The 57,671-nt window shown below is 43.4% G+C and carries 50 protein-coding genes, 1 tRNA gene, 3 pseudogenes and 1 riboswitch (1 of these 55 running past the window's edge); of the genes and pseudogenes, 21 read left to right on the top strand and 33 right to left on the bottom strand.

Going from position 1 to position 57,671, the window contains the following annotated elements:
* Positions 1–713, bottom strand: partial view of a transcription termination factor Rho gene (gene rho / locus F0251_RS20330; protein WP_004741192.1) — the 5' portion only. Its footprint begins 547 nt before the window's first position; only the first 713 of its 1,260 coding nucleotides appear in the window; it begins with the start codon at positions 711–713; its stop codon lies off the left edge, out of view.
* A gap of 199 nt (positions 714–912) precedes the next feature.
* Positions 913–1,239, bottom strand: a complete 327-nt coding sequence (gene trxA / locus F0251_RS20325) for a thioredoxin TrxA (RefSeq protein ID WP_004741193.1) — start codon at positions 1,237–1,239, stop codon at positions 913–915.
* A 111-nt stretch (positions 1,240–1,350) separates the two neighbouring features.
* Between trxA and rhlB the strand changes: the two genes are divergently transcribed.
* A complete protein-coding gene (gene rhlB, locus F0251_RS20320) occupies positions 1,351–2,661 on the top strand; it encodes an ATP-dependent RNA helicase RhlB (protein ID WP_061034318.1) in 1,311 nt (436 codons plus the stop codon).
* 6 nt (positions 2,662–2,667) lie between these two features.
* Complete coding sequence (gppA, locus tag F0251_RS20315; RefSeq protein ID WP_171731689.1) at positions 2,668–4,164, top strand: guanosine-5'-triphosphate,3'-diphosphate diphosphatase; 1,497 nt, start codon at positions 2,668–2,670, stop codon at positions 4,162–4,164.
* A gap of 92 nt (positions 4,165–4,256) precedes the next feature.
* On the opposite strand, the gene F0251_RS20310 is transcribed toward gppA, so the two are convergent.
* The 3 genes from F0251_RS20310 to recQ all read right to left on the bottom strand — a co-directional run bounded on the left by F0251_RS20310 (position 4,257) and on the right by recQ (position 7,412).
* The gene (locus tag F0251_RS20310) at positions 4,257–4,928 is read right to left on the bottom strand and encodes a 7-cyano-7-deazaguanine/7-aminomethyl-7-deazaguanine transporter (RefSeq protein WP_171731688.1); all 672 of its coding nucleotides are present in this window, start codon (positions 4,926–4,928) and stop codon (positions 4,257–4,259) included.
* A gap of 269 nt (positions 4,929–5,197) precedes the next feature.
* Complete coding sequence (locus F0251_RS20305) at positions 5,198–5,509, bottom strand: DUF3630 family protein (protein WP_171731687.1); 312 nt, start codon at positions 5,507–5,509, stop codon at positions 5,198–5,200.
* A gap of 64 nt (positions 5,510–5,573) precedes the next feature.
* Entirely contained in the window at positions 5,574–7,412 is a 1,839-nt protein-coding gene (gene recQ, locus F0251_RS20300) for an ATP-dependent DNA helicase RecQ (protein ID WP_171731686.1), read from the bottom strand.
* 180 nt (positions 7,413–7,592) lie between these two features.
* On the opposite strand from recQ, the pseudogene rarD (F0251_RS20295) reads away from it, so the two are divergent.
* A pseudogene (gene rarD / locus F0251_RS20295) lies at positions 7,593–8,339 on the top strand (EamA family transporter RarD); the annotation flags it as partial.
* Between the two features lie 536 nt (positions 8,340–8,875).
* Here the strand turns inward: rarD (F0251_RS20295) and F0251_RS20290 are convergent.
* Positions 8,876–9,241, bottom strand: a complete 366-nt coding sequence (locus tag F0251_RS20290; protein WP_005451200.1) for a hypothetical protein — start codon at positions 9,239–9,241, stop codon at positions 8,876–8,878.
* Complete coding sequence (locus tag F0251_RS20285; RefSeq protein WP_253821643.1) at positions 9,238–11,820, bottom strand: hypothetical protein; 2,583 nt, start codon at positions 11,818–11,820, stop codon at positions 9,238–9,240. Before F0251_RS20285 ends, F0251_RS20290 begins: the two co-directional genes overlap by 4 nt.
* Positions 11,821–12,331: 511 nt before the next feature.
* On the opposite strand from F0251_RS20285, the gene F0251_RS20280 reads away from it, so the two are divergent.
* The 3 genes from F0251_RS20280 to F0251_RS20270 are packed head-to-tail and all read left to right on the top strand — an operon-like array spanning position 12,332 to position 13,842.
* Positions 12,332–13,201 (top strand): hypothetical protein, encoded by an 870-nt coding sequence (locus F0251_RS20280; RefSeq protein ID WP_085626973.1) that lies wholly within the window; start codon positions 12,332–12,334, stop codon positions 13,199–13,201.
* A 28-nt stretch (positions 13,202–13,229) separates the two neighbouring features.
* On the top strand, positions 13,230–13,463 hold the full coding sequence (locus F0251_RS20275; RefSeq protein ID WP_130243318.1) for a hypothetical protein: 234 nt from the start codon (positions 13,230–13,232) through the stop codon (positions 13,461–13,463).
* Positions 13,456–13,842: a hypothetical protein gene (locus tag F0251_RS20270; protein WP_085626977.1), complete on the top strand. Its 387-nt coding sequence runs from the start codon at positions 13,456–13,458 to the stop codon at positions 13,840–13,842. The genes F0251_RS20275 and F0251_RS20270 overlap by 8 nt, the downstream gene beginning before the upstream one ends.
* An 81-nt stretch (positions 13,843–13,923) precedes the next feature.
* On the opposite strand, the gene F0251_RS20265 is transcribed toward F0251_RS20270, so the two are convergent.
* From F0251_RS20265 to F0251_RS20240, 6 genes are all read right to left on the bottom strand, one after another.
* Positions 13,924–17,022: an HsdR family type I site-specific deoxyribonuclease gene (locus F0251_RS20265; RefSeq protein ID WP_085626979.1), complete on the bottom strand. Its 3,099-nt coding sequence runs from the start codon at positions 17,020–17,022 to the stop codon at positions 13,924–13,926.
* Positions 17,015–18,178: an AAA family ATPase gene (locus tag F0251_RS20260; RefSeq protein WP_085626981.1), complete on the bottom strand. Its 1,164-nt coding sequence runs from the start codon at positions 18,176–18,178 to the stop codon at positions 17,015–17,017. Before F0251_RS20260 ends, F0251_RS20265 begins: the two co-directional genes overlap by 8 nt.
* A gap of 1 nt (position 18,179) precedes the next feature.
* Positions 18,180–19,379: a restriction endonuclease subunit S gene (locus tag F0251_RS20255; protein WP_110097402.1), complete on the bottom strand. Its 1,200-nt coding sequence runs from the start codon at positions 19,377–19,379 to the stop codon at positions 18,180–18,182.
* Positions 19,376–20,932, bottom strand: a complete 1,557-nt coding sequence (locus F0251_RS20250; RefSeq protein ID WP_085626985.1) for a type I restriction-modification system subunit M — start codon at positions 20,930–20,932, stop codon at positions 19,376–19,378. Before F0251_RS20250 ends, F0251_RS20255 begins: the two co-directional genes overlap by 4 nt.
* Positions 20,933–21,421: 489 nt before the next feature.
* Positions 21,422–21,721: a hypothetical protein gene (locus tag F0251_RS20245; RefSeq protein ID WP_085626987.1), complete on the bottom strand. Its 300-nt coding sequence runs from the start codon at positions 21,719–21,721 to the stop codon at positions 21,422–21,424.
* A 22-nt stretch (positions 21,722–21,743) separates the two neighbouring features.
* On the bottom strand, positions 21,744–22,235 hold the full coding sequence (locus F0251_RS20240; protein WP_171731685.1) for a hypothetical protein: 492 nt from the start codon (positions 22,233–22,235) through the stop codon (positions 21,744–21,746).
* 140 nt (positions 22,236–22,375) lie between these two features.
* Here F0251_RS20240 and rarD (F0251_RS20235) point away from each other — a divergent pair, with 140 nt between their 5' ends.
* On the top strand, positions 22,376–23,281 hold the full coding sequence (rarD, locus tag F0251_RS20235) for an EamA family transporter RarD (RefSeq protein WP_085626991.1): 906 nt from the start codon (positions 22,376–22,378) through the stop codon (positions 23,279–23,281).
* Here the strand turns inward: rarD (F0251_RS20235) and F0251_RS20230 are convergent.
* Positions 23,268–23,573: a hypothetical protein gene (locus tag F0251_RS20230; protein ID WP_045618363.1), complete on the bottom strand. Its 306-nt coding sequence runs from the start codon at positions 23,571–23,573 to the stop codon at positions 23,268–23,270. The two genes, rarD (F0251_RS20235) and F0251_RS20230, sit on opposite strands and share 14 nt — an antisense overlap.
* A gap of 43 nt (positions 23,574–23,616) precedes the next feature.
* Positions 23,617–24,717: a DEAD/DEAH box helicase gene (locus F0251_RS20225; protein ID WP_253821644.1), complete on the bottom strand. Its 1,101-nt coding sequence runs from the start codon at positions 24,715–24,717 to the stop codon at positions 23,617–23,619.
* A gap of 103 nt (positions 24,718–24,820) precedes the next feature.
* Here F0251_RS20225 and istA point away from each other — a divergent pair, with 103 nt between their 5' ends.
* Both istA and istB read left to right on the top strand, forming a co-directional pair.
* Positions 24,821–26,311 (top strand): IS21 family transposase, encoded by a 1,491-nt coding sequence (gene istA, locus F0251_RS20220; RefSeq protein ID WP_171731684.1) that lies wholly within the window; start codon positions 24,821–24,823, stop codon positions 26,309–26,311.
* A complete protein-coding gene (gene istB, locus F0251_RS20215; RefSeq protein WP_171731683.1) occupies positions 26,311–27,060 on the top strand; it encodes an IS21-like element helper ATPase IstB in 750 nt (249 codons plus the stop codon). Before istA ends, istB begins: the two co-directional genes overlap by 1 nt.
* 64 nt (positions 27,061–27,124) lie before the next feature.
* Here the strand turns inward: istB and F0251_RS20210 are convergent.
* Positions 27,125–27,400, bottom strand: a pseudogene (locus F0251_RS20210) (DEAD/DEAH box helicase family protein); the annotation flags it as partial.
* Positions 27,394–27,936, bottom strand: a complete 543-nt coding sequence (locus F0251_RS20205) for a phage tail tape measure protein (RefSeq protein ID WP_085626995.1) — start codon at positions 27,934–27,936, stop codon at positions 27,394–27,396. The pseudogene F0251_RS20210 and the gene F0251_RS20205, both read right to left, overlap by 7 nt.
* A 94-nt stretch (positions 27,937–28,030) precedes the next feature.
* Here F0251_RS20205 and F0251_RS20200 point away from each other — a divergent pair, with 94 nt between their 5' ends.
* Positions 28,031–28,237, top strand: a complete 207-nt coding sequence (locus F0251_RS20200; protein WP_085626996.1) for a helix-turn-helix domain-containing protein — start codon at positions 28,031–28,033, stop codon at positions 28,235–28,237.
* 98 nt (positions 28,238–28,335) lie between these two features.
* Here F0251_RS20200 and F0251_RS20195 read toward each other — a convergent pair whose 3' ends face one another.
* The 4 genes from F0251_RS20195 to F0251_RS20180 are packed head-to-tail and all read right to left on the bottom strand — an operon-like array spanning position 28,336 to position 33,993.
* On the bottom strand, positions 28,336–28,773 hold the full coding sequence (locus tag F0251_RS20195; protein WP_139833646.1) for a hypothetical protein: 438 nt from the start codon (positions 28,771–28,773) through the stop codon (positions 28,336–28,338).
* A gap of 13 nt (positions 28,774–28,786) precedes the next feature.
* Positions 28,787–31,084, bottom strand: coding sequence for a hypothetical protein (locus tag F0251_RS20190; RefSeq protein ID WP_085627000.1), 2,298 nt, complete (start codon positions 31,082–31,084; stop codon positions 28,787–28,789).
* Positions 31,077–32,735 (bottom strand): hypothetical protein, encoded by a 1,659-nt coding sequence (locus F0251_RS20185; protein ID WP_171731682.1) that lies wholly within the window; start codon positions 32,733–32,735, stop codon positions 31,077–31,079. Before F0251_RS20185 ends, F0251_RS20190 begins: the two co-directional genes overlap by 8 nt.
* Complete coding sequence (locus tag F0251_RS20180) at positions 32,728–33,993, bottom strand: site-specific integrase (RefSeq protein WP_085627003.1); 1,266 nt, start codon at positions 33,991–33,993, stop codon at positions 32,728–32,730. The genes F0251_RS20185 and F0251_RS20180 overlap by 8 nt, the downstream gene beginning before the upstream one ends.
* 136 nt (positions 33,994–34,129) lie before the next feature.
* On the opposite strand from F0251_RS20180, the pseudogene F0251_RS20175 reads away from it, so the two are divergent.
* The 5 genes and pseudogenes from F0251_RS20175 to tpx all read left to right on the top strand — a co-directional run.
* Positions 34,130–34,297: pseudogene (locus tag F0251_RS20175) on the top strand (EamA family transporter); the annotation flags it as partial.
* Between the two features lie 86 nt (positions 34,298–34,383).
* Complete coding sequence (locus F0251_RS20170) at positions 34,384–35,178, top strand: AraC family transcriptional regulator (RefSeq protein ID WP_116869906.1); 795 nt, start codon at positions 34,384–34,386, stop codon at positions 35,176–35,178.
* 89 nt (positions 35,179–35,267) lie between these two features.
* The gene (locus tag F0251_RS20165) at positions 35,268–35,930 is read left to right on the top strand and encodes a LysE family translocator (protein WP_004741201.1); all 663 of its coding nucleotides are present in this window, start codon (positions 35,268–35,270) and stop codon (positions 35,928–35,930) included.
* A gap of 91 nt (positions 35,931–36,021) precedes the next feature.
* Complete coding sequence (ggt, locus tag F0251_RS20160) at positions 36,022–37,779, top strand: gamma-glutamyltransferase (protein ID WP_105057886.1); 1,758 nt, start codon at positions 36,022–36,024, stop codon at positions 37,777–37,779.
* A 794-nt stretch (positions 37,780–38,573) separates the two neighbouring features.
* Complete coding sequence (gene tpx / locus F0251_RS20155) at positions 38,574–39,071, top strand: thiol peroxidase (protein WP_105057887.1); 498 nt, start codon at positions 38,574–38,576, stop codon at positions 39,069–39,071.
* A 121-nt stretch (positions 39,072–39,192) separates the two neighbouring features.
* Here tpx and uvrD read toward each other — a convergent pair whose 3' ends face one another.
* Positions 39,193–41,367: a DNA helicase II gene (gene uvrD / locus F0251_RS20150; RefSeq protein WP_105057888.1), complete on the bottom strand. Its 2,175-nt coding sequence runs from the start codon at positions 41,365–41,367 to the stop codon at positions 39,193–39,195.
* Between the two features lie 263 nt (positions 41,368–41,630).
* Here uvrD and F0251_RS20145 point away from each other — a divergent pair, with 263 nt between their 5' ends.
* The 4 genes from F0251_RS20145 (at position 41,631) to F0251_RS20130 (ending at position 44,049) form a co-directional block, all read left to right on the top strand.
* Complete coding sequence (locus F0251_RS20145) at positions 41,631–41,891, top strand: DUF2282 domain-containing protein (RefSeq protein WP_105057889.1); 261 nt, start codon at positions 41,631–41,633, stop codon at positions 41,889–41,891.
* A 79-nt stretch (positions 41,892–41,970) separates the two neighbouring features.
* On the top strand, positions 41,971–42,825 hold the full coding sequence (locus F0251_RS20140) for a DUF692 family multinuclear iron-containing protein (RefSeq protein WP_171731681.1): 855 nt from the start codon (positions 41,971–41,973) through the stop codon (positions 42,823–42,825).
* Positions 42,822–43,589: a DNA-binding domain-containing protein gene (locus F0251_RS20135; protein ID WP_105057891.1), complete on the top strand. Its 768-nt coding sequence runs from the start codon at positions 42,822–42,824 to the stop codon at positions 43,587–43,589. The genes F0251_RS20140 and F0251_RS20135 overlap by 4 nt, the downstream gene beginning before the upstream one ends.
* A 1-nt stretch (position 43,590) precedes the next feature.
* Entirely contained in the window at positions 43,591–44,049 is a 459-nt protein-coding gene (locus F0251_RS20130) for a DoxX family protein (protein ID WP_008221525.1), read from the top strand.
* 70 nt (positions 44,050–44,119) lie between these two features.
* Here F0251_RS20130 and F0251_RS20125 read toward each other — a convergent pair whose 3' ends face one another.
* Positions 44,120–44,401 (bottom strand): hypothetical protein, encoded by a 282-nt coding sequence (locus tag F0251_RS20125; protein WP_004741210.1) that lies wholly within the window; start codon positions 44,399–44,401, stop codon positions 44,120–44,122.
* A gap of 103 nt (positions 44,402–44,504) precedes the next feature.
* A complete protein-coding gene (locus F0251_RS20120) occupies positions 44,505–45,704 on the bottom strand; it encodes a multidrug effflux MFS transporter (RefSeq protein WP_219846966.1) in 1,200 nt (399 codons plus the stop codon).
* 101 nt (positions 45,705–45,805) lie between these two features.
* Here F0251_RS20120 and F0251_RS20115 point away from each other — a divergent pair, with 101 nt between their 5' ends.
* Together F0251_RS20115 and F0251_RS20110 are read left to right on the top strand one after the other, a co-directional pair.
* A complete protein-coding gene (locus F0251_RS20115; RefSeq protein ID WP_102424782.1) occupies positions 45,806–46,747 on the top strand; it encodes a LysR substrate-binding domain-containing protein in 942 nt (313 codons plus the stop codon).
* Positions 46,748–46,869: 122 nt separating this feature from the next.
* Positions 46,870–48,660, top strand: coding sequence for an aminopeptidase P family protein (locus F0251_RS20110; RefSeq protein ID WP_171731680.1), 1,791 nt, complete (start codon positions 46,870–46,872; stop codon positions 48,658–48,660).
* Positions 48,661–48,960: 300 nt separating this feature from the next.
* Here the strand turns inward: F0251_RS20110 and thiH are convergent, their stop codons facing one another.
* From thiH to F0251_RS20065, 9 genes are all read right to left on the bottom strand, one after another.
* Positions 48,961–50,073: a 2-iminoacetate synthase ThiH gene (gene thiH / locus F0251_RS20105; RefSeq protein ID WP_061034302.1), complete on the bottom strand. Its 1,113-nt coding sequence runs from the start codon at positions 50,071–50,073 to the stop codon at positions 48,961–48,963.
* 7 nt (positions 50,074–50,080) lie between these two features.
* Entirely contained in the window at positions 50,081–50,845 is a 765-nt protein-coding gene (locus F0251_RS20100; RefSeq protein ID WP_171731679.1) for a thiazole synthase, read from the bottom strand.
* A 2-nt stretch (positions 50,846–50,847) separates the two neighbouring features.
* A complete protein-coding gene (gene thiS / locus F0251_RS20095) occupies positions 50,848–51,057 on the bottom strand; it encodes a sulfur carrier protein ThiS (RefSeq protein WP_008221537.1) in 210 nt (69 codons plus the stop codon).
* Positions 51,054–51,836 carry a HesA/MoeB/ThiF family protein gene (locus tag F0251_RS20090; RefSeq protein ID WP_061034300.1) on the bottom strand — a complete coding sequence of 261 codons (783 nt, stop codon included), beginning with the start codon at positions 51,834–51,836 and terminating at the stop codon, positions 51,054–51,056. The genes thiS and F0251_RS20090 overlap by 4 nt, the downstream gene beginning before the upstream one ends.
* A complete protein-coding gene (locus F0251_RS20085) occupies positions 51,826–53,118 on the bottom strand; it encodes a thiamine phosphate synthase (protein WP_061034299.1) in 1,293 nt (430 codons plus the stop codon). Before F0251_RS20085 ends, F0251_RS20090 begins: the two co-directional genes overlap by 11 nt.
* Positions 53,118–55,067: a phosphomethylpyrimidine synthase ThiC gene (gene thiC, locus F0251_RS20080; protein WP_171731678.1), complete on the bottom strand. Its 1,950-nt coding sequence runs from the start codon at positions 55,065–55,067 to the stop codon at positions 53,118–53,120. Before thiC ends, F0251_RS20085 begins: the two co-directional genes overlap by 1 nt.
* A gap of 128 nt (positions 55,068–55,195) precedes the next feature.
* A riboswitch (TPP riboswitch) is annotated at positions 55,196–55,294 on the bottom strand.
* 62 nt (positions 55,295–55,356) lie between these two features.
* Positions 55,357–55,740, bottom strand: a complete 384-nt coding sequence (gene crcB, locus F0251_RS20075) for a fluoride efflux transporter CrcB (protein ID WP_004736665.1) — start codon at positions 55,738–55,740, stop codon at positions 55,357–55,359.
* A gap of 100 nt (positions 55,741–55,840) precedes the next feature.
* Positions 55,841–57,223, bottom strand: a complete 1,383-nt coding sequence (locus F0251_RS20070; protein ID WP_171731677.1) for a multicopper oxidase family protein — start codon at positions 57,221–57,223, stop codon at positions 55,841–55,843.
* Between the two features lie 344 nt (positions 57,224–57,567).
* Positions 57,568–57,644: transfer RNA gene (locus F0251_RS20065), tRNA-Trp, on the bottom strand.
* Positions 57,645–57,671: the final 27 nt, after the last annotated feature.

The raw sequence follows: 57,671 nt of genomic DNA, 5'->3' as shown, positions 1-57,671 counted from the left end.
CGAGATGCTGGCTCATCGAATGTAGAAGCAACTACTTCACCTTTAACTAGGCGCTGCATTTCTGTTACTTCTTCCGGACGCTCATCGATAAGTAGAACCATTAGTTCACACTCAGGATGGTTGTGAGCGATGCTTTGCGCAATGTTTTGCAGAAGCATTGTCTTACCCGCTTTTGGCGGAGCAACAATCAAGCCACGCTGACCTTTACCAATTGGAGATGCAAGGTCAAGGATACGAGCCGTGATATCTTCTGTCGCACCATTACCACGTTCCATAACCATGCGTTCGTTAGCATGCAGAGGGGTAAGGTTTTCAAAAAGGATCTTGTTACGAGCGTTGTCTGGTTTGTCGTGGTTTACCGTGTTTACTTTCAGTAGAGCAAAGTAACGTTCACCATCTTTAGGTGGGCGAATCTTTCCGGCAATTGAGTCACCAGTACGTAGGTTGAAACGACGAATCTGACTTGGTGATACGTAGATATCATCAGGACCCGCTAAGTACGAGCTGTCTGCGCTACGAAGAAAACCAAAACCGTCTTGCAGAATTTCAAGAACACCGTCACCGAAGATGTCTTCACCACTTTTTGCATGTGCTTTAAGGATAGCGAAGATAATGTCCTGTTTTCTTAGACGAGCTAGGTTTTCAAGGCCTAGGCTTTCGCCAAGTTTAACAAGTTCAGACACAGGTCTGTTCTTCAGTTCTGTAAGATTCATTGTGGTGGATGCTTGTTTAGTCAAAATAAGATCTGTTTTCTAGTTAAGAGGGATTCGGTCACAGGATCGACCAAGAAGAGAAATTCGTTCAATTAACGTGCGATAAATTAGCACTAAAACTAAGACTAGTCCATAGCTTAGAAAAAACAAAACCGTGCATTTGTTAACTGCACGGTTTCTTTATCAAATGCTCACCTGATTATAGGTTAGCGTCTAGGAACTCTTTAAGTTGAGTTTTAGACAATGCACCAACTTTAGTCGCTGCTACGCCGCCATCTTTGAAAAGAAGAAGCGTTGGAATGCCGCGAATACCAAACTTTGGTGGTGTTCCAGCATTTTGGTCGATATTAAGTTTACCGATAGTGAGCTTGCCTTCGTACTCGTCTGCGATTTCATCAAGAATCGGCGCAATCATCTTACAAGGGCCACACCATTCTGCCCAAAAATCAACAAGAACAGGGCCTGCAGCGTTGATCACATCGTTCTCAAAACCGTCATCAGTTAGCTGCAAAATCTTATCACTCATCTTCCACTCCAATGTATTTTTTAGAACTGGTTGGATGATAACCAGTAAATAGATGCCCTATTGGAATGTATTTACTTTCGTATTGCAAGCTTAAGCTGATATTCTATAGCAATGAAAAAGACGCATATCACAGAGCAAAAGTTCGCCGACTTGGATTTACTTCCGCAAGTCATTGAAGGATTGGAGAAAAAAGGGTTCGATTATTGTACCCCTATCCAAGCCTTGGCGCTCCCGGTACTGCTCACCGGCCAAGACATTGCAGGCCAGGCCCAAACGGGTACTGGTAAAACGCTTGCGTTTCTTACTGCTACTTTTAACCACCTACTAAAAACACCTGAGCATGAAGGGCGCAAGCCTAACCAGCCACGTGCGATTATTATGGCACCTACTCGCGAACTCGCGATTCAGATCTACAACGATGCTGAATCCCTAGTCGCAAGCACTGGTATCAAAGCAGCATTGGCTTACGGTGGCGAAAGCTACGACAAGCAGCTAGGTAAGATCGAAGAAGGCGCAGATATCTTAATTGGTACCACTGGCCGTATTATCGATTTCTACAAGCAGAAGGTATTTAACCTTAACCACATTCAAGCAGTAGTACTGGATGAAGCAGACCGTATGTTCGATCTGGGCTTCATTAAAGACATCCGCTTCTTGTTCCGTCGTATGCCTGAGCCTAAAGATCGTTTGAACATGCTGTTCTCTGCGACTCTGTCTTACCGTGTACAAGAGTTGGCTTTCGAGCACATGCATAACCCAGAGCATGTTGTTGTTGAGCCAGAGCGTAAAACAGGCCACCGTATTAAAGAAGAGTTGTTCTACCCTTCTAACGAACACAAGATGGCACTGCTGCAGACACTAGTAGAAGAAGAGTGGCCAGAGCGCGCTATCATCTTCGCTAACACCAAGCACAAGTGTGAATCAGTTTGGGGCCATTTGGCTGCCGATGGTCACCGTGTTGGTCTGCTGACTGGTGATGTACCACAGAAGAAACGTGAAAAGATTCTTGAGCAATTCACTCAAGGTGATGTTGACCTACTGGTTGCAACCGACGTTGCTGCTCGTGGCCTACACATTCCTCAAGTAACGCACGTATTCAACTTCGATCTACCTGACGACTGTGAAGATTACGTTCACCGTATCGGCCGTACAGGTCGTGCTGGTGCAAGTGGTCACTCGATCAGCTTTGCTTGTGAAGATTACGCAATCAACTTGCCACCAATCGAAGAGTACATTGAGCACGCGATCCCAGTGTCTGACTACGACGCTTCTGCACTGCTAGAAGATCTACCAGCACCATTGCGCTTACGCACACGTAACCCGCAACAACGCCGCTCAAACAACAATGGCTCACGTAACGGTAACCGTAAACCAAACCAGAACCGTCGCCCACGCCAACCGCGTCACAACAAGGAAGCTTAGTCGCTTATGAGTCAAACAGTGTCACCCCCGCTTTACGCTGCAATCGACCTCGGGTCGAACAGTTTTCATATGCTCGTTGTGCGTCATATCGATGGCAGCGTACAAACCATGGCTAAGATTAAGCGCAAAGTGCGTTTAGCTGCAGGCTTAGATGAAAATAATGCGCTTAGTGCAGAAGCCATGCAGCGCGGTTGGGACTGTTTGAGTCTCTTTGCAGAGCGACTGCAAGATATTCCGAAAGAAAATATCCGCATTGTAGGTACAGCGACCCTACGTACTGCTATCAATGTGGATATCTTTCTAGAGAAAGCGAACCAGATTCTTGGTTACGACATCAATGTTATCTCTGGTGAAGAAGAAGCTGCGACTATTTATAAGGGCGTGGCACACACTTCAGGTGGCAGCGGCCGCCGACTGGTAGTCGATATTGGTGGCGCAAGTACCGAGATGATCATCGGTGAAGGCTTCTCGGCGAAAGCACTGACCAGCTTAAAAATGGGCTGTGTTACTTGGCTTGAACGCCACTTTAAAGATCGCCAATTAACCGCAACCAACTTTAACAACGCCATTGAAGCGGCAAAGTCGACGTTGGCTCCGATTCTAGATAGCTACACCGATATCGGATGGGATGTGTGTGTTGGCGCCAGTGGTACCGTTCAGGCACTGCAAGAAATCATGTTAGCGCAAGGCATGGATGAGGTTATTACTCATGCCAAACTTAAGCGCCTACAGAAACAAGCGATGATCACTGAGCGCTTGGAAGAGCTAGAAATAGAAGGGTTAACCCTTGAACGCGCACTAGTGTTCCCAAGTGGTCTTTCTATTCTTATTGCGATTTTTGAGCTGCTTGAAATCGATTCAATGACACTCGCAGGCGGCGCACTCCGTGAAGGCCTAGCCTACGAGATGGTTGATGAGCTGCGCCAAGACGATATCCGAGCTCGCACCATCAAGAGCGTTCAATCACGCTACCAGATGGACGTAAGCTACGGTGACCAAGTCGCAGCAGCAGCGCAGGCTCTGTTAGAGCAGGCAGGCGGCGAAACTTGGGTGTCAGAACCTCAAGCTGGTGTCCTACTGCAAACTGCAGCCAAACTTCATGAAATCGGTTTAACCATCGACTTCAAGAAAGGTGGTGAACACAGTGCTTACCTACTACAGAACCTAGATTTACCTGGTTTCACTCGCGCACAGAAACACTACCTAGGTGAATTAACGCGACGCTACCGTGAACAGCTAACATCACTGCCAGAGCAACACGCAGTATCAGGCACAAGCAGTAAACGTATCCTACGTATTCTGCGCCTAGCGATTCTATTAACGCATCGTCGTAATCCAGAGCTAGAGCCTGAGTTTACGCTAACGGCTGACGATAATAATCTGACTCTAACACTCTCTAAGCAATGGCTAGCCGACAACCCGCTGACCGCTGCAGAGCTAGAGATTGAATCGAATCGACAAACAGACATTGGCTGGCCACTTTCTATTGAATGCCTCGTATAATCATATCTGACACTAAAAGTAAAATAGCCCAAGTTAGTCTACTAACTTGGGCTATTTATTATCTTTGCACTAATGCCTTTCTAATCTGATCCTCACACATTAACACCTGTCGCTTTAAAGTCAGGGTTCACAGCGGTTAACTTCTTAACGATGTAGTTCAGAAGCACGCCGTACATAGGCACGAACAAGCCTAAGCTGATGATAAGTTTGAAGCCGTAGTCGACTAAAGCAATCTCAGTCCAGTGCTCAGCCATAAATGGATCTGGGCTTTGGTAGAAAGCAATCGCAAAGAAAGCGATGGTATCAATGGCATTACCGAATAACGTTGAACATGTTGGGGCAACCCACCATTGTTTAAGCTGACGTAAGCGGTTGAAAACGTGAACATCTAAGATCTGGCCAAGTAAGTAAGCCATGAAGCTTGCCGCTGCGATACGTGCAACAAACAGGTTGAACTCGCCTAATTGGCTAAAGCCTTGGAATGAGCCTTCAAAGAACACCACTGACAAAAAGTAAGAAACGGCCAGTGCAGGTAACATCACTAAGAAAATGATTTTACGAGCAAGCTGCGCACCAAAAATGCGTACAGTCAGATCAGTCGCTAGGAAGATAAACGGGAAAGTGAAAGCACCCCAAGTGGTGTGCATACCGAAAACGGTAAAAGGTAGCTGAACCAGATAGTTGCTTGACGCAATAATGATCAAATGGAACAAAACTAATAGTGCTAGGGCTTTGCGCTGTTGCGCAGGGGTAAAGTTACTCATGCTGTACCTTTTTAGTTTGGTTTGGGGGTGAGGGAACCCAAATCGAGTCATTTCTTCGAATAAACTAAGAAAGCTCTTACCAATAATGTGAATTAAAAATGTATCTATAATTTGCTCTATCGAGCGGCGGGCGATTATACATTAATCAATATTGGCTGCAATGGTGAGAACAAACGCAAACGTTTATTCTCACTTTTATTGGTAAATGGCGTTAGAAACCAAGTTTAAAAGCCAGGCTTAAAAGCTACGTTTAGAAGCGGTGCTAAAAGTTAAAAACCGCGCTTGAAAAGCGTTGCGAGATAATCAAACTCTTCTCGGCTTTCTTCCGCATTCAACGACTCAAACCAAATTGATTCGCTGTAATGTTCAGACTTTAAAAACATCCGACAATCTTCAAAATCGATCAACCAAGAGTGCATGTCGGCGTCCCATTGTTTTTCAACTACAGAAGCGGACAACAATGCCACCAGCTTTTCACCTAATACTTCGTAAGAATCAAAATCAAAACTTGGAGACGTAATCAATAAACACCCTTCCTCAGCCAAATACTCTCTTAAGCCAAATTCTGTTTGTGTTGTCATGTCCCTATCAACCTTATTCTTTTCTATGATCTCGTCGCTATTAGAAGCTAAGCGACTCTGCAAATTAGCCGTGTGTCGTGATGTGTTCTTGAATCAAATCTAAGAATGGGTCTGCGTACTTATCGAGTTTACGCTGACCAACACCGTTAACCGCCAGCATCTCACCGTATGAGGTAGGCAGTACTTCGGCCATATCAATCAAGGTCGCATCACTGAATACCACATAAGGTGGCAAGCCATCTTCATCAGCAATCGACTTACGCAGCTTACGCAGTTTGGCAAACAGCTTCTTATCGTAGTTCTTGCTGCTGAGTTTATCGGACTTAGCATTGCGCACCGCCGTATCCAAGCGAGGCACAGCTAATTCTAAAGACATCTCACCACGCAGTAGCGGACGTGCTTCTTCTGTTAGCTGTAATGTCGAATTACGGGTGATGTTCTGGAACAGCAAACCTTTGTGAATCAACTGACGGAAGATGCTGATCCAGTAGTCGTGGCTGTGGTCGCGGCCAATGCCGTAAGTTGAGAGCTTATCGTGACCATTATCGCGCACGCGGATGTTCTGCATGCCACGCATCACTTCCACCACATAGCCCATACCAAACGACTGATTCACACGGTACACACAAGACAACGCCTTCTGCGCCTCTTGGGTCGCATCAAAGTGTTTTGGCGGATCCAAGCAGATATCGCAGTTGCCACATTGCTTCTCACGATATTCACCAAAATAGTTGAGCAGTACCTGACGACGGCAAGTCTGCGCTTCGGCAAAGGCACTCATCGCGTTTAGCTTATGCATCTCGACCTGTTTTTGCGGGCCTTCTTCTTTTTCATCCAGCATACGACGCAGCCAACCCATATCAGCAGGGTCAAACAACATCATGGCTTCAGCAGGTAAGCCATCACGACCAGCACGGCCAGTCTCTTGATAGTAAGACTCGATGTTACGTGGAATGTCAAAGTGCACCACAAAGCGAACGTTGGGTTTGTTGATCCCCATACCAAATGCCACGGTCGCGACAACGATCTGGATATCATCTCGTTGGAAGGCTTCTTGAACGTAAGCGCGCTCATCGGTGTCCATGCCGGCGTGATAACCCGCAGCACGAATACCGTTGTTACATAGCTTCTCGGTCACCATCTCCACTTTCTTACGGCTACCACAATAGATGATGCCGCAATTGCCCTTCTGAGTTTCTAGGTAACGAACCACCTGTGAAACGGGCTTATGCTTCTCAACTAAGTTATAGCGGATATTAGGACGGTCGAAGCTGCCCAAGTAAGTATGCGGATCCACCAGCTGCAGACGCGAGATAATGTCTTTGCGTGTTGCATCGTCGGCGGTTGCCGTCAGCGCCATATAAGGCACGTGCGGGAAATATTGTTTAAGTTGGCCTAATGATGCATATTCCGGACGGAAGTCATGCCCCCATTGAGAGATACAGTGCGCTTCATCCACCGCAATCATCGAAAGCGGTAAACCTTGAAGGCGTTCGATAAAGTCACGCATCAACACACGCTCTGGCGACACGTAAACCATCTTCAATTGGCCGGAATTCATGCGATTGAACACACTCATCAGTTGGTCACGTGGCATTGAAGAGTTGATGCACTCTGCTGCCACACCATTGGCTTTCAACTGATCGACCTGGTCTTTCATCAGCGAGATCAGCGGTGAGATAACCAGGGTCAGCCCTTCACGAACTAAAGCAGGGATCTGGTAACACAAAGATTTACCACCACCCGTCGGCATTATCACCAAGCTATCTCGGCCTTGAACAGCCAAATCAATGACCTCTTGCTGACCATCGCGAAAGCTTTGATAGCCAAATACATCTTCGAGGATGTTTTGCGCATCATTCGCGGGAGTTGGTGTTTGCTCAGCAATCAGAGTGGCGGTCATTGTGGTTCCTAATCGAGGTATAAAGTCAGCATGCAGCATCGGCAGGCAAGTCGCACATTGTAGAGTGGAATGCTGGCGAATTAAACCGCAAATTGTTAGGTGAAAAGGGTTAACGCTCCTATACTGACCAACTCTCTTTATAAATCCTATTAATAAGCACTCTGTGCCAGAGAAAGTGACATGACACAAGACGAACAACAACGTACACGCCAAGGAATCTTGCTTGCGATTGGCGCGTACACCATGTGGGGAATCGCTCCCATATACTTCAAATCTCTCAGTGAAGTATCCCCTCTCGAGATCCTGAGCCACCGTGTAGTATGGTCCTTTTTTCTACTCGCTTTACTGCTGCACGTTGGTCGTGGCTGGCGCAAAGTGCGCGATACTTTGACTTCAAAACCGAAAATGATGTTTTTGGTGGCAACTTCACTTTTAGTGGGGGCCAACTGGCTGATCTTCATCTGGGCAGTCAATGCCAATCATATGCTGGATGCCAGCCTCGGCTACTACATCAACCCTTTGATTAACGTATTGCTTGGAATGTTCTTCCTTGGTGAACGTCTGAGAAAACTTCAATGGTGTGCGGTGGCGCTTGCGGCTATCGGTGTGCTTATCCAGTTAATCGCCTTTGGTTCGATTCCAGTTGTCGCTATCGCACTGGCCTTTTCTTTTGGTTTCTATGGCTTACTCCGTAAGAAAGTGAACCTAGAAGCGCAGACTGGCTTGTTCATTGAGACCTTAGTGATGCTGCCAGCGGCGGCAATCTACTTATTATTCATTGCAGACACAGCGACGTCAGACTTTTTGGCGAATCCAATGCAGCTAAATTTACTGCTGGTCGCTGCGGGGGTAATTACCACTCTGCCACTACTTTGCTTTACGGGTGCAGCAACCAGACTCAAGCTTTCGACACTGGGCTTCTTCCAATTATCTTTAATAAAGCCCATATTTTTAAAACTAGAAACCAACTCTCAAACCCCTAGACGCAATGGGTTCATCAAGATTTACTCTTAAATTTTCATTACAAAAGCACTAATTTTTGTAAAGGTCTAATCTGACCTGCAGATTTTCACCCCCAAACTCCCTATTTCTACCTAAAAATCCTTTACACTTTTTTCGCCATGTTTATGTCGGTGGACATTAATGTTTGAAACTTTTCTTCTTCCGAAGTGTGTTTCAATCGTGACAACCAGAAGCCAAGAATGACGATAAAGATCGAAACTTAGACTCAGTCAACGTGGCCATCCAAAGAAAGTGTGACAACAAAGTTTGTCATTACTGAGGGAACACAAACGCGTCAGTGAATCTGCTAAATTAGCATCTCACGGATAATTTCAGTTATTACGAACCTCCAATCAAATGACCACATTAATTTCCAAACGATGAAGCAACTATCTCAGTTTGATATGGATTACCGTAGAAATATGACGCAACTTAAATCGTTACTACTTTCTAAACAATAGTTACATGAGTTTTTCTACAAAAGATAGGCAAGGAACTAGAAGCCAACTCCATATTCCAATACTATTAATCCACATAAACAATCTAAATTTTTTTGATTCACTCTTAACTCGATATCTTATAAAAGGGTAGGCTATCCAGTACCTTGTTAGACGGCTGACTATTGAGTAAGAGGTTTGGAATTGCCATCTTAGATAACCTTTTTCATCGTAAAGTTTGTCTAAGTTTTTAGCTAATTGCTTATCAATAAAAACAATGCGTTGTACATTACCTAAACCAACCACAGCACTCATGAGTACGCCAGGGACTCCCCATATGATGGCGTAAATTGCAAAAAATCCACTTATAACGTTAAGAAAATCACTCAAAATAAGTCCTCAACTAGCGCTTCAGTTGCTTCTGTCAACTCGAGGGCTTTTTCATACACAATATCTCCTGTACTCTTACCAATAGTTGCCCCTATAACACCGCCAGCAGCGCCTCCAACGACGAATGCACCAATTGAAGCTATAGCAAGAACAGGGGCAGATGTAATCCCGACAACACCAAGGACTAACAAAGTCCCTGAAGCTGCCCATTGCCCCGTTTGTGCTCCAACAAGCCAACCTCCAAGAAAGCCACCAATTTCACGAGTCGTTTTTTTGCCGCATTCTCCTGAGCCGTCAACAGAACAGGCATCATAAATATTCTTCGCACCACTTGCCGCCCCAAGCACTAGTCCTACGTAGCCGACCCCACGAGATGTAATGATACCAATCGCCACATTTGCCATACGCTTACCTAAATTCGGTACGATACCTTTTGCAATAATCTCATCAGCATTATGAATGATTGAGCGAGTTGAAAGCTTAAGGTTGCGTCTAATCTGTGTATAGACAGGGATTTGAACGTTACGCTTGGATAATGCGGCAAAGCTACCATCTAACTTTTTAAATAGCGAGGCTCGCTCTGCGACAAAAGAGCCATAGTTAACACTACCAACGCGACTCGCCATCGCCACCTGTGATACGTAAAGATGGTTTATTTCAAGAAGCACACCATTGATGTTTTTTAAATGTTGTTCAACACCCGCCGCTACAGCACCAACTCCTATTGATGCATCAGCATATAGGTCAGTTGGAAGACCGTCCTCCTCAATTTTTTTGATTGCTTCGCAAGCATAATAGTCTAATAGCTCAAAGTGTCGATTAACGGTAGCAACTTGTTCTTCAGTTAGTTTCGCTAACTCGGCACTGGCTGCTTTTGCTTCCACTATAAGAGTATCAAGCTTACTTCTATGTGTTTCAGTGGTTGGCTCTTTAGTTGGTATTACTACTATTTCTCCCTGTCGTACTGGGTTATTCAAATGCGTGTTATATTTCTTCAAAATCGCTTTGATGTCTTCACTTGTTTCTGAAGAGAAAAGGCTTTGCCAATAGTTATCAAGAGGCTGTGTTTGTTCTACTTGGGTAAAACCAAGTTCAAATTCTGTTGCAACGTCAGAGACTGTTTTGATATTTACCACAGGGATGTCTTTTTCGACCAACCCTTCGTGATTGATAGAAACAATGGAAGTATCAACCAAGCAACGTCCCGTGTAGTCATAGAAAGTGTTTAAAGGGTGATTGAATTTCTTCGGTGGTTCAGGTGGTATCGCATACACTGTTTTTTGTTGGATGGTCGATGGTTTTTGCTTCTGCACATTCAGCGATGCGCCTACAGATAGAGACATCGGATCTGCGTCATACTGAGGGTTAAGATCCAACAAAGCTTTCGGGGCAATACCGTATTGGTTGGCAATCTTCGCCCACGTTTCTCGTGTTCCTGTTTCGGGATCGGTTTGAACAATATGATTAACTGGCTCTGGTTGCTTTTGTTCGGCAGGCTTCGCTGTTTCACTTCGTTTAATTATGGGGTGCTTGGTCGCCTCAAGTAACTGAGGAATATCTAATTTCACCCCATGCTCGTTCAACCAATCGTCGGTCAAACTATCTAACTCATCACGAGTAATTTGTCTTTCTAGGTAAACGAGATACTGATTTTCAACAACTTTCCCCCCAAGCTTCCAAAAGACCAGAATGGCTGTTTGATCCGTATTGAAACCTCTTTCTGGATCAAGTCGCTGATGCCTGCTTAGGGTGGCATAAAAACTCCAACGTTGATCACCCTGTAAACGGTACTCTTGTACCAACTGGTTGTCGTGGAAGTGATAATAAAAACCTTCGGTAGGGAACCCTAATCGTTCGCCCAATTGCACGGTAGGTGTCACGGGAATAAACCCTTCATTAGCAACTTGTGCGCCGATATTCCTGACTTTGACGGAATGTGTAGGAGAAATTCCCATAGGGCGAGAAGCAACTTGAGCGACAAGTCGTTTAGGCTCATCAAATGCAGTCTGTATTGTGTAGCGGGTGCCATGTTCTGTCTTTGTTTCAACCCAACGCCCTAGTTCCACTTCATTCTTTGTTTTGGTCAAAATAAAGTGGCAACTCCCAGCCTGACATACCGAATCTTGAGAGCACGCAATTTCAAAGCTGTATTCATACTTTAGCTTCGGTGATTCATCTGAGTAATCAGGTCTCGGAGGCTCTGGAACATACGTTGGCATCGGTAATGGGGGATGCAGGCTCTGATTTCGACAGTAACCAGCGCTGCTTCCACTCATTCGAGTTCTAGCTAGCAATGCACTTTGTGCAGCAGGTTCAACGTTATCGGTAGCTTGAGAGTTCAAAGACCAAGTTTTACCTCCTCCCATCGTTCCTGACTCAGAGAGCAGCATCGGTATTGAGGGTGAGTCAGTCAGTAAAACAAGGTGTCCTTGCCTTAGCTGCTCCATGAAAGCTTTAAACTCCATGCCTGACGGAATTGCCGTCTTCAACTCGTTTTCATTGAGTTCATTAAAGCCACCTTCAACTTGTCCAAACTCATAAGCCATTAACTCTGTGATCCGTACAACTCGATAGCTCATATCACCTTGACCTGATTAAATATTTCACGATTTCATTTTAACCACTATGCCATAGATAACATATTGAGCTTAAAATGATTTATTGAATGAAAATCACATATTGACATGAAGATATGCGGGTTTAGGCATTGAAAAACGCCATTCACCACTGAAGGGGGGATGATGCTCTTTCTCCTAGGTTCGGATTAGACTTGATCGGGGAAATGTACGCTCTCTAAATTGTGTAGAGTATTGGTTCTAAGTGGTTTTGGGGCAAAACCTTCTGAGAGCGAAAGACATACGACGATAAAAAGCATCGAAAAGTTTCGAACTTTATTGTCATAGTTCTAGTCTTTATTGTCGAGTTCAAACTTTAATGTTCGACGACAGTTTACTAAAAAATAATGGTGCATCTACGCTTCACACAACATTAAATATTTTAGGATCTAGTTATAAAGACAGATATGCAAGTGGTTGTCAAAAGAAGTTATTGAATTATCATATAAACACTATTTTATTCAAGGATAACGTAATGACGTCTAGCAGTGTTCAGCCTAATAAACAAGTATTCAAGCTATCGTACGACATGGAAGAGACCGCAGATCATACAATTGATGCTGAAACACTCGGACATTCAATTTTAAGTATGACTAGCACCATAAAAAATGCGAACAAACTTCTTAACGGTGAAAACTCTGATTTACAGGTTCAGGTTCGAGCTCATCAGGAAGGATCATTTATGGTTGAGTTTGTTACTTGGCTCAACAACGGTGGTGCGGATGTTCTGAAAACTTTAGGTATTATATCAGCCGTTGGGGTCGCTGGAGCTAATACTGTTCTAGGAGCTATGGAAGAGTTAAAAGGTCGAAAAATCGTTGGAAGCATTCGACGTAGCGGTAAAGTTATCCTCAAAACAAAAGACGGTTCCGAGCATGAACTAGAGCCTGATGTGGCAAAAATCTTGCTGGATAAAGATGTTCGTAAAGACATTGAGACTGTATTCAAGACACCGATAGAGAATAAAAAAGATGCCAAATTGGTCATCAAAAATGAAAGTAATGAGGAAATGAAAGTTGTTGTAAGTGAAGATGCAGCAACCTTCAAAAAACTACCACAGAAAACACTTGAAGAAGTGGAAGAAGAAACAAAGCAGATGACAATTCACTTTTCTCAGGTAAACTTCGAGGCAACTACAGGCTGGAAATGTAAGCTACCGAATGGTGAAATCGAGTCTGTACGCATGAATCATGAAGCATTCATTCATCGAATTAATCAAGGGTATGAAGAGTTTTCAAAGACTAAGCCTTGTTTGGTGATGATGAAAACCGTTAAGACCACCAAAGCCGATGGTTCGGTTAACATTCGCTATACTATTGAAGAAGTTATTCGACAGTTAAATTAAAACTATGAATCTAGAGCACGATACGATTATGAGTTTACTTTTTACGGTTGGGATATTTATGTCTCTGCCGTGGATTGCTCGTATTTGTAAATTATTGGGACGTGCTGCCGTAATTTATTTAATTCCATCAAAAACGACGACGATAACGTTAACTCTTGATAATGAAGGAGATAAATCTGAAACAAGAGTTATCGAGCTTAAAAATACGGATGCAATCGCCGATGTTATTTTAAAGGCTACGGGACATATAAAGCGTGACTGAATCTGCTCAAAGTTCTAAGGTAAAAGTTTCGCCTGGTTTCTCTGTTGGCGGGGCTTCGACCGCCGTTATTGCTGCATATAACGCATGGGGTGACCCACAAAATGCAGCATTTATAGCAACAGCAGTTCCAGTTGTTATTGGTGCTTTATTTTGGTTGTCTGAGTACGCATTTTCCGCTATTGGTCTCAGACCTCTTGCTGAGTTAAAAATATTACGAAGTTTTGATTCTGATATCAAAAACCTAGAAAAAAGAATGAAGAAAGCTCAAAAACTTGGGTATTCTCAAGATGATGTCAATTCTCTTATCCAACAGCATAAAAAGTTAGTGATTGCGCGAAGTGAGATGAGCTCTAGCTTATCCAAAGTTCAAGCTCAATAAAATAAACCCATAATATATGGGTTTATTTGTACCGTAGTCAGTTGATTGAATTAAAAAGCCTAATTCATAATAACGTATCAATCATATCTGACCACCCACACCTTTAAACTTCTCAACAAAAGCAGCTATCTTACGGAACACAGTCTGCTTGAGCGTTCGGTATTTAGGGTTGAGCGGGCTTAACTTCGGCAATGCTTCTGTCAGCGCGGTGCCATTCTCAGATGCATACTCACGCTTCAACGATGAAGTGATATAGCGTTTAGCGGCCTCTTCATTCAATTTTTCAGAATCAATGATCGCCTCTGCTTCGCGTTTTTGTTCTGCTTGTGCAAACTTGAAAAACGCGTCAATGATGCTGGCTTTATCACTAATTTCGTCTAGGTTGGTTTGATTAATGAAATCAACAACTAGACTCTCTTTAGCCCGGTTACCAAGGCTACCACGGATAAGACGGCGCACTTCATCGATTAACCCTTCTTTGCTCTTGTTCTTCTTATTGTGTTCAAAGATCAGCTCAAGAATGTAATCCAGATTAATTTCTTGCGATTTAAGTAAATCGACCTCAAAAACGACATCGTCCCAGTCCATGGCCGGTTTATCTTTTTCCTGGCCTTCTTTCTCACGACGTAACCAATCACGGGTATCGTTATAAGTAGAACGATAATCCTGAACCACACGTTCGTTTGGCATTTCTATCGTTTGCATAACCGCAATGTCTTCATCGTTCAGATAATATTTTTCTTTGAACGCTTCAACAGCCTGCTCATCACTGGTATCTAGGTTTTGCAGCGCTTTAAGACCGGCGAATTCATCATAGTTCTGTAGGATATTTTCCGCTTTAAGGTATTCGCCAAACAACTTAGCAAAGTCTTTTTTATCTTGTTCTTTTACGATGTTTTCAGGGTTAGGAAAACGCTCCTGCAACTCCCTGACAATCTCAACAAAACCACGGCGAGCCTGACCTGTTACGATATCGGTAAAGCCTTCCATGTACTCTTTGTAGCTTTTTTCGAGTACAACGTTCTTCGTGTTTTTATCCCCAAACAAGGTAATAGCATCAACGGTCGCTTGTTCTAGGTCTCGGAAAGTCACAATGTTGCCAAAGGTCTTAGTCGCATCATAAATACGGTTAGTCCGAGAGAATGCTTGCATCAAACCGTGATAACGTAAGTTCTTATCAACGAATAAAGTGTTCAGTGTTGGCGCATCAAACCCAGTTAAGAACATCCCAACAACAATCAGCACATCGATTTCTTGCTTTTTCACTCGCTGAGCAAGATCGCGGTAGTAGTTTTGAAAACCATTGCTGTCTACACCAAAGTTGGTTTTAAACATCGTGTTGTAATCATCAATTGCAGCACTTAAAAACTCTTTAGCACTGCTATTCATCGCCGTCACTTCAAAGCTTTCATCTGCGATATCACCGATGGCATCCTGCTCTTCATTTGCAGCGAAGGAAAAGATAGTCGCGACTTTTAGTGGCTTTTCAGCGTCTTTCTGCAGTTGCGAAAAGGTCTCGTAGTAGGCTTTTGCTGCATCCACACTACTTACTGCAAACATGGCATTAAAGCCTTTTGCGCCCTTATAAGCCCGATGCGTCTTCTGATTAAAGTTATTTAAGATGTACTGCGAGATCTCCCGAATACGCATGGGGTGCAAGAAAGCTTGTTTGTTTTCAGCAGCGCTTAGCTTTTTGTCATCTTGCTCTGTTTCAATACTCTTGAACTGAGGACGTACATCGTTGTAGTCCACCTTAAACTTAAGGACTTTTTCATCACGAATAGCATCAGTAATGACGTAGGTGTGAAGTTGCTGACCAAAGACACTGCCGGTTGTTTCTGCTCCAAGCGCATTGTCAGGAAAAATAGGCGTTCCAGTAAAACCAAATTGGTAATACTTTTTAAATTTCTTCTTAATGTTCTTTTGCGCTTCACCGAACTGGCTACGGTGACACTCATCAAAAATAAACACGACTTGCTGCTTATAGACAGGCAAATCGCTTTCACTCTTGATTAAATTGTTGAGCTTTTGAATGGTGGTAACAATGATTTTGTTATCGTCTTTATCCAGGTTACGTTTAAGCCCTGCGGTACTCTCTGAACCATTCACACTATCTGGTGAAAAGCGCTGGTATTCCTTCATGGTCTGATAGTCGAGGTCTTTACGGTCAACAACAAAGAATACTTTATCTACAAAATCGAGTTTCGTCGCTAATCGTGCCGCTTTAAAACTGGTTAGTGTTTTACCCGAACCGGTGGTATGCCAAATATAACCCCCGCTTTCTGTATTGCTCCAGTTTTTGCTGTTATAGGCGCTTTGAATCTTCCACAAAATGCGCTCAGTCGCCGCTATTTGATAGGGACGCATCACTAGCAGAGTATTGCTGACATCAAACACGGAGTAACGCAGAATCACTTCCAGCAAGGTTTCTTTTTGGAAGAAGGTTGCCGTAAAGTCTTTTAAGTCTTTGATGAGATTGTTGTCTGACTTCGCCCAGTTCATGGTGAAGTCATAGCTGTTTTTATTGCGCTTAGTGGTATTGGCGAAGTATCGAGTATCGGTACCATTGGATATCACAAACAGCTGTAAGTACTTATATAAAGAATTGTCAGCATTGAAGCTTTCTTTGCTGTAGCGATGAACCTGGTTAAAAGCTTCACGAATCGCTACACCGCGCTTTTTCAGCTCAATTTGAACCAATGGTAAGCCATTGACTAAGATAGTCACATCATAGCGGTTAGCATGGCTGCCTGTCTGTTCGAACTGTTTAATTACCTGAACTTTATTTCGTGCGATAGTTGTCTTATCAAACAGGTAAATATTTTCAATATGACCATCATCAAATACAAAATCGTAAATATAATCGCTGTGTACTTTACGAGTTTTCTCGATGATGTTGTCACTTGGTGTATTTAGGTACTGTTCCTGAAAACGTCCCCACTCAGCGTCGGTAAACTCAACTTTATTGAGATCTTGAAGCTGAGTCCGCACATTTGCCATCATTGAGTCTGGGGTAGTTAACTCAGGCAAAAACTCATAGCCTTGATTCTGCAAATCCTGAATCAGTTCTCGTTCTAAATCACTTTCACTTTGATAACTATCACTAGGCTGCAATTGTTTGGTGTATTTATCTAAGACGATAAAGTTATTGGATTCTGCAATCGTTTTATAGTCAGTCATTTTGCGCTTCCTGCTGCCAATAGCTGTAGTTCACCATTAAATTGTCCAACAGAAGCTTCACTGTTTGTTTTTCTTGTTCATTTGGTTCTGAAATAACTTCACTGGACAGAGAACTATGGCTAGTAAATTGAATCATTCGGTTTAAATAGGCCTGTTTATTACCAGGGACAGTGTTTAACAGCTCTCCCCATTCAGGGTACCCCAAGAATCCTGCTGTTTTTTCGTATAAATTACGCAGCAGCATAAAGTGATAACGCTCTATTTGATTGTGCTCTATAGCTTGTTCGAGGAGCTGTTTTAAATGCAAGTGATATGAAAAACTCTTGTTGGAATCACCATACTTAACATTCAAGTTAAATGTACCATCCTCAAAGCGCTCCAATAGGTAACAACCGTCTTTTTTGTTGCCTTTCTTGAGTCCCAACTCGTTGTGAAGAACGTTGTAGAAAAGTGGGCTATGGGTCGTGATAATAAACTGAAGCCCTCGGCCACCGGTAAAATCGCTGGACTTAATTAATGCCGCTAGATCGACCGCCAACTGAATAAGATGGTTATCGTCTAAGGAGCTAACAGGATCATCAATGAACACATAGTTTAGCTTATCGAAGGCATTAGTTTCTCTATCGTCGATTTCGGGAACATTGAGCACTTCAATCACTTGTTCAAGCAAGCTATAGAATACGCTCCAAATCAAGTTGCTTTCTTCACCCTTAGAAATTTTTAAATTCCCTAAATGATCGTCATCCCCAGCTACTATTGAAAAAGAGACTTCGGAAAAATCAGCACTAAACTCCGGGGTCAATTTACTGTTTGTCAGACGTTGAAAATGGGCAACGATGTTCTGGTCTTGCCCTTGGTCTTCAAAAACCCATTTCGTAAAAGCGTTTGGATGTATTTTTAACTTTCGAGTTTCGTCCGCTTCCAAATCGTTATCCCAATAAAAAAGGTCTTCGGTGAAAGCGTTATAGTAGAGGATATTTTTGTTCGACAGCCCTAACAGATCTTCAGCATCCTCTTCATTTATTTCAGCTGCAAGCAATTCCTTGAATGCTCGTGACAGCCGAGTTTTTCCTGAACCATTAAACGCATAGATTAACTGTATTTTCTTAGGCGAATTTTTGAGTTGTTCTGCGATTTCTATTAGTGATTGTCCCATATTATGCGGCTACCTCATTCTTAGGAAAACTCAGCAGTAGATCTCGATAATACTCGTATTGCTTTTGGCGTAATTCTATTTCTCTCGGCAAACCATCAGAGATTGAAGCAGTGAGTGTATGGAACTTATCTAACACGGATACAATATGTTCTTTTTCTTCAAGCGAAGGATTTGGAATACTAATACTGTTTAAGTTCTTTTTATTCAACTTTGGCTGTGCAGCTCCTGAAATGTAAGGGGTTAGATCGATACTATTCAGGTAGTACTCTACATATCTTCTCTCAGCATAAGTTTCAAACTTCAGCACATGAGCGTGATTATTTACCCAGTTTTTTCCACTAATACTAAATGCAATCGGTGTCTTTCTTGCCAACAAGTTTGCTCCATCTTCTGAAACGAGCAAAAAGTCTCCATCAAAGATAAAGTTTTTAACATAATCAACAATACCGGACGCACCGTAGTAAGGAATATTACCAGGTTCCCTCTGCCCACTAGTTATTGGCTTGCGTTTTGAATCTAAGTTTTCAGCGAGCTCCCCTAATGACTTCCACTCAACATTCGCTTCATCAAAGCTAAGCAATTGATTACGATAGTAGTTGTATTGTTTTTCCCGCATGCTAAGCTCATTGGTCAACTCATTGGTCAACGATGTAAATGCATCCAAAATGCGCACAATTTCGACTTGGATTTTCAATGATTTCTCTGGGTCTTCAGGACATGGAATTGGAACTTTAATTTTAGCTAGATTATCTTTTGATACTCGACGTACCTTGATCCCTGTGATGAATGGTCTTTTTTGCTCTTGGAATGCTCCTGTTTTAAAAAAGTAAGCTAAATATTTAACATTTTGTTTATGTCGATATAGCATCATATCGCCAGAAATAGCAGTTTGCCCCCCAAGCCATGCTAAAGGTTTAACTACATCCTCATCATTTTCTGAAGTCGTTGCTAACAATAAATCGTTTTTTTCAGCTTTTCTCAGTTTACCTGCCAACTCATCAGAAACATAAGTAAATGTTTTATCAGCATATAAACCGTATCTCGTATAGATCTGACCATAGTGAATCGCGGGAAACCCCGTTTCAACAAGGTCTTTTTTTTGCAGTCCGTTACCACGAACAAATTCGCCAATTTCCCCCAAAGCCTGCCATTCGACTTTAACACCATCGAGAAGCTTTTCTAGATAGCTAAAATTACTCATGCGCCCTGAACCCCACCTTCAATTTCCGCCACAATAACGTCAATATCAGAGCGAAGTTGATCGATTTTGGCTACTGTAGCCTTTAATTCAATATTAAGCTTCGTAATATCCACAACTTCTTGAGTATTCTCTGCTTCCACATAGGTACTGACCGATAAGTTGTAGTCATCTGTTATTTCATCTAATTCAACTGATTTTGCAAAGTGGTCAACGTTTTCTTTGCTAGCGAACACGTTCATGATGTCTTCGATATGTTGATCCGTCAGCACGTTGTTATTGGTTTCTTTTTTAAACAAACCACTGGCATCAATAAACTGTGTTTTTGTATCGATTTTACGCTTAGACAAAACTAGGATATTTACCGCAATAGTGGTACCAAAGAACAAGTTTGGAGCTAGCGAGATGACAGTTTCAACATAGTTATTATCAATAAGATATTTGCGTATTTTTTGTTCCGCCCCACCACGGTAAAAAATACCGGGGAAGCACACAATAGCGGCCCGACCTTTGCTAGAAAGGTAACTAAGCGCATGAAGCACAAAAGCAAAATCGGCTTTAGATTTTGGCGCAAGCACGCCGGCAGGTGCAAAGCGTTCGTCGTTGATTAGCGTTGGGTCATCACTACCAATCCATTTGACCGAATAAGGCGGGTTAGAAACAATAGCGTCAAATGGTTTATCATCACCAAAATGAGGTTCACGAAGAGTATCGCCCAACTGAATATTGAACTTGTCGTAGTTGATGTTGTGCAAAAACATATTCATACGAGCCAAGTTATAGGTCGTGTGGTTGAGCTCCTGACCAAAGAAGCCATCTTCAATGATATGAGCATCAAAGTGCTTCTTCGCTTGAAGTAGCAAAGAGCCTGAACCAGCAGCAGGGTCGTAAATCTTATTAACGCTGGTTTGTCCATGCATAGCTAGTTGGGCAATCAGTTTGGAGACGTGTTGAGGCGTGAAGAATTCTCCTCCGGATTTACCGGCATTCGCTGCGTAATTTGAAATCAAGAACTCGTAAGCATCACCAAACAGGTCAATCTGGTTTTCGTCAAAGTTACCTAACGGTAGATCTGCGACTCCTTTTAATACTTTAGCTAAACGATCGTTTTTCGCTTTTACAGTGTTACCTAAGCGGTTACTCGTAGTATCAAAATCCGCAAACAGGCCTTTAATGTCTTTTTCTGAATCGTAACCGTTGGCTGAGTTTTCGATATCTGAAAAGATAGCAGCAAGGTCAGTATTTAGGTTCTCGTTTTTAGACGCATTAGCGACTACGTTGCTAAATAACTGACTTGGATAGATAAAGTAACCTTTGGTCTTAATCGCATCATCTCTGGCAAACTCGATATTTTCGTCATCATCCGACATAGCTGCGTAGTCTACGCTTTCATCGCCACCGGTAATGAAGTGAACAAAGTTTTCACTGATAAAGCGATAGAACAAAGTGCCTAGTACATACTGTTTAAAATCCCAGCCATCTACTGAACCACGAACATCGTTGGCGATCGCCCATATCTGGCGTTGCAGGGCGGCGCGTTGCTGGCTACTTGTCATTTTTATTATTCCTGTTTCAATTCGTTTTGAGCCATTATGAGCTCATTATCTGTCGAGCATTATAACGAGCAAAGGAGTGCGAATCTAACAGCTTGTTGTAAAAGTACTAACTTCAGATTAATTCAAGTCAACATTCATAAAAACAAGGATTTAGCATGAAAGTTTGCCTTGATGATGAACGACCGACTCCGAAAGGATAGCATCGGCTTTACTGGTCTGAAGAAGCTATTGCCATGCTAGAGTAAGGAACGGTGACTGAAATCAGCCTATATCATGATCTGGGAGATGATGCTCATGGTACCGGCTATGATGTGGTTTTGTAGATTGAAGAGGCGGTTGCAACGCAAGGTTTTCAACCACCGGTTATACCGGTTCACAGCGCGAATTCATCAGCAAGACAGAAAATGGAATCCGGAATCTCTAATATCAAACGGTTAAGTACGTTGGGTTGAATCTCTAGAGAAAAAAATACAAGCCACTCTCGTTTCCCTATATGATTTGAATTATGTATATAGCTGCGTTTACGGTAAAAATTGCTGCTACTTTCACCCCAAACGATACCAGATGTCTTTTGTATGTATCAGCAATCGCTTGCTCAACTTCTTGCAGTTCAATCTCTGTACGCTTTTCTTGATATAACCAAATGCCATCAAGTACCTTTTTAGCGGTTCCTGGTTTCCATTGTTCGTACAACTTTAGTCTTTCAAGAGAAGGGAACTCATCAATGTTATTTCTGCTTTTGATAGAAGCAGCTATCTGATCAACAGTTCGTCTCTTTTTCAAAAGCATCGGCATTGCCCCAGTAAGTTAATTAATAATCCGCTGATTTTAAGCCGCGTATTTTAGAAATCAGTTCACTAGTAACGCCCTTTCCAAACTCTGAACGTAAGTAACGATCCGGGTAATGTTGTAATAGCTCTTCAGAGCCGACATCACCACAGACATACCATTGGGCTTGCAGACTGTGAGTATGGGCTAACATCTGACGGACTGAATTGTTGTCGTCCATATGCGTTCTGAAGGGTAACTCTGTGTCAGGGGCTAATTCATCGCCAGTAAACACACCATTTTCAATAAAACATGTACGAGTGTGGCAAGTTCCCAAAGGGTAAAGTAGTAGCCCTGCTTCTGACGCTGCACTTCTAAGGCCATCAACAGCATTTGAATCGGGCCTCACCATTTTTAATAAAGTCGTTGCTCTAGTTTTTAGCCATTCGTCAAATGCAGCATATAGACTTTCCTTACTGTGAATGTATTGATTTGAATACAAAAGGCTAAGCGTATCAAAGTACAAAATCTTCATTAAAAATCTCCTATTTGCGTATTCGGATTTACTTGATCATATTTCAGCCTTATTCACAAAAGCGCTTTTTCAAGTACACTCCCATCCTATATCACTACAGCTAAGCGAAATCTTATCGCTCTTCATTTAAGGACTTTACGGTGAACGAAGAACCTAATAACACTCGGCAAGGAGTTTTATTTGCCCTTGGGGCTTACGGAATCTGGGGCGTAGCACCGATTTATTTCAAACTACTTAGTGATATTGCTCCCTATGAAATTTTATCGCATCGAGTCATCTGGTCCTTGTTCTTTTCCGTGATCCTAGTGCTGGGCTTTGGTTTGTGGCCGAAAGTTCGAGCAGTATTTCGTTCAAGCTCACAATTACGCTACTTAACAGCCACATCACTTTTGGTCGGGCTAAATTGGGGAATATTTATTTGGGCGATCAATAACGACCATATGCTAGATGCTTCTCTTGGATACTATATAAATCCTCTGGTAAATGTATTGTTAGCCACTATTTTTCTAAATGAGAGACTAAGCATTTGGAAATGGGGAGCCGTAGTACTAGCTTTTGTCGGTGTAGGTATCGAATTAATACACCTTGGAACGGTTCCGGTTGTTTCCCTAGCTCTAGCCTTCAGTTTTGGCTTCTATGGACTACTCCGAAAAAAAGTTCGCGTAGATCCTACCGTCGGAATGCTACTGGAAACGGCGCTGTTAATACCGTTAGCTTTAGCGTATCTATGGTTTTCAGACTCTGAGACCAGCAGCCTGATAAACAATGAGTTAAGACTCAATCTACTGTTAATTGCTGCAGGACCTGTCACGATGATTCCTTTAATGTTATTTGCCGCTGCAGCTACCCGAATCAAACTATCAACCTTAGGGTTCTTTCAGTATTTGGGGCCAACATTAATGCTATTTTTAGCCACTGGGGTATATGGTGAGCAACTAACTTCTGACAAATTAATCACCTTTGTGTTTATTTGGGCTGCATTGGTAGTGTTCTTTGTTGATAGCATCCGAACGCACCGCCATCAGCGTCGTACTAGCTATAGTTAAAGTGGTGCTTCATAACGAAATCAATGTGACACCCTCTTTCTAATGCTCTTTCCTTAATTTGCTCCCATAACATCGGTAGATGGGTTTCAAGAATTTCTGCATCAGATTGATGATACTCATCTTCACACTCTCCAGAGGCGGCTTTCAGCCACTCTGAGGGGGTTAAAATAGTTAATCCTTGATGGAAATACTCTGGAATGGCTTGACGTATTGATTCTTCACTGCCGCTAGCAACATAGATAGTACAACCTTCACCGGTCGCGTAATACTGACTAACCCCAACATAAAACATATCAACTCCTTGCTAATGCAAAATCAACAAACATTATTATTGGTTACAAAAATGCGGCTATTACGCGCTCTCGAAAGTTTCCTAAATTCAATTGTCCGAAGGTTACAGGACAAACAGGGACAGTTGGCGATTTTGGCGACTGAGTATTACTCCAACTGAGCTTTACTTTCTCTGTATCTCTTTCTGACTTTTTCTGGCTTAGGCTCTGGATTAGATCCAATGAATTCGACATTTCAGGTTTATCTTGCAATACATCGGATTTAATAAACAAACATGAATCAGGTATATCCTGTTCGATTTGCTCCGCAAACTTAACGAGATTTTCTTCCGCAAAGGTATACAACCATGCCTGCTGGTTAGGAAAGTCATTCGTTCGCAAAACTCTGCCTAACACCTGTCTGAAATAGAGCTCCGTCTTCACAAAGCTTAAATGGCAACAGACTTGTAAACGAGGAATGTCGGTTCCCTCACTGACCATCCCAACACTGATAATCCATTGGGTTGAACTATCCCGATAACGATTAATTGTCTCTGATGGATTATCATGGCAATACGTCACTATCTCTGTGCTTTGTCCGTAGCGTTCAGTTAAAAACTCCTGAATATCAATCGCATGTCTTACCGATGAAGCAACAACTAATCCTCCGGCTGTAGGGTTCTCTATGCGGATTTCTTCAAGTTTCTGACATCCAAGCCCTAAGATATAAGTCATTGCATCAGCATTCTGCAGGATACTTTGGTATGGAGTAGCAGATTGTTTTAAAAGCTCTGGAATCGATGAAAAAGACTTTGATTCACCACCTTCTGAAATTGAAAGATGCTCATTATCGATTAATACAATTTTTGGTGAGCGGCAGACCTTATCTGTAATAGCTTGCTTCAGGCTATATTGATAATCACATAGAATACGGCCCTCAGTATCAGAATACTTAGCCAATGTAATAGGTAAAAAATCTGATCGCCAAGGAGTTCCTGTCAGCGCTAATGTGTACTCCGCTATCCCTTGGATCTGAGTCAGTATCTGCTCTCCCCAAACATTAGCATTTTCAATTTCATCACCAGAGCAATGGTGAATCTCATCAAAAACAACCAATACACGGTGTTTTTTGATCGTGTTCCAGAAACTATCCCGGAGATATTTCATACTTTGATAGGTATTGAGCGACAATTAGCCTGACCGGTTCAGCGACAATTAGATTGGCCGGTTGATCTGCTACATTTGGACAAACTCTCTATTGGGAAGCTTTGTGCCAGGAAAACGAATTACAGATCAACAAATAAGGCTATACATGGCTAATCGTAAAGACAAAACACAAACCACTTCTGCCGCTAAGGCTGGCTTCTCTGAGCGCTCTGCTCGTCGCATTGAATCAGGCCAGCGACAATTAGGTCCACTCAAACCTAGAGAATACCGAACACGAAAAGACCCTCTTGAAGCAGTTTGGGAGTCTGTCGTCGTTCCGCTCCTTGAGCGAAGCGCGACAATTACCCCTGTCGGTATCTTCGATCACTTATGTGAAGAGCATAGCGACGTATTCTTACCTAAACATCGACGTACGTTAGAGCGTCGTGTCCGTAAATGGCGCCTTCTGCATGGTGAAGATAAGGAGGTGATCTTCCGACAGGAAAAGGAGTTTGGACGGCAAGGGATCATGGATTTTACCTGGGCTGATTTCACCGTCACGATACAAGGTGAAACGCTTGAGCACCGACTGTTCAATTATCGTTTACCCGCCAGTGGTTGGAGCCATGCTGAGGTTGTTTATGGCGGAGAAAGTTTTACTGCGGTAGCAACGGGGCTACAAGGGGCTTTTGAACGTTCCGGTGGTGTTCCGATCGAGGTTAGAACGGACAGCTTAAGTGCTGCGTATAAAAACAACACCAGTGAACGTCAATTTACTGATAACTTCCAACAACTTGCCATGCATTATGGCTTCAAACCCACGAAAAATAATACCGGTGTCGCGCACGAAAATGGGGCGATAGAAAGTGCGAATAACCACCTAAAAAATCAGGTCCGTCAAGCCTTAGCAATACGAGGCTCTTATGACTTCAACACAAAAGAAGAGTACGAGTTGTTCGTAGAACAACTCGTTGAGCGACGTAATCGTCGCTCTAAGCCGCTTCTAATTGACGAGCAGCGACAATTACAACCACTACCAAAGTTCGCCAGCGTCAATTACACAGTCCATATGCTGAAAGTCTCGACGACAAGTACGATCCAACTTAAGAGGGTCACTTACTCAGTGCCGTCCCGCCTTATCGGCGGAACCGTCCGTGTTCATCTCTATGACAAAACACTAGAAATCTACTGCCATGATGAACACACCTTAAGTCTAGAAAGGGTACATACCCAGTCCTGCCGTCGTGGGCATCAAATTGATTACAGACATATTATTGGCTCCTTAATGAAGAAGCCACGAGCGTTCAGGGGATGTCAGTGGCGAGATCAGATGCTTCCTAGCGATGACTATCGCCAAATCTGGCAGTATGTAGATACGCATCTAACGATGGATGAGGCAAGCCTCTATATGGTGAGGTTGTTGAATGTCGCCAACAAATCAGAGAGAGAAGATGCCGTTGGCAGGTTCGTGCTTGATGGGATCAGTATAGGTCGACTACCAACGCTGTTTGACTGCGAAGATAGGTTCTTAAAAGATGAAAGCTGGGCAGACAGCCCTAAAGTAGAGCAGCACAGACTGTCGAGCTATCAACAAATCTTAGAGGGGGTAAAATAATGTCAGAGCAGCATATCCTCCCTCTTCTTCTCAAATCGTTACGCCTCAGTAGTCTTGTCTCCCAATGGGAGCCAATGGCAGATAAGGCCCGCGAACAAAGTTGGTCAGTAGAGCGTTACCTTGCTGAGTTATGCCGACTAGAGCTAGATAGCCGAGAAGAAAAGCGCTTGCAGCGCCACTTAAAGGAATCCAACCTTCCAGCGGGCAAGTACCTTGATAACTATGACTTTACTGCGTTGGAAGGGATAGACAAAGGACAAGTGTGGCACTTAGCCAACCATAGAGAATGGGTGAAAACGGGCGACAACATCTTACTGTTCGGAGCCAGTGGGTTAGGCAAGACGCATTTAGCTGCCGGGCTTGGATACAAGTTGGTCGAGCATGGTCAGCGGGTTAAGTTCATGAGTGCGAACTTGCTGGTACAACAGCTTCAACAAGCGAAGGAAGAGCTGAAACTATCAGAAGCTCTAATGAAACTGGATAAGTACAGTGTGCTTATCTTAGATGACATAGGTTATGTCCAAAAAACGAGTGAGGAGACAAGCGTGCTGTTCGAGTTAATAGCCCATCGCTATGAACGATATAGCTTGATCATTACATCAAATCAATCGTTCGAGGAGTGGGATGAACTGTTCGACAATACGGTGATGACGGTGGCCGCCATAGATAGACTGATCCATCACGCGAAAATCTTGCAATGCCGAGGGGAAAGTTACAGGAGAAAAGAAGCGCAACGAAACCTGCTATAAAACAGGACCTCAACCGGCCAAGCTAATTGACGCTGGATCGGTCAAGCTAGTTGACGCTCTATAGATAGGTAAACGATGCGCCAACCGCCCCAAGTCCACCGTTAAAAGAACAACTCAAGCGCCAAGCAAAGGTTCTCTGTATACCTTCAGCAATAATCAATGATGGAGAAAAACATAGGACTAGATCTATTTTATCTGCATCGAACAGCCTTTTAGCAATTTCTGCCGCTGTTACCGTTTTCCCCGCACCAGGAGTCGCCTGAACCAGAAAATGTGAATGACCAGCTAGATACCTTTCTAAGGCAAGCCCTGCACACTCTTCCTGCCATATTCTCAACATTCTGCTTTTCCATAATTACTAAGTTTAAGAACCTGATTCAGTACATTTACCTTGGCAAGATATCGAACAGACCTTTCTCTGGTTTCCTCAGAAAGCCTCAACAAAGACGACTTTTGAGAAGGGAGTCTTTCAGACAATATTTGAAACTCTTCTATCTCAGCCAAAGCTATTGCTAGTTCAGCTTCACACTTGCGTCTTTCTAAAACGAGTTCATCAAGAGTAAGCGTCTCATCAGAGATTTTTTTTACCGCCTTTCTCTTTTGTAGCTTTCTTTTTTTTGCTTTAAATTCAGTTACTTTGAATAGTTCTGATTTGTGATACGTTCTCTTGCGCCCTTGACCTTTAGTCAAAAGTAATCCTTTTTGCTCCAGCTGTAACAGTTGACGATAAAGAAATTTACGCGCTTCAACGATTTCCTTGAATTCTTCGGTTATTTTTAATAATTCATCCCTTAAGCAAGGCACCGTTAATCCATCAAATCCCTTTTCTATGAGTAGGGTATAGATATATTCATTAAGAACTGTTTTATTCGTCATAAGAGTTCAAGCACACAAACCAAAATGCGGATTATAGTCCGTGGCTATATATTCCGCAATACAGGATAGTCTTTCATTTTGAGCATCGAGAAAAATGAAAGACTTAGCAAAACAGTTTGGTCATAACCTACGAGGAATGCGTAGGGATAAGGGTCTATCTCAAGATAAATTGGCACTTTCGGCCGATATAGACCGGAGTTATATCGGCCGGATTGAGAGAGGAGAGGTCAACATAACACTTGAAAAAGCTTACCTGCTCGCAAGTGTTCTTGGCTGTGATATCCGGGATTTATTGCCGTAATATTACAATTAACAACCAGTACAACTTTAGATAGAAGCTCCCAAAAGATGGAAACAAGAGAGCTACTATCACGCGTCACTTTGAATACTACACTCACTTCACTCCTTGTGTTTTTGAGGTAAAGAATTCTTTGTCCGGTTTAGAAGCTCCAATAAAGAAGGATTCGTATCTGCAAGCTCACTGAGCTTTTTAATGAATGCCAACTGCTTTTTAACCTTTTCATGCAAAACTTCAATTTCAGCTTCCAGTTTTTCTATCTGCTCAAACCGATCAATGTCGGCTCGAGTAAACTTTGATAACTTCTCAAGATAATCAAGAGAATCTTCAGGGACAGATTTTCCGCTAAGTTGCTCTTTTTTCTTTTTATAGGCTTTTTTAATACTCGAGTATTTAGGTAATGTTTGCCTAGTAGTATCAATATCTAAATCATTTTTTATTCGTTTGACTAACAATTCCCACGTAAATTTTGTCGTCCATTGTCTGATCAAAGCTTCTATTTTTATGATTTCTTCTGTTGTTAGTGATGGTAATGCCATAGTCAAAATCCCACTAAAGAAGAGCCAAAAGGTCATCTAATACGCTATCTGAGTTTTGATCCACACTTGAAGATTCAAGCGCTTTCATAAGCGCATTTGTGGAATTTGGTAACGACAGTTTTTCATTAACAATGACCTTTTTTGCTTCAAGATCAGTGATTCGATATTCACCTTTATGTGACAGTAAGCGAATTATAGAGCCCTTCTTAATATCATCACGTTCCATTATTTTTATCAGCTCACCCAGCATTGAGGTATTACGGTGATGAACTATATACCATTCCTGCATTGCTTGACTGACACCAAAATTCGGTCTTTTTTGCACATCATCCAGTCTGCACTCTTGTACTGCAAGATCCTTTTTTAGAAGTGTTATTGCATCGTTATCATGAGCAGCATAACAAGCAAAAGGGCATAGTGAACACTGAGTTACGAAGTCATTAAGATATTCGCAGGGAGAAAACGATAAATTCTGAGTACAAAACCCCGTGCTTGTTTCAGTAGCTACAATTCCGGCTAACTTCTCATATTCCTGCTGGCTGATAACTTTAACTGTAACTTCCTTACCGGATTCGCTGAACATTATATCGGAAATTTCAGCTGCTTTTTCATCATGAGTCCTATAAATATAATGGAGTATTTGTTCAGGTGTTTTTCGGCCAGACCAAAGATTAATTAGAGCGTGGGAAACACCTTCACGTTCAGCGACATCATTAAGCCAATGTCGAAGTTGATGAGGTCTAAGCCAAAAATCTAATGAAAAGCCATGACGCATGAATATATTGGTACACGATTTTGTTTCTATCGTATTTTCTTTACTACTCAACTCATGGGCAAAAATATTGCCAAGAGTTTGCAGAGGAACGAGGGCATAATGAGATTTACCCATCATATATGGGGGGTTTGCCTTCGTGAATAACTGTGACCCCAAAAAGCAGAATAGAGCATATTTATACTTGCAGCTTCCTTTATTTGAACCATTAAATCCCATTGGAAAACCACCAAGTTGACTTACAATATACTGCATCACAGATTTCTGAAATTGTTCAACTGTCACTGTATTTCTTGAGAAGACTTTCGATATTATCTCTGAACTTAAAAATGTACCAATAAGATAGCTACCGTAATTACATCCCCTCGAAAATTGAAACTCATCTTCCGGTTGAAGTTCTACGATTGGTTTTAGGTACTTACAATATCCATGGCCTTCACTATTACGAATAGCTCCTTTCGTTGTCTTTGTCACACGGACCATACCGTCACCATGATCATAAAAACCCAGTAAGAATCCTAAGTGAATTAAATTTATAGGCTTATTCATGTCTGGCGATAACAATTTCATGTTGTGTTTAGCTGGGCGAAAATCTTTACCTAAAAGAGTTTTTAAAGGCATGTTAGGATTTTCATAAAATTTAGCTAGAATTCGACCAGGCTCGCAGACTTTATTCATATACTTTAACGTGCTATTTAACTTGTCAGACATTACAGAGAGCAGGTGATTTTGATAGTTCTTATATCCCTTGGAACCCGACCAATCAAGATAGTGAACAAGCTCCTTTTTCCCATTAACGATCTGTGTATGAGATTTTAGCTTTTGTTTTACAAGCACTGTTTGTTCTGCGGCAATTCGGTTTGGGGAAGCCATACCGAGTGCACTCATACCACATACAAAAGCATCTCGTTGGGGGGCTGTTGGATGTACATTCCATTTAGATTCATCAGGAGATATAACGTCATGAAAAATTGCGCCTAAAGCTAAAAGAACCTTTTCTTCAGGAAGACTGTTCTTTTTATGCTCGATAAGATCATCCCCTGAACGAAATGATTGCTTGGTACGCTTTGGCAATTTTAGTGTCGCAGAGATAAAACTATTTTTTTGTAACCATTGGAAAAACTCAATTACATGAGCATGAGGCTCATCAAATAGGGAAGAAAGATCAGAACTTGCTAATGTTGCAGGGTTTTCCCCCAAATTATTAATAACCTGTCTTGCATAGAAATGTTTCTGCCTCTTTGTTGATATAGAAACTTTCGATGCACAAAGGTCTATCGCATAAACGATCAATAAATGCCTTAATTCATCAGATAAAATCTGATCATTGGTCAACGGTGTTCGGAAATCATTCTGCTTAACTGTAGCGTTAGTTAAATAAAAATAAACCTTTTTCCCCTCGGTGGAGGTAAAACATACAGCACCGTCGTTCCAAGATGCTTGTTCTCCTTGCTGGTTAGTAAATCCAATTAGAGGTTGATTCATCAATTTGGCTATATGTTCTTTCTGATTTTGTAGATAACGATTAAGCTTATTCATGATCAAGCCCTCTTTTCAAATTATTTCTTTCATCGCATACCTTTATCGTGGCTTGTATATATACAATAATTTCTTTTAATCTTTTGACTGTTGCTTTATTGCCTTGAGATTTATTTAGCTCATACTTAACTAACGCCTTATTAAGATATTGCTGATGGTTCGCTTCTTCTTTGGGTAAAAAATTACGGCATGGATAGCACCCTAAAGGTGCACCTAATTTGGATTTACAACTCGAGCAATTATCAGAGTTACAATAAACACCAATCTCTTCATCAAACTCATTACGAACTATAAATTCATCATTTTTTAACAAGTCATTTACTGAAATAGTTCCAAACTTTCTTAATACATCTAGTTCAGCAAAGGCTTCATTAATTATAACTCGCCCATTAACATCGAGATCAACATATGACTCAACTGCTTTTTCTGTAACATTTGTGATACTTGCCAGATAAGGTTTTGACAAATTATTCCTTGCTCCTGAAGTCAACACTGTATGCCTTAGTCGGTTATTACTGTATTCTATTTTTCCATCATCGATTCGATCACTTTTCAAATTTAGCTTAGTACTTAAAGTTTCAATAGCTTTACGCATCATTTCTGGAGATTTATGAAATGCTTGCGACATATGCCCTACCGCTTTAAATATATTTTCTTTCGCTTGGTATGCTGTAGTAAATAAAGTTTCTTCAGGAAACAAAGGACAGCTCAACATAATGTGATTCATTTCATACGGAGATAAAATAATATCCTGATTAATTAAGTAACCTTTTAAGACCACCTCATATTGTTTTCTAAATAGTAGTAGAAGACTTGATAATTCTGGTTCCAAACGGTGCGAACGTGTTTCTACGCTAGATCTGAAACCTCCATCTTTCCCTCTGAAAGTTCGAATATGTAGGCATTCAACGTCACTAAACATATAATCAATTTTTGGAACCAACTCATTATTACTCTGTTTATGGTTCAAAAACCTCTCGCCAACAGGCAATACATCACACCATTTTAATTGGGCTAATTGACTTGGCCTTCTCATTAAAGCTGACATCAATTGACCAGCAATTAAATTAGAAAAACCTCCAATCCGTCTTACTCCATAGTTTCCCTGTTGTGTAGTAAATTTAATTTGTCTATCTGTTTCAAGACGCAAACCTTGTTTTATATGGTTAAACTCATAGTCGCTATAGCATCCTTTTTCAACATCAAGAATATTTTCATATTTTGAAAAGGATGGTCGATTATCTTTAGTAAACTCATAAAGTTCATTAAATTGAGTCAATCCGCATTTTTTAACTGCTGAGGAAAATATTGTTGCTAGGTTTTTTCGTAAATTGTCATTAAATGTAAGCCAAGCAATTTTGAAAGCAGGCAACGATAACTGATTTCCAACAGAGCGAATACCTCCAACACGAGTTCTTACTGTACTTGCCGGATAACGGTTCGCCATTTCAGCCAAAAGTAAACGTACATTAACAAAGGTGTCGGCATCATAATCTTTTTCATACGTCCAATTGAGGTCTTCCTTACTCTTCGGACTCAATTGCCAGACAGTGTCAAATAAATCAAATTTATAAGCCTCGTTCTTTGCTCGATATAATCTATTACCTTCATAGTGATTTTTAAGTTGGATCAGCTCATTATCCTCAATCATGCTTTAGGCTCCTTGGCATTGTGTCTTTTTGGCGTTGAGCAGACAATTCATGCACTTTCAAAGCATGTTTGAACTCATTGTAAATGCTACCCATTTTGCTATCTTCATCCCACCCCATTGCATATTTCCTTATATCTTCGATTTGCTCTGAGCTATAACCTGCCGCAGATGCTTTTTCATCAAAAAGTTCATTCCACTTATGTCTAAATAGATGGGGGTTTAACTCAAATTTCAATGCATTGGACAAAGACTTAATAACGTAATTAATAGATAAAACAGATAAATGTTCGCCAGCAGTATTACCTTTCTCACTAACTAAAATAAAATCATGGGACTGACTTTCTGAATATTTAACTCGTTCTGTTTCAATATATAACTCAATAAGATCAAAAGTCTCTTCACTGATTGCGGATGAATGTGGTTTGGTTTTTTGAGAAGCCCTAAGCCTCCGCTTATCTGTAACGTCATTTGGCGTTCGAGTAATCATTATCCGGAATCCATGAGCGTCATTTTTAACATTACTACTCTTTAATTTTGCAAGAGCTCCCTTTCTAATCCCAGTCTCAATAAATATATTCACAATGAGCTGATTACGTAGTTTGCTACCCTTCCAAGGATTATTAGGGTTTGAAGGCTTTATGATCTCTAGCATTTCAAAAAAAACCTCATCAGGAATTACTTGTTCTAACGGGTCTTTAACATCATAGTTTTCATCTTTGATATTTTTTATATCTTCTTTAATCATTCGTTCAAAACTCAAAAAATAGTGAGAAATTTCAACCGGAGGAATATTTGAACAATGATACGTTTTGTATAGATACTGCATATATCCAAGAAACAATCTTAATCGTTCTTTTAAGGTATAAGCACCGACTCTTTCACTTGAACTTTGTGTCGCATATATCCAATTGTCTAACTGCTTATCTGAAAAACGTGAGAAGCTAGCAACATTACAACTATCATCAAAATCTGACTCGACTCTGTACTTACAGTGCGTCTTAAAATCTTCATATTCTTCTCTAGTCAAAAACGTTCCCATTGAGGCTCTTTCAGGAAGGTCTATCGCTTTCGAGTTAAAATACCGATAAGAAAACAATAGATGTTTTGCATACGTGTATTTTGTTTGCTCAGCAAGGTCAGCAAAAGAAGTGCTGATGTGGTTGTTGATGAAAAAACAATCAGGAAGATAATCGCTATCCACGATTGCAACATCTCTTTTCCCATGAACATTATCAAAAATAACGACTGAGCAATTCATTACAAAATATCCTATCAGTTAACCAGTATTATAAATTTATTCAATTAAATCATTTTGTAAAGGTAAACAAATTAATCCATTGATAAATATCAATTAATGAATTAAATTATACTTTACATTATTTTACTAAAGTTAATTCCAATACATTGGCCCTAGCTTGATGTTCTTGCTTGCGGTGTTGATCTACGGTGAAGCCTTTACCATGGATAAGGCGATTACCTTTGCTTTCATTTGGGGTGCACTGGTGATCTTCAGCTTCGACGGTCTGCGCAATAACAAGAAGAGTAAGCAAGTGAAAAGCTAACACTGATCGTTTTTTACAAGACAATCTATAGATACAGAGATAAGCTTGGTTGAATTGATGATAATTTAACCAAGCTTTTTTATGCCATGGATAAAGTCCACTACTACTCGACATCTAGCCAAGATATCAGCCTGATCCAAGCTCAATACCAAGAGTTTGCCTTTCAGCGCCACTATCATTTGGACTTTCATATCGGCCTAATCACCCAAGGGCAGCAGAAGTTTGTCTATAAGGGGACGAGTTACCACGCAGGTGCCGGACAAGTGGTGATGATGCCACCTGATGAGCTGCATGATGGTCATTCAAAGCTCGAATCGGGTTACCAAGTGAGTGTATTTTCTGTCTCTCCTCAATGGTTTGGCGATCTTGCCGATCACAGCGAAAATGGTCACGCTTTGAGCTTTTCTAAGTTGATCCTCTCCGATCAAGCGACTTTTTTACAATTGCGTAACCTTCATGGGCTACTTATCAATCCAAACATCAGCCAGCTCGCCCAAGATTGCCTACCATTCGAAGGTTTTTCGACGATTGTTGATCGTTACGCGCAGTTTGGATCGAAAACTCAGGTGAAGCTTGGCACTCAATCAGTGAATACACTCAAAGACTATTTAATGGCAAACCTCGACCAGCCAGTGCGCTTAGAGCAACTTTCTGAGCTGTGCGACCTGACAACGACTCAATTTCAGCGTCATTTTAAGAACAAAATGGGCATCACCCCTTATGCATGGTTAAGCCGCTTACGCATGGAGCAAGGCATGCGATTAATTAAATCAGGTGTCGGCGGAACTGAGGTCGCTCATCAAGTGGGTTTCTACGATCAAGCCCATTTCTCAAAGGCATTTAAGACCGCATTTGGTGTTTCTCCATCGAAAATTAACTAAGTGTTGATAATTTACAATTGAGAGAATCGAAATCACGGTAAGCTGCGCTCAACAACTCTCGGCAGAACAACCCCGTTATTGGAACAGATATGAATGAAGTCACCATATTAGTCACCCTCGCCTCTATCCACTTTATCGCTTTGATGAGCCCAGGCCCTGACTTTGCACTTGTGGTACAAAACGCAACACGCCACGGACGACAAACCGGCTTATACATTGCTCTCGGACTCTCTTGCGGGATCTTACTGCATTCATTGTTAAGCCTGACAGGCATCAGTTACCTAGTCCACCAGCACCCAACTCTTTTTGCGCTCATGCAATTAGCTGGCGGCAGCTACTTACTGTATCTCGGCTTTGGTGCGTTAAAAGCAACATGGCAACTCATTAGCCACCACGAAGAAGAGACAGACACGGTCAACTCAAAAGATCTGATTCTGACCAATAAGCGTCAGGCATTTTCGAAAGGCTTTGCGACCAATATTCTTAATCCAAAGGCATTGGTGTTCTTCATCAGCTTGATGTCGAGCTTGGTACCGGCTGACATGTCGCTTTCAGGGAAAGGGTTTGCACTGCTGATCCTATTCGGCCTATCACTGTTCTGGTTCTCTCTATTAGCGTGGATGCTTTCTACGAAGGCACTGCAAAAGAAACTGAGTGAAGCGACAGTCTACATTGATGGCTTATGTGGTGTTGTGTTCAGCCTAATTGGCGTCAGTATTCTTTGGCAGTCGCTGTCTGGTTTAATCGCTTAAATTCGAATCAAGATTACAATTCGTTAACAACGTACTGGCTATCTTATCTTTCCACTGCCAATCTAGCTCTGCATATTAAAAGGAGAAGATCATGCAGTGGAAAACAAAACTAACAACCCTCGCCACTTCTACCCTACTTTTTGCCTCTCATGTCAGTTGGGCAAATCAAGCTGCCGATTCCGTCGCTCCCGAACAAAGTAGTGGTTTAGAAGCCAAGCAACTCGTAAAAGCTAACGACTGGATGGTTACCGCAGCCAACCCTCTGGCAACCCAAGCGGGTGCCGATGTACTGGCTCGTGGTGGTAATGCCATTGATGCGATGGTTGCTGTGCAGCTGATGCTTGGCTTAGTAGAGCCGCAATCGTCAGGTATTGGCGGTGGCGCCTTCCTTGTTTATTTTGATGGAAAAGACAAACAACTTAAAACCTACGATGGTCGTGAAACCGCACCACTTGATGCTACACCACGCCTGTTCCAAGACGAAAACGGCCAACCGCTTAGGTTTTATGATGCCGTGGTTGGTGGTCGCTCTGTGGCGACACCGGGCACAGTCCAACTATTGTGGGATACTCACCAGAAATACGGCAATCTAGAGTGGGCATCGCTGATCAAACCTATTGCTCAGCTCGCTGAGAAAGGTTTTACCATCAGCCCACGTTTGGCGACCTTGATTGAAAACGACCAAGAACGACTAAGCCGTTTTGCCACAACCAAAGCCTACTTCTTTAATGCCGATGGCAGCCCAAAAACCGCGGGTACGCTGCTTAAGAACCCTGAATATGCTGCAACATTGAACGCAATTTCAAAGGATGGTGCTAAGGCATTTTACCAAGGTGAGATTTCTGCCGACATCATCAACACGGTACAAACCGCCAAAGGTAATCCGGGTGTATTAGCACAAAAAGACTTCGACGCCTATTCAATCAAACAACGCGAACCAGTTTGTTCTGCTTATGAGAGTTACGATATATGCGGCATGGGACCACCAAGTTCAGGTGCATTAACGGTTGGGCAGATCTTAGCGATGACCGAACAGTTTGATCTGAAATCATGGGGGCCAAACGACGCGAAATCTTGGCAAGTGTTAGCGGACGCTTCTCGTTTAGCCTTTGCAGACCGTGGTATGTACATGGCAGACCAAGATTACGTGCCAATGCCAACCCAAGGGTTAGTAAATACTGACTATTTGCAGGAACGTGCCCAGCTAATTACTGCTGGAAAGGCATTAGACAGTGCACCATCAGGCACCCCACCGTGGGATCATGCCATGCTACGCAGTCAAGATGTGTCTATTGAACTGCCGTCCACCAGCCACTTCAATATTGTCGATAGCGATGGCAATGTCGTGTCGATGACCACCACCATTGAGAATGCATTTGGCTCACGCTTGATGGTAAGAGGCTTCCTACTCAACAACGAACTGACCGACTTCTCGTTCAAGACCCACAACGATGGCACACCTATCGCAAACCGACTTGAACCAGGTAAGCGTCCACGCTCTTCAATGGCACCGACTATCATCATGCAAGACGATAAGCCTTACATGGCGATTGGTTCTCCGGGTGGTAGCCGTATCATAGGTTATGTAGCACAAGCGATCATTGCTCATACCCAATGGGACATGGATATCCAGCAAGCGATCAACCAACCGCACTTCCTAAACCGCTTCGGCACGCTAGATCTGGAAAAAGGAACATCGGCGGAAAACTTTAAACCTGAGCTCGAAAAGATGGGATTTGAGGTTAACATTCGCGATCTTAACTCGGGTTTACACGCCATTCGCATCACAAAAGATGGCCTAGAAGGTGCAGCAGACCCTCGTCGTGAAGGCGCTGCCATCGGCCAGTAAGGGAAAATACTCCCTTTTTACTCCCTGCTTTGTGCGAGATCTCTTACAAGGCAGTGAGTAAATATCGATATTTAACTGCGAATTTAAGCACTAAGATATCGTAAGCAATTGAAATAAAACAACACGTACATTTATCGTTCAAATAATTATATAGAAATTCGCTTATGCACCATTGCTGATAAATAAGGAATCGGTAGTATGGATGGTGTCGGAAGGATGCTGACACGGAACAGGAAACGCCAAGGACTTGGTTATCTTCAGGATGAAGATTCGATTACTCAGGATGAATAATCGGCATGGATAGCGAAATGGACATTGAATGGACGCAATAGTAACTAGGATGGTTGCTACTAAGGAAAGACAATGGACACCTCTGGACGAGGAAAGGACTGAACATCAGGATGATGTAAAGGACACCGCTCAAGGAACAAGTGACGCGCGCTAACGAGGATTGTTGGCAGATCAGGATAAGATCAAGGACACCGCTAGGAAGGCGACGAAAGGAATACGCTGAAGGATAACAGCACACTATCATGGATTTGATGCATGGAGCACACTTAGTAGCCGGATTGCTGCGAGTAAGACTATAGACCCCGATGAGCGCAAGCTCTCGGGGTTTTTCTTTATCTGCCTCTTATCGATTGATGTTTTCACCCCTCCTCGAATCTAAGAAACGCTTCAACTTAATTATAATTCTGACATTTAAATCATTCACTTCTTAACCGCTTCCGAGTAACGTAAGCCTCACTAGGCTCAACTAGTTTCATAACCATAATTAAATTAAGGACAAATTCATGTCACACGTTACCTTCAAAGGCGCAGCTGTACCGCTATCTGGCACATTCCCACAAACTGGCGAGCAGGCACCAAGCTTTGCACTAACTGCAGGCGATCTTTCTGAACTGACTCTTGCTTCTCTTGCAGGCAAGAAAGTGGTTCTAAACATCTTCCCAAGCATCGACACTGCAACTTGTGCAACGAGCGTACGTACGTTCAACGCAAAAGCGGCAGAGCTTGAGAACACGGTTGTTGTTTGTATTTCTGCTGACCTTCCATTCGCTGCGGGTCGTTTCTGCGAACTTGAAGGCATTGAAGGCGTTCAGCACGCTTCAACTTTCCGTTCTCCTGCATTCGCATCAGACTACGGCGTAGCGATTGCTGAAGGCCCACTAGCTGGCCTAACAACACGTGCGGTTGTCGTTGTTGATGAAAAAGGTGTGGTAACACACAGCGAGTTGGTTGCAGAGATCACTGAAGAGCCAAACTACGAAGCGGCACTTGCAGCACTGTAAGCTCCCTTCTAGTCAGTCATGTATTGTGATCGCTTAAAGCGGTACGCAATAAAAAAGAGCAGCCATTGGCTGCTCTTTTTGTTTTCAATAATCAACGGTTATTAGATGTCGAAGTAACAGGTTAAAGCTGCTCTAAACGCGCGTAAGCCGTCACCAACCACTTGATGCCTTCACCATTAAACGCGACTTGCACTCGGCTTTGCGGGCCACTTCCTTCAAAGTTGATAATCGTACCTTCACCAAACTTAGGGTGCTTCACGCGAGAGCCTAAGCTAAAGCCTGTTTCATTAAAGTTATCTTTGACTGCAGTTTGGCTAAATCGGCCACTGCTCGCAGGGCGACTGACCTGCGCCTTCATACGAACTTCATCCAGACAGGTTTCCGGTAACTCACGAATAAAGCGTGATGGTTTGTGGTATTTGTCTTGTCCGTACAAACGGCGCATCTCAGCGTAAGTGATGTACAGTTTCTCCATCGCACGAGTCATGCCTACGTAACATAGGCGGCGCTCTTCTTCTAAACGCCCCGCTTCCTCAGCAGACATCTGGCTTGGGAACATGCCTTCTTCGACACCGACCATGAATACCATTGGGAACTCTAGACCTTTAGCACTGTGTAGAGTCATAAGCTGAACCGCATCATCAAACTCATCAGCCTGACCTTCACCCGCTTCCAAAGCCGCGTGCGTTAAGAATGCCGTCAGCATGCTCATCTCATCGGCTTCTTCTGGCTTCTCGAACTGACGAGTTGCCGTTACCAATTCTTCCAAGTTCTCAATACGCGCTTTCGATTTCTCGCCTTTCTCTTGCTCGTACATCGCAAATAGACCTGAAGATTTAATCACATGGTCAGTTTGCTCATGTAAGTTCAGCTCTAGCGTGTCGTCTTCAAGGGCATTAATTAACTCGATAAAGCGGCTTAAGGCACCCGCTGCACGACCTGGCAGTACTTGTTCTTCCAACAAAGCTATACTCGCTTGCCACATCGTCGCACCACGGTCACGCGCTGCAAATCGAATCGTCTCGAGAGTCTTGTCACCCAAGCCACGTGTTGGTGTATTAACCACACGTTCAAAAGCGGCATCATCGTTACGGTTACCCATTAAACGCAGGTAGCTCAACGCATCTTTGATCTCCTGACGTTCGAAGAATCGCATACCACCATAGATTCGGTATGGTAAGCCTGCTTGAATTAACGCTTCTTCCAGCACACGAGATTGGGCGTTATTACGATAAAGCATCGCCGTATCTTCGAGTGCACCACCTTTCTCTTGCCACTCTTTAATCTTACTTACCGTGAAGCGGGCTTCATCAAGCTCGTTGTAAGCTGAGTAGACGGAGATTGGCTCGCCATCGTTACCATCGGTCCACAGCTCTTTGCCCATACGCTCAGTGTTGTTTGAGATAAGTTCGTTCGATGCTTGCAAGATGGTTTTGGTTGAACGGTAGTTTTGCTCTAATCGAATCGTTGAAGCGCCCGGGAACTCGTCCAAGAACTTCTGAATATTCTCGATTTTTGCACCACGCCAACCATAGATAGATTGATCATCATCACCGACGATCATCACTCGACAATCAGGGCCCGCCATCATACGCAGCCAAGCATATTGGATGTTGTTGGTATCTTGGAATTCGTCGACCAGAATATGCTTAAAGCGAGCTTGGTAGTGCTCACGAATGTGTTTCTTGTCGCGCAGTAGCTCGTGCGACCTCAGCAAAATCTCCGCAAAATCGACCAATCCAGCGCGATCACACGCTTCTTGATAAGCCGAGTAAATCTTTAACCATGTTTGAGTGACTGGATCATGGTAGGCATCAATGTGACTCGGGCGTAGGCCTTCATCTTTCTTGCCGTTGATCCACCACGAAGCTTGCTTAGCAGGCCACTGCTTTTCATCGAGGTTTTGTGCTTTGATTAAGCGGCGCAATAGACGAATCTGATCATCGGAATCAATGATCTGGAAATCTTCTGGCAATTTTGCATCTAGGTAGTGAGCACGCAGAATGCGGTGACAAATACCATGGAAGGTGCCGTTCCACATGCCTGACGAGCTACCCATCATCAACTCTTCAATACGACCACGCATCTCTGCTGCCGCTTTATTAGTGAAGGTTACTGACATGATAGAAAACGGCGATGCTTGCTCGACGCTCTGCAGCCAAGCGATTCGATGCACCAACACTCGCGTTTTACCACTACCAGCACCAGCCAGAATAAGTAGGTTTTCTAAAGGTGCTGCGACCGCCTCACGTTGTTTGTCGTTTAGGCCATCGAGTAAAAGCGAAGGATCTATCATTGGATATGCTCACTACTGGGTATTTATACATAAAAGTTGATTATAACCTAAACACTAGGCTGCGTTTAGAATATTAAGAAGAAAAAACCATCAAAAAATAACATCACTTAATCAAACACTTAACAGGTAAATCATCACTGATTTTGATAATTCTTATAATACTGTGAAATTATTTTCGGGTTGTTCCTATCCTTTTTAGTAAGCAAGTTAACAACTCATTAACCTGCGATGTGTAAATACTATTAAGTCTAGAGGGAATGACTATGAAAAATTCTAATCTTGCTGTTACAGCTGCAATCACAAGTGTACTAGCGTTTGGCGGCGCCGTTCTTACATCAGCACCAGCGGAAGCAGCAGCGAAAGAAAAATGCTATGGCGTATCAAAAGCTGGCCAAAATGACTGTGCAACTAAAACAAGTTCATGTGCTGGTACAGCAAAAGAAGACAACCAATCCGATGCATTCGTGGTCGTTCCCAAAGGACTATGTGGCAAGTTAACTGGTGGTAGCACTCAACCATCATAATGCCTGAAGGCATAACTGAACCACTCAGTATGGTGAGCTGAATACCAGCTCACCTCCACTCCCCATTAGGAGAATCGTTGTGACTCAAACTCTTCACCCCAACGCAGGGGTTGGCCTTAGAACACCGCACTTAGATTTCTTCAGCCAGAATTCTGATTTGGTAAGTTGGTTAGAGGTTCACAGCGAAAACTACTTCTTACCCCACTCTTCAGAGCGCCAACAACTCCGAGAGATTCGCAATCATCACCACATAAGCTGTCATGGTGTTGGATTGTCTCTTGGTTCTGTTGAACAAATCAATCAACATCACTTGCTGCAACTCAAAGCACTTATTGATGATATCGAACCCTTCTTGGTTTCTGATCATTTGAGTTGGAGCCAGACTGGCGGTCACTACTTCAATGACCTGCTACCTCTGCCTTATACCGAAGAAGCATTGGACGTCTTCTGTCGTAACGTCATCGATGTTCAAGACAATCTGCAGCGCCCAATGTTAATTGAGAACCCATCAAGCTACCTCGCTTTCAAGCATTCAACGATTCCAGAGTGGGAGTTTTTGGCTGAGGTACAAAAGCGCACCGAGTGTCGCCTACTGCTCGATTTCAATAATATTTTCGTCTCATCGTTTAATCATGGCTTTAGCTGTGAAGAGTATCTCAATGGCATACCAGCAAACCAAGTGGAAGAGATTCACTTGGCAGGTTTTACCAAAAAGAAGCTCAAGCAAGGTGAAATTTGGATAGACACACACAGCAAACCCGTCTGTGATGAAGTGTGGCAACTTTACACTCAGTGGATAGAGCAACATGGTTCTCGCCACACCTTGATTGAGTGGGATTTAGATATCCCAGAGCCACGCATTCTATTGGCAGAGGCTGCCAAAGCCAGTGAAAAGCTGTATCAACATGACAATCAAAGGAGTCGCGCCTCATGAGCTACTCCCTAGCGGATGTTCAATCCGAATTTGCTAATGCCCTGCGATATCAAAATGACGGCGAGCACTGCGACATCGTGAGCGATCATTTTAGCGATCAGCAACGCATCCAAATTTATCGCAATAACTTTGTGATTAGCTTGAGCGAAGTTCTCGCTGCAACTTACCCACTGACTGAGATGTTAGTTGGTGAGGAGTGCTTCCAACAAATGGCACGTCAACATGTTCTTAGTTACCCATCGACCTCTGGAGATGTCAGTGGTTATGGCGAGCACTTCGAACAAACCATACAGGCCTTTCCTGCGGTTATGGAGGCAGCGCCTTACCTTAGTGAAGTGGCACGGTATGAATGGCAAAAGGACAGTTTAGCGAGACACGCGTGTGCAACTCCACCGAATCAACAGCCTCTCTCCTGTTTAGCTTCAGTGCCACAAGAGCAGCAAGGCGCCTTGGTTTTTAACCTCAAGGATTCGGTAACGCTATTCGATTCTTGCTATGCCGTAATAGCGCTTGAACACGCTATCTACCAACAGCAACTGGAAGGTTTAGACATCAATCGCACAGAGTTTGGGATAGTAATCCGAGCTGAGAACTCACAGCTCGAAAGCCATAACCTAACCGAGGAGTGTCATCGACTGCTGATTGAGCTTCAATCTGGTAAAGCGCTCGGAGAAATAACGCCTTCACTACTGCAACATCTGAATGCTGTCATGGCGCTCAACGTCATCTCAGGTTTTTCAATCAATGATGAATTGGAGACATAATATGGATAACAACACAGTCACAAACATGATGGCTCAATACGACAATTTGATTGAGAAATCTCAGGCACTTTTCGTCCCAGTGCTACTTCTTTTCTGTCGCCTTTGGGTGGCGTGGGTATTCTTCAATTCTGGGCTAACCAAGATAGCGACCTGGGATAGCACCCTCTACTTGTTTGAATTGGAATATCAGGTGCCTCTATTGCCGTGGGAACTAGCGGCCTATATGGGGACAGCTGCTGAATTGATTCTACCGGTATTCTTAGCGCTTGGTTTGCTAACACGCCCGATGGCCGCCGCGCTTTTTGTTTTCAACATTATTGCCGTCGTCTCTTACCCGGTATTATGGGACCAAGGCTTCTACGATCACCAACTTTGGGGGTTGATGATTCTTATCGTCATCGTATGGGGTGCTGGACCGTTTTCATTAGATAGAGTTTTGAAGGCGCAATTTAGAGGCTAACTAAAAGATCGACCACCCCAAACGCAAAAAACCACTCAATTGAGTGGTTTCTTTTTTAACTGGCGTAAGCTTACTTTTCTAGAAAAGCCTGAAGCTCTTCAGCCGAGATGCCTTGCTCTGCTAGCTCTTTTGCTAATAGCTGAACCTGTTCACCTTTACGAGACTCTACCACGCGCTGAAATTGGTAGATGATATCTCGCAAAGTATCGATTGGAACTTGTTTTGCCGCACTGCGAATACGCTCTTCACTTTGGTTACCTAGCTCTTTAAGCAGTTTACCAAACATAACCTTTTCAGGTGCATCTTCCATTTGCTCTAAGACGCGCGCCATTTCGTAGGTTGTTAATGACATTACAGTATTTTTCCGTTGGAGACTTACGTTTCAATGAGTGACAAATATACCATGTTTTAACGTTTCGCAAACCGCCATTTGTATATTTTCCCACCCTTATTGCTTATGCCTTTGCAAACGTTGCATGCCACGACTTACCAGACTTGCTCGCCAACACGAATAGCGCAGGAACAATCAGGAACATTTGTAGCGCGATCATCTCTTGTGACGTTAAATCAAGACGCTGCATGGTGCCAACAAGTAAGCCCGAACCACTCATTTGGAATAAGCCTAATAGCGCTGCGGCTGTACCCGCACGGTCACCAAATGGTTCCAACGCTTTACCTGCAGCCGCACCTAGAATCCAAGCAAAGCCAACAGATGATAAGAAGATAGGAAGCATGAATGCGATTGGAGTCGCATGCTCTGCAAGCACCAACATAATCACGCCCGCCAAACCTAGCATTGAGATACCAACAACCAGTGCTTTATAGGTACCAAAGCGGTCCATAAATTTAGGAGCCGTAAACGCAGCCGCGATGTTAATCGCTGCATTAACACCAAACCAGAAGGTAAACTCTTTCATGGTTAAGCCAAGGTTCTCCATCAACACAACCGGTGCTGAGGTTACATAAGCGAGGATCACTGCCATCGCCATCAAACATAGAGTTGCGTGAAATAGGAATGAAGGTGTTTTTAATACTGACCAGTAGCGCTCTAGTTTGAACACCGCTACCTTTTCCGTCACCGGGTTCGATTCTTTCATTCGGAAGAATAAGATAGTACCGACAACGACAGCGAAGCCTGCCATAAAGCTAAAGTTCGAACGCCAGCCAAATTGATGAGTTAACCAAGCGCCAAGAATCGGTGCCAATGCAGGAATAAAGCAAATAGCGCCATTAAGGTAGCTGATCATTCGGCCACTCTTCTCTGGACCAAATAGATCGCGAACCGTTGCAAAGGCTGCCACAGAAGTCGCACAAGCTCCTAAGCCTTGTAGCAGCCGAGCTATTAGCATCATATCAATCGATTGAGCTGCCCACGCCAAGCAAGCACTCAATGCATAGATACTAACACCTCCCAATGCAACGGTTCGACGTCCTAGCTTATCCGCCAAAGGGCCGGCAAATAGTTGGCCGACACCCATAGCAAACAAAAACCAAGTGATCGTATCTTGTGCTAATGCATGTTCCACGTGAAACGCTGTCGAAATCTGTGGCAGAGCTGGCAGGTAGATATCAATAGCCAAAGGGCTAAAAAGAACCAGCATTGCCAATAAAGCAACCTGCAGTTTACTAGGGGTTGGAAGCGCGTTAGAAGGCACAAGATTCTCCGGATGAGTTAATTTAGGTGCATAATAACCAACTAAAGATATGAACAAAAATGGCATATAATCATTAGCATTATTCCAATAAGGAAACTCACATGAATATCGAGAAACTATCGCGCCTCGACCTCAATCTACTAGTTTGCTTGCAGGTGCTAATGGAAGAGCAGAGTGTTACACGCACTGCACATCGATTGTGCCTGAGCCAGTCAGCAGTGAGTAAATCATTGGCCAAACTTCGCGAACAATTTAATGACCCTCTTTTTACGCGAAGTGCACACGGCCTACGCCCGACGCCAAAAGCAGTGTTCCTTAAGCCACGGTTGGAAACACTGATCAATCAACTTGATGTGCTTACCCAACCGGAGACATTCATTCCCAACAACAGTGACCACAGTTTTCACATTGCAGCGGTTGAAAGTGTCTACCCGTTGATTCTTCCTCACTTCTTACCTGCGATTTTTCGCCAAGCGCCAAAAGTAAATATAAACACCCACGCTTGGACAGAACAAACCTTTAAGAAATTACAACTTGGTGAGTTAGATATCGGCCTCACAGGCAAAGACATCGACATCAACGACGCGCGTTTAACCATGCTGCCGCCAGATGATATCTGCGAACAAGAGATCTACCGCGACGCGCAGATGTGTGTATTGAGGCGCAACCACCCTGCTCTGAGTGGTCAATGGGATCTGGAAACCTATCTGGCACAGCGTCATGTTCAAGTAAGGTGTGATGGTAATGATCGTTGGTTACTCGACTACAAACTTGCCGACCTTGGTCATCAACGTGATATCGCTATTTCTGTTCCCGACTTCAACAGTGCCGCAAGCCTGTGTACCTACACCGACTTTGTATTTACCGCACCAAGCCACTTCACCCATCTGGTTGCGAAGCAGCTCGACTTAGTCGTTGTGCCTCTGCCAATGGAATTTCCACCAATGGCATACACTCTGTTTTGGCACCGTGATAGAGAAAACGACCCAGCCTTAACTTGGTTGCGAGATATCATCAAAGAAAAAACTCTGCACCTTAGATAAAAATGGCGTACAGCGTTTGCAGCAAACGAACAAAAGCGCTAGCTTATTGACCTAATAAGTCCCCTCACAGGTATATCGGCTGTGAGTGTTAACAAGGACCCTAACAATAAGGATAAACACAGATGCACAATATCACTGCGGAACGCGTTACTGCGGTTCGATCTTGGCTTGAAGCAAACCACTTAGATGCTGTTATCATTCCACATGAAGACGAGTACCTAGGTGAATACGTTCCAGCTCACAACGAGCGACTTCACTGGCTAACCGGTTTCACTGGCTCTGCAGGTGCGGCTGTTATCACTCGCGAAAACGCGGCTATTTTTGTTGATGGTCGCTATACCGTCCAGGTTCGTAAACAAGTACCTGGTGAGCTATTTGAGTATCGCCACCTTATTGAAGAACCGGCTTTAGATTGGATCATCGATTCACTAGCACAAGGCAGTAAAGTTGCGTTTGACCCACGCATGCACACAGCCGCTTGGTTGAAAGGCGCACAAGCTAAACTGGCTGATAAAGTAGAACTTACCACATTAACAGTAAACCCGATTGATGAGCTTTGGTCTGATCGCCCTACACCTGTTGTATCTGATGTTCGCCTCATGGCAACAGATGCCGTTGGCCAATCAAGTGAAAGCAAACGTGCTGAAATTGCTGGTCTACTAAACGCGAAAGGTGCTGATGCCGCTATCCTTACCGAACTGGATTCAATCTGCTGGTTACTGAACATTCGTGGTTTAGACGTATCTCGCCTACCAGTCGTGTTATCTAATGCCATCATTCACGCCGATGAAAGTGTCGATTTCTTCTTAGACCCAGCTCGTATCCCTGCTGGCTTTGAAGCGCACGTTGGTAATGGTATTCGTGTTTCTCACCCATCTGAGCTTGAATCCCGCCTTAAATCTTTAGAAGGTAAGAATGTGTCTGTTGATTCAGGCACAAGCAATGCTTGGTACACGCTTGTTCTCCAAAACGCCGGTGCTCATATCATTGAAGCAGCCGACCCATGCCTAATGCCAAAAGCCGCTAAGAACGAAACAGAAGTTGCCGGCATGAAAGCGTGTCACATCCGTGATGGCGTGGCGATGGCAAAATTCCTATCTTGGATTGATGCAGAAGTCGCGCAAGGTAATCTGCACAACGAAGCGGTACTAGCAGACAAAGTACAGTCATTCCGCGAGCAAGATCCAACACTAATGGACCTAAGTTTCGACACAATTTCAGCGGCAGGCGGAAACGCAGCCATGTGTCACTACAACCATGAGAACCAGCCTGAGCCGGGTCAGCTAGAGATGAATACTCTGTACCTAGTCGATTCAGGCGGTCAATACCTAGATGGCACAACAGACATCACACGTACTATCGCAATTGGCCAACCAAGCGAAGAAATGATTCAACAGTTCACTCTTGCACTTAAGGGCCACATCGGTATTGCACGCGCTCGCTTCCCACAAGGTACTCGTGGTTTCCAACTGGATATCCTAGCGCGCCAGCACTTATGGGCAGAAGGCTTCGACTATGACCACGGTACTGGTCACGGTGTTGGCCACTTCCTAAGTGTTCATGAAGGCCCGCAAAGCATCTCTAAAAAGCTAATCGATGTCCCTCTTGTTGAAGGTATGGTGTTATCAAATGAGCCAGGTTACTACCGTGCTGATGAGTTTGGCATCCGTATCGAAAACTTAGAGCTGGTTGTTGAGCTGCCAACTCAAGGTGACTTCTCAGTGCTAACGTTTGAATCGCTAACACGTTGCCCTATCGACAAGCGCAACATCAGCGTCGATCTACTGACACGTCCGGAACTTGCATGGCTAAACGATTACCACCAAAAGGTGTGGAACGATGTTAGCCCACTAGTTGAAGGTGATACGTTAGAGTGGCTACGCCAAGCAACAACGCCACTAGCTCACGCTTAATGCCAAAATAGATAGGCAACTTAGTCAAACCAGTTTAGCTAAGTTAGATAAGAAAACGGCTACCTAAAGGTAGCCGTTTTTATTTGTCGCTTTCACATCACTGATGTTTCACGTGGAACATTGGCCAAGATGTTATACCAAACTAGATAAGTAGGTGATCAAATAATTGCGCAGGAAAAATCGCTTAGAGCAAGGCATAGATTGCAGCTAGCTAGTTGGCCTACCTACAAAATCTATAACGATGCTATCAGCGATTTTAACTAGCAAGAATGTCCAGATACTTATTTAGATTGGTATAAGTTAGCCTGAGTAAGCGCTATGCCAATCTCGCCATACCGGGTCAAACCCACGTTGACGAATCATAGCCTCAACATCGGCTGCGCTTCTTTCATCACTTATCTCGAACTGCTCAAGCTCTTCCTCACCTGAAGCATAACCACCAGGTTGAGTTTTTGACGCGGCAGACATGCTAGTGATACCTAATGGCAACACGTTATCGCGGAACGTTGCTGACTCACGAGTCGAAAGAGACAACTCAACTTCAGGGTTTAATAATCGATAGGCACAGATAAGTTGTACCAACTGCTTATCACTCATAATCGATTTAGGCTGCAAACCACCCTCACACGGACGAAGACGTGGGAATGAAATCGAGTAACGTGTTTGCCAATAAGTACGCTCAAGATAATCTAAGTGAGCGGCCACGAAGAAACAGTCGGTACGCCAATCTTCCAAGCCAATCAAAGCGCCAATACCTATCTTATCAATACCCGCTTTTGCCAGGCGATCAGGCGTTTCGAGCCGGTATTCAAAATCCATTTTGTTACCACGCAAGTGGTGTTCAGCGTAGGTACTTGGGCTATAGGTTTCTTGGTAAACCATCACCGCATCTAATCCAAGAGTTTTGAGCTCTGCGTAGTCATCTTGATCAAGCGGCTGCACTTCCATCGCAAGATAGTTAAATTGTGCCTTAATATTTGGTAGCACTTCACGGAAGTACTTCATCCCGACCTTAGTTTCATGTTCACCAGTCACCAACAGTACACTATCAAACTTCATCTTTTTGATAGCGGCACTTTCAGCATCGATTTCATCCAAAGTAAGTGTGCGACGCTTAATACGGTTCTCCATTGAGAAGCCACAATACGTGCACGCATTCGCACATAGGTTTGAAAGGTACAATGGAATATACAACGACATTGTATTGCCGAATCGCTTGCGTGTGAGTGCCAACGATTGTTGCGCCATCTGCTCTAAGTAAGATTCTGCCGCTGGAGAGATCAAAGCCTTAAAGTCTTCTAAGTCGCGTTTGGGTTTACTCAGAGCACGTTCAACATCCGCTGCCGTTTTACTGAAGATCGACATACCAATGTCATCCCAGTTGAGTTGTTTAAATCGATCAACAAACGTCATGGCAATACTACTCGTCTAGGAATGAGGTTAACGGGCTGGAAGCAACCGCATGAGATACCTGACCAGCGAGACCTGCAAGGTAAGCCATACGCCCCGCTTCCACTGCCAACTTAAAGGCAATCGCCATTTCAACTGGCTGTTGAGAAGCAGCAATCGCAGTATTAACTAACACAGCGTCAGCACCCATCTCCATTGCACGCGCCGCATGTGATGGAGCACCAATGCCCGCATCTACAATCACAGGGACGTTCGCTTGGTCGATAATAATCTCTAAAAAGTCCGCCGAAGCGATACCTTTGTTCGACCCAATCGGCGCACCTAACGGCATAACCGCAGCACAACCCACCTCTTCCAATCGTTTACACAACACTGGGTCAGCATGACAGTATGGCAACACAACAAAGCCATCTTTAACCAGTTGATCAGCCGCTTTTAATGTCTCAATTGGGTCTGGCATCAAGTACTTTGGATCTGGGTGAATTTCCAGTTTGAGCCAATTTGTGCCTAGAGCTTCGCGAGCCAAGTGCGCAGCAAAGATGGCATCCTTCGCGTTCTTCGCCCCAGAGGTATTCGGAAGTAGATTTACGCCGGCATCAATAATGGGCTGCAAAATATCGTCTTGCTCAGAACGAATATCGACTCTCTTCAGTGCCATGGTTGCCAGTTGAGAACCTGAAGCTTCGATAGCACTCGCCATCAAATGCTTGTTGGCGAACTTGCCTGTGCCAGTGAACAGTCGTGATTGGAATGTTTTATCTGCGATGGTTAACATGGTTAGCCCCCTGCAATAGCTTGAAAAAGAGAGATAGAATCGCCTTCATTGACGATGGTTTGTTGCCACTGGCTACGCGGGACAACCGCGTTATTGATAGCGAATACACACCCTAAGTCAGGTAGCGAAAGCGAATGAATAATATCTGCAAGAGAAGATGATTGCGCGACCTGCTCTGGTTGCTCGTTTATTGAAATAGTTATGTTGCTCATAGTGCTTCTTCTTCTAAATTATTGGTCACTGACGAATTGCACACCGGACATTCGATATCTTGCGTAACCATTAGGTTTTGCCAGTTCATAGTCTTACCGTCGAACAGCTTGAGCTGATGTGTCGCCACTTGAAACTCGCCACTGCTAATGTGCTGAATAGCAGCAAGAGCTTGGAGGTTTCCTATAGTCCCGACTACAGGCCCAATGATGCCACTATCACTACAACGCATTGTTTGTGGATGGTGGTCAAACGGGACAAGACAGTGGTAACAGCCCTGCTGGTTTTGGTAATCGAAGACAATAAACTGACCTTTCCAACCAATTGCGGAGCCTGATATCAATGGTGTGTTAGCTTCGAAACACGCTTGGTTAACTTGCTGGCGTGTGACGAAGTTGTCGGTACAGTCCAACACAACATCAGCTAGCATCACTTCAAGCTTTAACTGGCTTTCGGCCATTCGCTTGTTGATGGTCCTAACTTGGCTTCTACAATTTAGCTCACTCAGTTGTAGTTTCAATGCATCGACTTTAGCTGTACCAAGATCGCTTTCTTTGAACGCGACCTGTCGTTGTAGATTGGATGAGTCGACACAATCATCATCAACCAACACGATTTTTCCGATGCCAGACGCTGCTAGATAAAGAGCCGCAGCATTCCCCAAACCACCACAACCAATCACTAACACATGACCGTTTAGTAGATTTCGTTGTCCTTGTTCACCAATGTCAGGCAATGCGATTTGACGCTGATAGCGTACAAATTCAAAGTCACTCAGCATGGCTTAACTCCTGACGAACCTCTTCAGTAAAGGTTGAAGAGTTGCCATTCATAAGAACTTCGAAAAACTCAATAACCGCTTTTGGGTCTTCCGCCAACGTAATTGCACGCACTACCGCGAGGCTCGAGACACCACAATCCCATACCTGCTCTGCCGTCGATTGGTCAATCCCACCAATAGCCACGGTCGGATAACCGACAAGTTCTTCACTGTATGGAATGGTATCGATAAGCTGCTGGTAAAGAGCTAAACGCACTAGACCTTGCGGCTTTGATGGCATCTGTTTTGTGGTTGTTGGGAAGATATGTCCTAACGCGATGTAACTTGGGTTGATTTGAACGATCCGTAACAACTCATAGTATCCATGTGTCGATAGGCCGATCTTAATACCCGCTTGGCTCAGTTGGGAAAGATTCGATTCTTCAATATCCTCTTGTCCCAAGTGAACACCAAAAGCGCCATGTTTGAGTGCAAGTTGCCAATAGTCATTGATAAAAACCTGAGCGTTATGTTCTCGACCAAGTTCGATCGATCGTGCGACTTGTTGCTCTAAGTCAGCTTGCTGAGGGTTCTTAATTCGCAGTTGTACCGTATTAATTCCAAGCTTAAGGAGCCTTTCAATCCAATCAACATCATCGACAACTGGGTACAGCCCGAGGCTTTTCTTCGTCAAATCAGGGAATGAAAGTGACGTTCCTTGATGGGCCCAGCCAACACTAATGCCTAAACGCTTGTCTTCTAAAACCGGAGTTGGAAACTCTTGGTAGTGGCTTGGCCATGTTCCACGTGAAACATTAGACGCAGCGCGTGCGAGAACCAGTGCATCTTCTAATGGAAAATCTAGAGCCAATAGCATTAGTAACCACGCAAAGTGATGGCGGCTATCTATGGCTTGATGATCGGGGTTAATACTTTTTATAGCTCGATTAGCGTTTAAGTGTGACCAAATATCTAACACGGCAGCGTCATTGGTTACTCCAACGTATATCGTATTAGGGTATTGCGCTAAAGCATCGCGAACATCTGCCAGCGATAACGGCTCGTCATAACTCACAATATGGTCAAGCGAGCCTAGCTGCTCCGCTTCAACTGATACGACATCAGAAGCAAAGCCAATAGTAAGTGAGTGTTGAGAATCAACGATAGAGAAGTATTGAGTTGGGCTAACACCCAACTCAACTGCATCAGTTGCTAAGCCTTGTCGCTTAGCAACCAATAGACAGTGTTGAACCTCTCCCGTTAACTCAATATATTGAGATGGGATCAGAATTTTCACTGTCATTATTCCTCTAGTTGAGCTTCTTTCGCACCAACGGCTGGGTGGTAAAGCTCTGAGCCAGTATCACGGAACTCTTGTGATTTTTGACGCATCCCTTCCAGCGGATTGTCTAGCATCTTGATCTCGATAGCCTGATCAGCGGCTACTTGTTCTGTGTCTTTAGCATACTCTCTCACTTCCTGAGAAATCTTCATCGAACAGAATTTAGGTCCACACATAGAACAGAAATGTGCGACCTTACCTGATTCTTGTGGCAAGGTTTCATCATGGAAAGAACGGGCTGTATCAGGGTCTAGTGCTAAGTTAAATTGGTCTTCCCAACGGAATTCGAAGCGCGCTTTTGAAAGTGCATTATCACGGATTTGTGCTCCTGGATGCCCTTTTGCCAAGTCAGCAGCGTGCGCCGCCAGCTTGTAAGTAATCAAACCAGTCTTCACGTCCTCTTTGTTTGGTAAGCCTAAATGCTCTTTAGGAGTCACGTAACAAAGCATCGCACAACCATACCAACCGATCATCGCGGCACCAATACCAGAGGTGATATGGTCGTAACCAGGGGCAATGTCTGTAGTCAGCGGGCCTAATGTATAGAAAGGCGCTTCATGACAATGCTCTAGTTGTTCATCCATATTCTCTTTGATCATGTGCATCGGAACGTGTCCAGGGCCTTCAATTATCACCTGTACGTCATATTCCCACGCCACTTTCGTCAGTTCACCTAAGGTGCGAAGTTCAGCAAATTGCGCCTCGTCATTGGCATCAGCAATAGAGCCCGGACGCAGGCCATCACCTAATGAAAGTGCTACATCGTACTTCGCACAGATCTCACAAATCTCGCGGAAGTGGGTGAATAGAAAGCTTTCTTGGTGATGAGCAAGACACCATTTAGCAATGATAGAACCACCACGAGAGACAATGCCAGTCACACGTTTAGCCGTCATAGGTACGTAACGAAGAAGCAAACCTGCGTGGATAGTGAAGTAATCAACGCCCTGCTCTGCTTGCTCAATTAAGGTGTCACGCATCACTTCCCAGTTAAGGTCTTCAGCCACACCGTTCACTTTCTCAAGTGCTTGGTACATAGGAACCGTACCAATTGGCACTGGGCTATTACGTAGAATCCACTCTCGTGTTTCGTGAATATTTCGACCAGTCGACAAGTCCATCACAGTGTCGCCGCCCCAGCGGGTTGACCAAACTAACTTCTCAACTTCTTCTTCAATCGAAGAGCTTACCGAAGAGTTACCGATATTGGCGTTCACCTTCACTAAGAAGTTTCGGCCAATAATCATAGGTTCTGATTCTGGGTGGTTGATGTTTGAAGGGATAATTGCTCGACCTTCAGCAACCTCTTTACGCACGAACTCAGGGGTAATTTCTTTCGGTAGGTTTGCGCCAAAGTTATGACCAGGGTGTTGATGGTTCAGTTGCTCATCTGCGAACTCCTGACGCCCCATATTCTCGCGAATCGCAATGTATTCCATCTCAGGGGTAATAATCCCCTTACGAGCATAGTGCAACTGAGTCACACATTGCTCGCCAGTCGCACGACGAATTCTAGGCAGGTTTCCGTAACGAAGCTCGTCTAAGGTTTCGTCCTCTAGGCGCTCTTTGGTATACACAGAGCTAACATCATCTAATAGCTCAGTATCACCACGCTCTTCGATCCACTGCTCTCTTAGCTTTGGAAGGCCGTTATAAAGGTCTATCTCGTGCGTTGGGTCGGTATAAACACCGGAGGTGTCATAGACGTGAATAGGAGCATTAGGTTCAAATACAGGCTCTTTTTTGGTACCACCAACAAGGCTATCAGCGAGTGATATCTCTCGAACTGGGACTTGAATGTCCTCTCGAGAACCTTGGATGTAAGCTTTCTTTGAATTTGGATAAGGTTGTACTGATAAAGAATCGATGAAATTCTTCGCTTCCAGTCTTGCTTGTTTACGACTCGACATAGCATTTTTCCTTGGCTTTTAGCCATTATTTATTGGGATAAAAATGCTTGACGGATTGATGCTACAAGAGGGATCACGGTAAGAAATACAGTTGTGATCTGGTGATAGATCTCTAGAGGGATTCTAGTTAGATATCTACTCTTGTTCCCTTCGCAGGTATTAGCCTGATCAGGTTCAACGGATCCCGAGTTAACGGTCTCAGCCATATGGCACTCCGACAAGTACGATCGAGTATATAAAAACGACTTGGATAAACCAAGCCGAGTTGTTAACAAATCGTAAGAAAGTTTTAAGACTTTATCAAAAGTTGGAAGCCGATCCATGCGGCTGAAATACTGAGTACTACATTAAGCAGCACATTAAGCCCCATCTTGAAAAATGCGCCTTGCTGCATAAGAAGCACGTTATCCATCGAAAAAGTGGAGAATGTAGTCAAGGCACCAAGGAAGCCCAAGCCAATAATCTGTCTCCATGGTTCAGTTGCAACCATCTCATTTTCGAACGCGGCGATCAGTAATCCCATAATCAAAGAGCCAATCACGTTAACAGTTAGCGTACCATAAGGAAAACCTCGTCCTAACATCACTACGCATAACTCGGAAATCAGATAACGTGAACAAGCACCAAAAGCGCCACCAATAGCGATAAAACCAAGAATAGATAACTGACCCATGAATCCTCCCAAACAATAATCCCTATATTCTAGCTTTAACGCCGATAAAAGCGAGGGTGGAAACTAAGAATGTATGCGCAAATATTAAACGTTACAGGTGTCACTTAACTTCGATATAACCCATCAGTCCTGTTTTCATATGTTCAATCACATGACAGTGATACATCCAACGTCCGGGGTTATCTGCCACAAATGCCGCTTTAGCTCGACCGTTCTTTCCAAGTAACACGGTATCTGTATGAAAAGGTTCTTCAATCTTTTTGCCATCTAACTCAAGTACCGTGAACGTATGACCATGAATATGGATTGGATGATGGTATTGGGTAACATTCTTAAGATCGAATATATAGGTTTTACCTAACTCTAATGTAGCGAGTGGAGCTGGAATATTATCTTTACTCATTCCTTCCCAGGCTCTTTTATTTGTCAGCCAAAACTTAGGCATGGATTTCCCATCTTTAGAAACCGGCGACACCGCCCCTTCCCACTCAAACACAAAATCGATCTCTTCTGCATTCGCGAGATCTAACTTAGGTACTGGATTCAGAGGCAACAAAGGAAGTGCTTTGCCTTCTATGAGCGTGGAATCTACGACCTCAAATTGACACAAGGAAAAAGGAAAACGTCCCTTCATTTGCAGAACATTCACTCGCTTGCCAGCCTTTGGAGCAATCAGTCCTATATCAACTCGCATACCTGGACCGATTTTATGTTCAGTCAACTTGTAAGGTGTCTTTACTGGGTTGCCATCTATAGCAATAACCCATGCCACAGCACCTTCAACAGCGATAGGATAGGTGATTGTATTATCGACATTGGCTATACGAAGCCTAGTCGTTGCGTGCTGCTTTAACAGATAAGTAGGCTCATGTACTCCATTAACACTACTCCACTCTCCTGGAGTGCCCATACGAGCGCTAAGACGCGGGATCATTAAGTCCTTCCACTGACCTTGCTTATCGAGATGCCAGTGTTTAAGCATCAAAGCATGCTCTTCATCGAACTGAACTGGAGCACTCTCTTCAACAACAATTAGGCCGACCAAGCCCATACCAAGTTGTTTAATGCTGTTCATGTGCGGGTGGTACCAGAACGTACCCGCGTCCGGTGGCGTAAATTCATAGACGAACGTTTCACCGGGCATAATTGGTGGCTGGCTCAAGAAAGGCACACCATCCATTTCGATAGGGATTCTTAATCCATGCCAATGAATTGTGGTTGGTTCTGATAGTTTATTGGTGAAGCGAATCGTAACTTTTTCGCCCTGTCGACAACGAATTGTTGGCGCAGGGATCTGACCATTGAACCCCAAAACGTTAGTAGTAAACCCTGGTACAATTTCAGCAGTCGAAGGCTCAGCAGTTAAGTCATAAACATACCCTCCCTTCTCATCAACCGATCGCTTCATAGAACAAGCAGGGAGAACTGTGAGTGCAGATATAGCGAGAGATGATTGAATAAATTTACGACGAGAGATATCCATATTTGCAGCCTTTTAGTAGTAACGACCAAAATGTAACAAAATATTGAGAATAATTCTCATAAAGAAATGAAGTTCGTGCTTTGGCTATTAATAAAAGAGGCTGAGATAAGTAAGCACTTACATTACCTCATCAGAATGAGCGGAACGAGGGAATAATTGACTGGAATTTAGACCGGTAAAAAGCAAAAAGGCTCTAGCATTTCTGCTAGAGCCTTAAATATGGCAGGGGTGGACTGGGCCGGCACTCCGGAGATTAGACCGGGCTGGAGATCCAGCTCCCAACATTGCTTCGTAGAAGCAACAGATGTAAAAAAGCCTCAGCATTTCTGCTGAGGCTTCGTATATGGCAGGGGTGGAGAGATTCGAACTCCCAACACGCGGATTTGGAATCCGCTGCTCTGCCAATTGGAGCTACACCCCTAAAACTTTTTGTACTTTAGATTCGAAA

It is taken from the genome of Vibrio sp. 070316B (genome assembly GCF_013114115.1).
Taxonomy (GTDB): domain Bacteria; phylum Pseudomonadota; class Gammaproteobacteria; order Enterobacterales; family Vibrionaceae; genus Vibrio; species Vibrio chagasii_B.
The sequence above is the reverse complement of the archived record's forward strand: the minus strand, read 5'-3'. Positions and strand labels throughout refer to the sequence as shown.

Excerpts from the sequence above, each read along its gene's own strand:
- F0251_RS20190 (WP_085627000.1), bottom strand. The coding sequence starts at position 31,084 with ATGAATAAGCTTAATCGTTATCTACAAAATCAGAAAGAACATATAGCC.
- tpx (WP_105057887.1), top strand. The coding sequence starts at position 38,574 with ATGTCACACGTTACCTTCAAAGGCGCAGCTGTACCGCTATCTGGCACA.
- F0251_RS20245 (WP_085626987.1), bottom strand. The coding sequence starts at position 21,721 with ATGCTTTTGAAAAAGAGACGAACTGTTGATCAGATAGCTGCTTCTATC.
- F0251_RS20265 (WP_085626979.1), bottom strand. The coding sequence starts at position 17,022 with ATGACTGACTATAAAACGATTGCAGAATCCAATAACTTTATCGTCTTA.
- rhlB (WP_061034318.1), top strand. The coding sequence starts at position 1,351 with ATGAAAAAGACGCATATCACAGAGCAAAAGTTCGCCGACTTGGATTTA.
- F0251_RS20180 (WP_085627003.1), bottom strand. The coding sequence starts at position 33,993 with ATGAATTGCTCAGTCGTTATTTTTGATAATGTTCATGGGAAAAGAGAT.
- F0251_RS20305 (WP_171731687.1), bottom strand. The coding sequence starts at position 5,509 with ATGACAACACAAACAGAATTTGGCTTAAGAGAGTATTTGGCTGAGGAA.
- thiS (WP_008221537.1), bottom strand. The coding sequence starts at position 51,057 with ATGAGCAACATAACTATTTCAATAAACGAGCAACCAGAGCAGGTCGCG.
- F0251_RS20135 (WP_105057891.1), top strand. The coding sequence starts at position 42,822 with ATGAGCTACTCCCTAGCGGATGTTCAATCCGAATTTGCTAATGCCCTG.
- F0251_RS20280 (WP_085626973.1), top strand. The coding sequence starts at position 12,332 with ATGACGTCTAGCAGTGTTCAGCCTAATAAACAAGTATTCAAGCTATCG.
- F0251_RS20200 (WP_085626996.1), top strand. The coding sequence starts at position 28,031 with ATGAAAGACTTAGCAAAACAGTTTGGTCATAACCTACGAGGAATGCGT.
- ggt (WP_105057886.1), top strand. The coding sequence starts at position 36,022 with ATGCAGTGGAAAACAAAACTAACAACCCTCGCCACTTCTACCCTACTT.
- F0251_RS20115 (WP_102424782.1), top strand. The coding sequence starts at position 45,806 with ATGAATATCGAGAAACTATCGCGCCTCGACCTCAATCTACTAGTTTGC.
- thiH (WP_061034302.1), bottom strand. The coding sequence starts at position 50,073 with ATGACGTTTGTTGATCGATTTAAACAACTCAACTGGGATGACATTGGT.
- F0251_RS20125 (WP_004741210.1), bottom strand. The coding sequence starts at position 44,401 with ATGTCATTAACAACCTACGAAATGGCGCGCGTCTTAGAGCAAATGGAA.
- F0251_RS20260 (WP_085626981.1), bottom strand. The coding sequence starts at position 18,178 with ATGGGACAATCACTAATAGAAATCGCAGAACAACTCAAAAATTCGCCT.
- crcB (WP_004736665.1), bottom strand. The coding sequence starts at position 55,740 with ATGGGTCAGTTATCTATTCTTGGTTTTATCGCTATTGGTGGCGCTTTT.
- F0251_RS20255 (WP_110097402.1), bottom strand. The coding sequence starts at position 19,379 with ATGAGTAATTTTAGCTATCTAGAAAAGCTTCTCGATGGTGTTAAAGTC.
- F0251_RS20110 (WP_171731680.1), top strand. The coding sequence starts at position 46,870 with ATGCACAATATCACTGCGGAACGCGTTACTGCGGTTCGATCTTGGCTT.
- F0251_RS20230 (WP_045618363.1), bottom strand. The coding sequence starts at position 23,573 with ATGTTTTATGTTGGGGTTAGTCAGTATTACGCGACCGGTGAAGGTTGT.
- istB (WP_171731683.1), top strand. The coding sequence starts at position 26,311 with ATGTCAGAGCAGCATATCCTCCCTCTTCTTCTCAAATCGTTACGCCTC.
- gppA (WP_171731689.1), top strand. The coding sequence starts at position 2,668 with ATGAGTCAAACAGTGTCACCCCCGCTTTACGCTGCAATCGACCTCGGG.
- F0251_RS20090 (WP_061034300.1), bottom strand. The coding sequence starts at position 51,836 with ATGCTGAGTGACTTTGAATTTGTACGCTATCAGCGTCAAATCGCATTG.
- F0251_RS20240 (WP_171731685.1), bottom strand. The coding sequence starts at position 22,235 with ATGAAGATTTTGTACTTTGATACGCTTAGCCTTTTGTATTCAAATCAA.
- F0251_RS20170 (WP_116869906.1), top strand. The coding sequence starts at position 34,384 with ATGGATAAAGTCCACTACTACTCGACATCTAGCCAAGATATCAGCCTG.
- F0251_RS20130 (WP_008221525.1), top strand. The coding sequence starts at position 43,591 with ATGGATAACAACACAGTCACAAACATGATGGCTCAATACGACAATTTG.
- F0251_RS20185 (WP_171731682.1), bottom strand. The coding sequence starts at position 32,735 with ATGATTGAGGATAATGAGCTGATCCAACTTAAAAATCACTATGAAGGT.
- F0251_RS20070 (WP_171731677.1), bottom strand. The coding sequence starts at position 57,223 with ATGGATATCTCTCGTCGTAAATTTATTCAATCATCTCTCGCTATATCT.
- recQ (WP_171731686.1), bottom strand. The coding sequence starts at position 7,412 with ATGACCGCCACTCTGATTGCTGAGCAAACACCAACTCCCGCGAATGAT.
- F0251_RS20165 (WP_004741201.1), top strand. The coding sequence starts at position 35,268 with ATGAATGAAGTCACCATATTAGTCACCCTCGCCTCTATCCACTTTATC.
- F0251_RS20275 (WP_130243318.1), top strand. The coding sequence starts at position 13,230 with ATGAGTTTACTTTTTACGGTTGGGATATTTATGTCTCTGCCGTGGATT.
- uvrD (WP_105057888.1), bottom strand. The coding sequence starts at position 41,367 with ATGATAGATCCTTCGCTTTTACTCGATGGCCTAAACGACAAACAACGT.
- F0251_RS20085 (WP_061034299.1), bottom strand. The coding sequence starts at position 53,118 with ATGACAGTGAAAATTCTGATCCCATCTCAATATATTGAGTTAACGGGA.
- F0251_RS20310 (WP_171731688.1), bottom strand. The coding sequence starts at position 4,928 with ATGAGTAACTTTACCCCTGCGCAACAGCGCAAAGCCCTAGCACTATTA.
- F0251_RS20205 (WP_085626995.1), bottom strand. The coding sequence starts at position 27,936 with ATGACGAATAAAACAGTTCTTAATGAATATATCTATACCCTACTCATA.
- F0251_RS20195 (WP_139833646.1), bottom strand. The coding sequence starts at position 28,773 with ATGGCATTACCATCACTAACAACAGAAGAAATCATAAAAATAGAAGCT.
- F0251_RS20250 (WP_085626985.1), bottom strand. The coding sequence starts at position 20,932 with ATGACAAGTAGCCAGCAACGCGCCGCCCTGCAACGCCAGATATGGGCG.
- trxA (WP_004741193.1), bottom strand. The coding sequence starts at position 1,239 with ATGAGTGATAAGATTTTGCAGCTAACTGATGACGGTTTTGAGAACGAT.
- F0251_RS20100 (WP_171731679.1), bottom strand. The coding sequence starts at position 50,845 with ATGTTAACCATCGCAGATAAAACATTCCAATCACGACTGTTCACTGGC.
- thiC (WP_171731678.1), bottom strand. The coding sequence starts at position 55,067 with ATGTCGAGTCGTAAACAAGCAAGACTGGAAGCGAAGAATTTCATCGAT.
- F0251_RS20285 (WP_253821643.1), bottom strand. The coding sequence starts at position 11,820 with ATGAGCTATCGAGTTGTACGGATCACAGAGTTAATGGCTTATGAGTTT.
- F0251_RS20145 (WP_105057889.1), top strand. The coding sequence starts at position 41,631 with ATGAAAAATTCTAATCTTGCTGTTACAGCTGCAATCACAAGTGTACTA.
- F0251_RS20225 (WP_253821644.1), bottom strand. The coding sequence starts at position 24,717 with ATGAAATATCTCCGGGATAGTTTCTGGAACACGATCAAAAAACACCGT.